The 55,962-nt window shown below is 54.8% G+C and carries 56 protein-coding genes and 1 pseudogene; 23 read left to right on the top strand and 34 right to left on the bottom strand.

The window, feature by feature from the left end:
- Window positions 1–179: 179 nt before the first annotated feature.
- Window positions 180–959 (top strand): IclR family transcriptional regulator domain-containing protein, encoded by a 780-nt coding sequence (locus HZS80_RS01520; RefSeq protein WP_035556135.1) that lies wholly within the window; start codon window positions 180–182, stop codon window positions 957–959.
- On the opposite strand, the gene aroQ is transcribed toward HZS80_RS01520, so the two are convergent.
- Together aroQ and hglS are read right to left on the bottom strand one after the other, a co-directional pair.
- Window positions 952–1,389, bottom strand: coding sequence for a type II 3-dehydroquinate dehydratase (gene aroQ / locus HZS80_RS01515; protein ID WP_035556137.1), 438 nt, complete (start codon window positions 1,387–1,389; stop codon window positions 952–954). The genes HZS80_RS01520 and aroQ overlap by 8 nt on opposite strands.
- Window positions 1,390–1,474: 85 nt before the next feature.
- Window positions 1,475–2,836 (bottom strand): 2-oxoadipate dioxygenase/decarboxylase HglS, encoded by a 1,362-nt coding sequence (gene hglS, locus HZS80_RS01510; RefSeq protein WP_179914934.1) that lies wholly within the window; start codon window positions 2,834–2,836, stop codon window positions 1,475–1,477.
- 189 nt (window positions 2,837–3,025) lie between these two features.
- Here hglS and HZS80_RS01505 point away from each other — a divergent pair, with 189 nt between their 5' ends.
- Both HZS80_RS01505 and HZS80_RS01500 read left to right on the top strand, forming a co-directional pair.
- Window positions 3,026–3,880, top strand: coding sequence for a DUF72 domain-containing protein (locus HZS80_RS01505; RefSeq protein WP_179914933.1), 855 nt, complete (start codon window positions 3,026–3,028; stop codon window positions 3,878–3,880).
- A 155-nt stretch (window positions 3,881–4,035) separates the two neighbouring features.
- A complete protein-coding gene (locus HZS80_RS01500; protein WP_179914932.1) occupies window positions 4,036–5,379 on the top strand; it encodes a sodium-dependent transporter in 1,344 nt (447 codons plus the stop codon).
- Between the two features lie 33 nt (window positions 5,380–5,412).
- Here the strand turns inward: HZS80_RS01500 and HZS80_RS01495 are convergent, their stop codons facing one another.
- On the bottom strand, window positions 5,413–5,628 hold the full coding sequence (locus tag HZS80_RS01495; protein ID WP_035556145.1) for a PA3496 family putative envelope integrity protein: 216 nt from the start codon (window positions 5,626–5,628) through the stop codon (window positions 5,413–5,415).
- Window positions 5,629–5,955: 327 nt separating this feature from the next.
- On the opposite strand from HZS80_RS01495, the gene hexR reads away from it, so the two are divergent.
- From hexR to HZS80_RS01475, 4 genes are all read left to right on the top strand, one after another.
- Window positions 5,956–6,810: a transcriptional regulator HexR gene (gene hexR / locus HZS80_RS01490; RefSeq protein WP_022521119.1), complete on the top strand. Its 855-nt coding sequence runs from the start codon at window positions 5,956–5,958 to the stop codon at window positions 6,808–6,810.
- Window positions 6,811–6,887: 77 nt separating this feature from the next.
- The gene (uvrD, locus tag HZS80_RS01485; RefSeq protein WP_179914931.1) at window positions 6,888–9,086 is read left to right on the top strand and encodes a DNA helicase II; all 2,199 of its coding nucleotides are present in this window, start codon (window positions 6,888–6,890) and stop codon (window positions 9,084–9,086) included.
- 62 nt (window positions 9,087–9,148) lie between these two features.
- Window positions 9,149–9,628: a phosphate-starvation-inducible PsiE family protein gene (locus HZS80_RS01480; protein WP_035556149.1), complete on the top strand. Its 480-nt coding sequence runs from the start codon at window positions 9,149–9,151 to the stop codon at window positions 9,626–9,628.
- Window positions 9,629–9,734: 106 nt separating this feature from the next.
- A complete protein-coding gene (locus HZS80_RS01475) occupies window positions 9,735–10,829 on the top strand; it encodes a TRAP transporter substrate-binding protein (protein WP_179914930.1) in 1,095 nt (364 codons plus the stop codon).
- 96 nt (window positions 10,830–10,925) lie between these two features.
- On the opposite strand, the gene HZS80_RS01470 is transcribed toward HZS80_RS01475, so the two are convergent.
- A complete protein-coding gene (locus HZS80_RS01470; RefSeq protein WP_008956467.1) occupies window positions 10,926–11,342 on the bottom strand; it encodes an acyl-CoA thioesterase in 417 nt (138 codons plus the stop codon).
- 184 nt (window positions 11,343–11,526) lie between these two features.
- Here HZS80_RS01470 and HZS80_RS01465 point away from each other — a divergent pair, with 184 nt between their 5' ends.
- From HZS80_RS01465 to HZS80_RS01435, 7 genes are all read left to right on the top strand, one after another.
- Entirely contained in the window at window positions 11,527–12,423 is an 897-nt protein-coding gene (locus tag HZS80_RS01465; protein ID WP_179914929.1) for a PstS family phosphate ABC transporter substrate-binding protein, read from the top strand.
- A 161-nt stretch (window positions 12,424–12,584) separates the two neighbouring features.
- Window positions 12,585–13,703, top strand: coding sequence for an ABC transporter permease subunit (locus HZS80_RS01460; RefSeq protein ID WP_179914928.1), 1,119 nt, complete (start codon window positions 12,585–12,587; stop codon window positions 13,701–13,703).
- Window positions 13,700–15,124, top strand: a complete 1,425-nt coding sequence (gene pstA, locus HZS80_RS01455) for a phosphate ABC transporter permease PstA (RefSeq protein ID WP_035556158.1) — start codon at window positions 13,700–13,702, stop codon at window positions 15,122–15,124. Before HZS80_RS01460 ends, pstA begins: the two co-directional genes overlap by 4 nt.
- The gene (gene pstB, locus HZS80_RS01450) at window positions 15,118–15,933 is read left to right on the top strand and encodes a phosphate ABC transporter ATP-binding protein PstB (protein ID WP_179914927.1); all 816 of its coding nucleotides are present in this window, start codon (window positions 15,118–15,120) and stop codon (window positions 15,931–15,933) included. Before pstA ends, pstB begins: the two co-directional genes overlap by 7 nt.
- A 31-nt stretch (window positions 15,934–15,964) precedes the next feature.
- On the top strand, window positions 15,965–16,690 hold the full coding sequence (gene phoU, locus HZS80_RS01445) for a phosphate signaling complex protein PhoU (RefSeq protein WP_008956462.1): 726 nt from the start codon (window positions 15,965–15,967) through the stop codon (window positions 16,688–16,690).
- An 80-nt stretch (window positions 16,691–16,770) separates the two neighbouring features.
- On the top strand, window positions 16,771–17,514 hold the full coding sequence (cysZ, locus tag HZS80_RS01440; RefSeq protein WP_179914926.1) for a sulfate transporter CysZ: 744 nt from the start codon (window positions 16,771–16,773) through the stop codon (window positions 17,512–17,514).
- A gap of 87 nt (window positions 17,515–17,601) precedes the next feature.
- Window positions 17,602–18,096 (top strand): copper chaperone PCu(A)C, encoded by a 495-nt coding sequence (locus HZS80_RS01435; RefSeq protein WP_035556165.1) that lies wholly within the window; start codon window positions 17,602–17,604, stop codon window positions 18,094–18,096.
- A 92-nt stretch (window positions 18,097–18,188) separates the two neighbouring features.
- On the opposite strand, the gene HZS80_RS01430 is transcribed toward HZS80_RS01435, so the two are convergent.
- The 7 genes from HZS80_RS01430 to HZS80_RS01400 form a co-directional block, all read right to left on the bottom strand.
- The gene (locus tag HZS80_RS01430; protein ID WP_052703691.1) at window positions 18,189–18,518 is read right to left on the bottom strand and encodes a hypothetical protein; all 330 of its coding nucleotides are present in this window, start codon (window positions 18,516–18,518) and stop codon (window positions 18,189–18,191) included.
- A 518-nt stretch (window positions 18,519–19,036) separates the two neighbouring features.
- Complete coding sequence (locus HZS80_RS01425; protein ID WP_179914925.1) at window positions 19,037–19,339, bottom strand: hypothetical protein; 303 nt, start codon at window positions 19,337–19,339, stop codon at window positions 19,037–19,039.
- Window positions 19,340–20,248: 909 nt separating this feature from the next.
- On the bottom strand, window positions 20,249–20,563 hold the full coding sequence (locus HZS80_RS01420; protein ID WP_035556169.1) for a hypothetical protein: 315 nt from the start codon (window positions 20,561–20,563) through the stop codon (window positions 20,249–20,251).
- A 310-nt stretch (window positions 20,564–20,873) separates the two neighbouring features.
- Window positions 20,874–22,160 (bottom strand): phosphate regulon sensor histidine kinase PhoR, encoded by a 1,287-nt coding sequence (phoR, locus tag HZS80_RS01415; protein ID WP_035556171.1) that lies wholly within the window; start codon window positions 22,158–22,160, stop codon window positions 20,874–20,876.
- Window positions 22,161–22,162: 2 nt separating this feature from the next.
- A complete protein-coding gene (gene phoB / locus HZS80_RS01410) occupies window positions 22,163–22,852 on the bottom strand; it encodes a phosphate regulon transcriptional regulator PhoB (protein WP_008957133.1) in 690 nt (229 codons plus the stop codon).
- Window positions 22,853–22,959: 107 nt separating this feature from the next.
- Window positions 22,960–23,853, bottom strand: a complete 894-nt coding sequence (gene ubiA / locus HZS80_RS01405) for a 4-hydroxybenzoate octaprenyltransferase (protein ID WP_035556174.1) — start codon at window positions 23,851–23,853, stop codon at window positions 22,960–22,962.
- 35 nt (window positions 23,854–23,888) lie between these two features.
- A complete protein-coding gene (locus HZS80_RS01400) occupies window positions 23,889–24,512 on the bottom strand; it encodes a chorismate--pyruvate lyase family protein (protein WP_281662223.1) in 624 nt (207 codons plus the stop codon).
- A gap of 38 nt (window positions 24,513–24,550) precedes the next feature.
- Here HZS80_RS01400 and HZS80_RS01395 point away from each other — a divergent pair, with 38 nt between their 5' ends.
- From HZS80_RS01395 to HZS80_RS01380, 4 genes are all read left to right on the top strand, one after another.
- Entirely contained in the window at window positions 24,551–25,786 is a 1,236-nt protein-coding gene (locus HZS80_RS01395) for an NAD(P)/FAD-dependent oxidoreductase (RefSeq protein ID WP_179914924.1), read from the top strand.
- 126 nt (window positions 25,787–25,912) lie between these two features.
- On the top strand, window positions 25,913–26,185 hold the full coding sequence (locus HZS80_RS01390) for an HU family DNA-binding protein (RefSeq protein WP_007112276.1): 273 nt from the start codon (window positions 25,913–25,915) through the stop codon (window positions 26,183–26,185).
- The gene (locus tag HZS80_RS01385) at window positions 26,185–26,541 is read left to right on the top strand and encodes a hypothetical protein (RefSeq protein ID WP_008957129.1); all 357 of its coding nucleotides are present in this window, start codon (window positions 26,185–26,187) and stop codon (window positions 26,539–26,541) included. The genes HZS80_RS01390 and HZS80_RS01385 overlap by 1 nt, the downstream gene beginning before the upstream one ends.
- A 64-nt stretch (window positions 26,542–26,605) precedes the next feature.
- Window positions 26,606–27,520: a LysR family transcriptional regulator gene (locus HZS80_RS01380; protein WP_179914923.1), complete on the top strand. Its 915-nt coding sequence runs from the start codon at window positions 26,606–26,608 to the stop codon at window positions 27,518–27,520.
- Here the strand turns inward: HZS80_RS01380 and HZS80_RS24045 are convergent.
- The 7 genes from HZS80_RS24045 to HZS80_RS01345 form a co-directional block, all read right to left on the bottom strand.
- Window positions 27,473–27,646: a hypothetical protein gene (locus HZS80_RS24045; protein ID WP_179915070.1), complete on the bottom strand. Its 174-nt coding sequence runs from the start codon at window positions 27,644–27,646 to the stop codon at window positions 27,473–27,475. The two genes, HZS80_RS01380 and HZS80_RS24045, sit on opposite strands and share 48 nt — an antisense overlap.
- A 10-nt stretch (window positions 27,647–27,656) precedes the next feature.
- Complete coding sequence (locus HZS80_RS01370; protein ID WP_179914922.1) at window positions 27,657–28,532, bottom strand: VOC family protein; 876 nt, start codon at window positions 28,530–28,532, stop codon at window positions 27,657–27,659.
- A gap of 75 nt (window positions 28,533–28,607) precedes the next feature.
- A complete protein-coding gene (locus HZS80_RS01365; RefSeq protein WP_179914921.1) occupies window positions 28,608–30,173 on the bottom strand; it encodes an aldehyde dehydrogenase family protein in 1,566 nt (521 codons plus the stop codon).
- Window positions 30,170–31,075, bottom strand: coding sequence for an NAD(P)-dependent oxidoreductase (locus HZS80_RS01360; RefSeq protein WP_179914920.1), 906 nt, complete (start codon window positions 31,073–31,075; stop codon window positions 30,170–30,172). The genes HZS80_RS01365 and HZS80_RS01360 overlap by 4 nt, the downstream gene beginning before the upstream one ends.
- Window positions 31,076–31,208: 133 nt before the next feature.
- Window positions 31,209–32,366, bottom strand: coding sequence for a M20 aminoacylase family protein (locus HZS80_RS01355; protein WP_035556185.1), 1,158 nt, complete (start codon window positions 32,364–32,366; stop codon window positions 31,209–31,211).
- A 9-nt stretch (window positions 32,367–32,375) separates the two neighbouring features.
- Window positions 32,376–32,870 (bottom strand): hypothetical protein, encoded by a 495-nt coding sequence (locus HZS80_RS01350; RefSeq protein WP_035556187.1) that lies wholly within the window; start codon window positions 32,868–32,870, stop codon window positions 32,376–32,378.
- The gene (locus tag HZS80_RS01345; protein WP_022521099.1) at window positions 32,857–33,675 is read right to left on the bottom strand and encodes a DUF3100 domain-containing protein; all 819 of its coding nucleotides are present in this window, start codon (window positions 33,673–33,675) and stop codon (window positions 32,857–32,859) included. Before HZS80_RS01345 ends, HZS80_RS01350 begins: the two co-directional genes overlap by 14 nt.
- A gap of 171 nt (window positions 33,676–33,846) precedes the next feature.
- Here HZS80_RS01345 and yccS point away from each other — a divergent pair, with 171 nt between their 5' ends.
- Window positions 33,847–36,045 carry a YccS family putative transporter gene (gene yccS, locus HZS80_RS01340; protein ID WP_179914919.1) on the top strand — a complete coding sequence of 733 codons (2,199 nt, stop codon included), beginning with the start codon at window positions 33,847–33,849 and terminating at the stop codon, window positions 36,043–36,045.
- Window positions 36,046–36,048: 3 nt separating this feature from the next.
- Here the strand turns inward: yccS and recG are convergent, their stop codons facing one another.
- Window positions 36,049–38,127 carry an ATP-dependent DNA helicase RecG gene (recG, locus tag HZS80_RS01335; RefSeq protein ID WP_179914918.1) on the bottom strand — a complete coding sequence of 693 codons (2,079 nt, stop codon included), beginning with the start codon at window positions 38,125–38,127 and terminating at the stop codon, window positions 36,049–36,051.
- The gene (locus tag HZS80_RS01330) at window positions 38,124–39,053 is read right to left on the bottom strand and encodes a hydrogen peroxide-inducible genes activator (protein WP_179914917.1); all 930 of its coding nucleotides are present in this window, start codon (window positions 39,051–39,053) and stop codon (window positions 38,124–38,126) included. Before HZS80_RS01330 ends, recG begins: the two co-directional genes overlap by 4 nt.
- A 234-nt stretch (window positions 39,054–39,287) precedes the next feature.
- On the opposite strand from HZS80_RS01330, the gene HZS80_RS01325 reads away from it, so the two are divergent.
- A complete protein-coding gene (locus HZS80_RS01325; RefSeq protein ID WP_179914916.1) occupies window positions 39,288–40,169 on the top strand; it encodes an SDR family oxidoreductase in 882 nt (293 codons plus the stop codon).
- A 10-nt stretch (window positions 40,170–40,179) separates the two neighbouring features.
- Here the strand turns inward: HZS80_RS01325 and HZS80_RS01320 are convergent, their stop codons facing one another.
- The 4 genes from HZS80_RS01320 to gmk form a co-directional block, all read right to left on the bottom strand.
- Window positions 40,180–40,569: a RidA family protein gene (locus tag HZS80_RS01320; RefSeq protein WP_101145463.1), complete on the bottom strand. Its 390-nt coding sequence runs from the start codon at window positions 40,567–40,569 to the stop codon at window positions 40,180–40,182.
- Window positions 40,570–40,678: 109 nt separating this feature from the next.
- The gene (locus HZS80_RS01315; RefSeq protein WP_179914915.1) at window positions 40,679–42,811 is read right to left on the bottom strand and encodes a RelA/SpoT family protein; all 2,133 of its coding nucleotides are present in this window, start codon (window positions 42,809–42,811) and stop codon (window positions 40,679–40,681) included.
- A 30-nt stretch (window positions 42,812–42,841) separates the two neighbouring features.
- Window positions 42,842–43,099, bottom strand: a complete 258-nt coding sequence (gene rpoZ, locus HZS80_RS01310; RefSeq protein WP_007112267.1) for a DNA-directed RNA polymerase subunit omega — start codon at window positions 43,097–43,099, stop codon at window positions 42,842–42,844.
- A gap of 119 nt (window positions 43,100–43,218) precedes the next feature.
- A complete protein-coding gene (gene gmk / locus HZS80_RS01305; protein WP_179914914.1) occupies window positions 43,219–43,851 on the bottom strand; it encodes a guanylate kinase in 633 nt (210 codons plus the stop codon).
- 149 nt (window positions 43,852–44,000) lie between these two features.
- Here gmk and HZS80_RS01300 point away from each other — a divergent pair, with 149 nt between their 5' ends.
- The gene (locus HZS80_RS01300) at window positions 44,001–44,696 is read left to right on the top strand and encodes an extensin-like domain-containing protein (protein WP_179914913.1); all 696 of its coding nucleotides are present in this window, start codon (window positions 44,001–44,003) and stop codon (window positions 44,694–44,696) included.
- 15 nt (window positions 44,697–44,711) lie between these two features.
- Here HZS80_RS01300 and HZS80_RS01295 read toward each other — a convergent pair whose 3' ends face one another.
- A complete protein-coding gene (locus HZS80_RS01295; RefSeq protein WP_035556206.1) occupies window positions 44,712–44,963 on the bottom strand; it encodes a hypothetical protein in 252 nt (83 codons plus the stop codon).
- A gap of 111 nt (window positions 44,964–45,074) precedes the next feature.
- Complete coding sequence (locus HZS80_RS01290; RefSeq protein WP_179914912.1) at window positions 45,075–46,286, bottom strand: MFS transporter; 1,212 nt, start codon at window positions 46,284–46,286, stop codon at window positions 45,075–45,077.
- Window positions 46,287–46,479: 193 nt separating this feature from the next.
- Here HZS80_RS01290 and HZS80_RS01285 point away from each other — a divergent pair, with 193 nt between their 5' ends.
- Window positions 46,480–47,091, top strand: coding sequence for a DNA-3-methyladenine glycosylase family protein (locus HZS80_RS01285; protein ID WP_179915069.1), 612 nt, complete (start codon window positions 46,480–46,482; stop codon window positions 47,089–47,091).
- A 61-nt stretch (window positions 47,092–47,152) separates the two neighbouring features.
- Window positions 47,153–48,025 carry an urea carboxylase-associated family protein gene (locus HZS80_RS01280; RefSeq protein ID WP_035556211.1) on the top strand — a complete coding sequence of 291 codons (873 nt, stop codon included), beginning with the start codon at window positions 47,153–47,155 and terminating at the stop codon, window positions 48,023–48,025.
- Window positions 48,026–48,033: 8 nt separating this feature from the next.
- On the opposite strand, the gene HZS80_RS01275 is transcribed toward HZS80_RS01280, so the two are convergent.
- The 8 genes and pseudogenes from HZS80_RS01275 to HZS80_RS23330 all read right to left on the bottom strand — a co-directional run.
- Window positions 48,034–48,909 (bottom strand): pirin family protein, encoded by an 876-nt coding sequence (locus tag HZS80_RS01275; protein ID WP_179914911.1) that lies wholly within the window; start codon window positions 48,907–48,909, stop codon window positions 48,034–48,036.
- Window positions 48,910–49,021: 112 nt separating this feature from the next.
- Window positions 49,022–50,062 carry a zinc-dependent alcohol dehydrogenase family protein gene (locus tag HZS80_RS01270; RefSeq protein WP_179914910.1) on the bottom strand — a complete coding sequence of 347 codons (1,041 nt, stop codon included), beginning with the start codon at window positions 50,060–50,062 and terminating at the stop codon, window positions 49,022–49,024.
- A 61-nt stretch (window positions 50,063–50,123) separates the two neighbouring features.
- The gene (locus HZS80_RS01265) at window positions 50,124–50,699 is read right to left on the bottom strand and encodes a histidine phosphatase family protein (protein ID WP_179914909.1); all 576 of its coding nucleotides are present in this window, start codon (window positions 50,697–50,699) and stop codon (window positions 50,124–50,126) included.
- Window positions 50,700–50,793: 94 nt separating this feature from the next.
- On the bottom strand, window positions 50,794–54,150 hold the full coding sequence (locus HZS80_RS01260; protein WP_179914908.1) for a DEAD/DEAH box helicase family protein: 3,357 nt from the start codon (window positions 54,148–54,150) through the stop codon (window positions 50,794–50,796).
- Window positions 54,150–54,344, bottom strand: a complete 195-nt coding sequence (locus HZS80_RS01255) for a hypothetical protein (protein WP_179914907.1) — start codon at window positions 54,342–54,344, stop codon at window positions 54,150–54,152. Before HZS80_RS01255 ends, HZS80_RS01260 begins: the two co-directional genes overlap by 1 nt.
- The gene (locus HZS80_RS01250; RefSeq protein ID WP_246361645.1) at window positions 54,341–54,934 is read right to left on the bottom strand and encodes an ATPase; all 594 of its coding nucleotides are present in this window, start codon (window positions 54,932–54,934) and stop codon (window positions 54,341–54,343) included. The genes HZS80_RS01255 and HZS80_RS01250 overlap by 4 nt, the downstream gene beginning before the upstream one ends.
- Window positions 54,921–55,640 (bottom strand): hypothetical protein, encoded by a 720-nt coding sequence (locus HZS80_RS01245; protein ID WP_179914906.1) that lies wholly within the window; start codon window positions 55,638–55,640, stop codon window positions 54,921–54,923. The genes HZS80_RS01250 and HZS80_RS01245 overlap by 14 nt, the downstream gene beginning before the upstream one ends.
- 211 nt (window positions 55,641–55,851) lie before the next feature.
- Window positions 55,852–55,962 (bottom strand): annotated as a pseudogene (locus tag HZS80_RS23330) (IS30 family transposase); the annotation flags it as partial.

Here is a 55,962-nt window from a genome sequence, read left to right as displayed (position 1 = left end):
AGATTACTTGGTTGCCAACCTATTAAAAAACACAACTTTAGTAGCAGGGAGTTACAAACTCCATTTTACGGGATGACAACAACCTGTCGTTGCCAGCGCTTTCATGTCGCAGAAGTTCGCAATGCGAACATTTTTGCGTTAATCTTTCCTATCAGACGTCAAGGTAATGGATGATAACAATGCAGGAAGAGAAGTTGAGTGAAGATAGCCGTGATTTTGTAACAGCGTTAGCTAGCGGTTTAGAGGTTATACAGGCATTCGATCACGAACACCCGCGTATGACATTAAGCGAAGTTGCTGCACGAACAGGTATGAACAGAGCAAAGGCTAGGCGTTTCTTACTCACTCTACATTCCCTAGGGTATGTCCGTAAGCAGCAGCGCCATTTTGAATTGGCGCCCCGCGTCCTTCAACTAGGTTATGCTTTTTTATCAGCTAATAATTACAGAGACGTTATTCAACACTATTTAGAAGATATTACCGCTGAAACGGGGGAGTCATCGTCGCTTGGCGTGCTAGATGGTAATGATGTTATCTATGTTGCCCGCTCGGCAGCCAAACATCGCTTAATGGCCATCACACTTTCAGTGGGCACCCGACTGCCAGCAGCTCATACTTCTATGGGGCGCATACTTCTTGCTCAGCTCAACGATCAGGCTCTTGATCACTTTCTATCGTCGATTACTTTAGAGCCCTACACCGATAAAACAGTCACTGATGTCAATGAATTGCGCAGACAAATAGTTAACGCACGGCAACAAGGCTATGCGATTTCTGATCAGGAGTTGGACTCTGGGTTACGCTCTATCGCTGTTCCAGTTTTTGATGCCAAGCAGCATTTAATGGGGGCGATCAATATCAGTACCAACGCGGCTCGGGTCGACCTCGACACGTTGGTTAATATTTACTTACCAGTGCTACAAAACAAAGTCGCGCAAATACGTTCGCATATTAATTGACCATTACCGCGTCTAATGCCGCACGATAACCTTGCACACCTAAGCCGGCAATCACACCATCAGCACGCAGTGAAACGTAGGAATGGTGCCGGAAGGCTTCACGTTTGTGCACATTGGATAGATGCACTTCAATCACTTTGCCATCAAAAGCATTGAGTGCATCCAGGATTGCCACTGAAGTATGGGTGTAAGCAGCGGGATTGATAATGATTGCTTGGGTGCCATCAAGACGCGCGGCGTGAATGGCGTCGATTAACTCACCTTCGTGGTTGCTCTGAAAGCAATGTATATCCCAGTCGGCCATCACCGCTTTCTCTCGCAGAATGTTATTTACATCCTCTAATGTCTCGTAGCCGTATATCTCCGGCTGGCGAGTCCCCAGCAAATTTAGATTGGGCCCATGTAATACCAATACCTTGCCTTGACTCATGACTTCTCCACTCTGTGCCTTGCTATCTAAATTGGCTAGTTAGCTAAATTGAATAACTGCATTAATCGATCAGCTGTTCTATCACTTAACCCGCCAACTGCGCCAGCGCCTGTTCAAGCGATGCTTGCTGGCGCTGGGCATACAGCTCAATCTCATCGATTACTTTAGCCCCTAAAGCCTGCTCAAATTGCTGTTGACTTGCACTGCTAGCGTAATTTTCATGGCTACTTCCACCCAAGTTGGACTGGAAAATACCGGCCGCGCTAACGGGTAAAAAGTCTTCATAAATCATGGGTGTTATCTTGAGAGCGCCTTGTTCGATCAGGCTTTCCACCTGCTCTAACGTCACTGATCCTGCTACAGATGCACCCTGGGCCGCCTGATAATGAAAAAACGCTAGCCCGTCACGATGTAGCGTAGCGTAATCATCAGGGAAGGCCTTAAACACTTCGGCTAGATGCGCCTGATGGGCGTCGTTATCCGCAGCCGTCGGTGCATTTTCTCGGGCAGCCGCTAGCAGGCGATCATAGAGTGCACGCCCCTTATGGGTTAAGGCGATACCGCGCTGTTCGATTTCACCGAAGCGGGCAGTGTGCTTACCTTCGGCTGCGTCTGCGAAGGCGATCGTCTCCTCCAGCGCTTTAAAGCTGGTTTGACGCAACAGTATCGGGCAATTGCGACGAGGAGGTCCTTCGATAGTCGCTTTAGGGTCAATGCCGACACTGGGCATAAGCCGCTGCACTTCATCAATATCTAACGTCCGCGGCGTTAGGTGATTAATGTGGGGGCCGCGGAAACAGACCACATCGGCAATCAGGCGATGCTCATCATGCAAACGCTCGTAGGTCGTCCAATCGACGGTTGCTTTGTCATGCCAGCGGAACGTTTCCAACGCTTCCTGCACAAACTGCTCGGCATCCTCTGCGTTGAGTCCGCCCTGCTGTTCGAAACGCTCAATCAATATTTTCACGTTAGCGGTGAAGATATCGCGATCACTTAAAATAACGCTCGCCTGCTCCTGAAGTTCGGTTTTTTCGATCAGCTCAAGGCGCAGTAGCGAGGTAAAGACACGAAAAGGATTCCGTTTGAGTGCACGATCAGCGACCGGCCGAAACGCCGTGGAGTGCACCGGCACGCCCGCCGCCGCCAGATCGTAATAGCCCACCGGCTCCATCCCCATTACCGCGAACATGCGCCTTAGCATGGCAAGCTCGCTCGCACTGCCCACGCGAATCGCGCCGTGGCGTTCAACGTTGATGCGGGCCAGCTCATCGCTCTTCTGCAGCGTACTGTTAAGCGCAGGATTAGCAGCTAACACCTCTTGATTGACGGTCTCAACCAGTGAGAGCAAAGTGCCGTATTGTGGCACTTCCTGCCGATACATCGCTGACATCGCGCTGGAAAATTGGTCGCGGATTTCATCACTGCTAACGTACGCTGAACTCATGGAATTGTCCTATTTATAAACGGCTATATCTGCCCATAAAAGGCTATACCTACATAGTAGCGCTATCGGTGCCTTAACAATTTCACTTTTTCCGCACCTAGCTACACCTAAAAGCCCCCTCACCTTAACGAGTAGGTATTTTAAACTGTTACATTAGCGCTTGACCTTATGAACCTAGGCACGCCATCAATGACGCTTCCGCTTTATTTAGGTTTGCCCATGTGGGCCAATCAAGACTGGCTCGGCAGTCTTTATCCGCGCCATGCCAAAACCGAGCTATTAAGCGATTATGCCGCGGTGTTTTCGAGCGTTGAAGGTAACACTACGTTTTATAGCGGTATTCCAAAACCGGAAACAGTCGCCGCTTGGGCACGCCAGGCGCCACCCCACTTTCGTTTTTGTTTTAAATTACCGGCAACCGTCACTCACGATCAACGGCTTACCCATTTAGAAGACGCATGGACATTTTTAGCCGCCCTTGAGCCGCTACACGATCGCCTGGGGCCCACCATGGTGCAACTACCGCGGGATTTCGGCCCCCAAGAGCTTCCTCAGCTGGAAGCGCTGCTCGCGGCTTGGCCTGCCCATCTACCATGTGCAGTCGAGGTTCGTCACCCTGAGTTTTTCCACAAAGGAGTCGCCGAAACAGCCCTTAACCGCCTGTTGATAACTTATTCGGCTAACCGCGTAATGCTCGACGTGCGCCCGCTCTTCTCAACCCCGGCCAATAGTCATATGGGCCTGGCCCACGCCCAGCAAGAAAAGCCGAAACTCCCGCTACACGTGCTTTCCACGGCAAATTATCCGGTGATTCGCTTTATTGGCCATATTGACAAAACAATAAATAGTGACTACTTCACCGCTTGGAAGGCTCGTCTAAAGCTGTGGATAAATCAGGGGAAAACCCCTTTCTTATTTGTGCATACTGCAGATAACCGTGAGTCTCCCTACATGGCTCGCCTACTTTACAACGCGCTGGGAGAAGTGACGCCATTACCTCCGCTAGCGCCTTTCGCAGGTGAAAAGCAAAGCCAGCTGTTTTAGCGCGTATTTTTAGGTTAGCTAACTGGCATGCAAGCAATTGATCAGATAAATTGCGCTTACTTTTGGAAAAGGACGTCAGCAATGACTCCATTTTCCGAAAACTAGCGTGCTCAACACGCAGTGACTTACACAACAATCGACTTAATGGGTGATGTATGGCGAAGCTTGCGCATGCGCAGTGGTCATCGCGAATGACCTTTGTGCTGGCCGCCGCTGGTTCAGCGGTGGGTCTAGGGAATATCTGGAAATTTCCGTATATGGTGGGTGAAAGCGGCGGCGCTGCTTTCGTCTTTGTGTATTTACTTTGTATCGCGCTGATTGGCTTGCCCATTCTCGTCTCCGAATGGCTACTGGGGCGGCGTGGCCAGAAGAACCCTGCCAGCACGATGTCAGAACTGGCCCGCACCGCGAACAAGCCAAAAGCATGGGCCATTGTCGGCATTAGCGGCATTGTTGGGGCCTTTTTGATTTTGTCGTTTTACAGCGTGATTGGTGGCTGGTCGCTCTACTACACCGTTAACTCCGTGAGCGGTGCCTTTAGCGGCCAAGACGCCGACGGGATTGGCGCCCTCTTTAATGGCATGCTGAGTAACCCAGGCTTACTGCTGCTGGGCCATTCGATCTTTATGCTACTGGTGATTGGCATTGTCGCCCGCGGTGTTACCAAAGGGCTTGAAGGGGCTGTACGCATTCTGATGCCGGTACTCGCGCTGCTGCTCGTTGTGCTGATCGGTTACGGCATGTCGACCGGCCACTTTGGTGAGGCGTTGACGTATATGTTCAACCCGGACTGGAACAAGCTCAGCGCAGAAACCGTGCTGGCCGCCTTAGGTCACGCCTTCTTCACCCTCTCACTGGGTATGGGCATCATGATGGCTTACGGCTCTTACTTGGGCAAAGAGATCAACCTGCTGCAAACCGCCCGCACGGTCATCATCATGGACACCGTCATTGCCCTAGGCGCCGGTTTAGCCATTTTCCCGATTGTGTTTGCCAACAACCTGGATCTTGCCTCAGGCCCTGGGCTGATTTTCGTCACTCTGCCGCTAGCATTTGGCAATATGGATGGTGGCTTGATCCTAGGCTTGATGTTCTTCTTGCTGCTTACGTTTGCGGCGCTGACTTCGGCGATTTCACTGCTTGAGCCCGTAGTTGAGTTTATTGAAGAGCGCACGCCGCTCAGCCGTGTCATGGCAACTGTTGTGGCCGGCGTGGGGGCTTGGTTGCTCGGCATTGCGGCGCTGCTATCGTTCAACGTATGGAGCGAACCGCTCATGTTTGGGCTGGGCGTGTTCGACCTGCTGGACACGCTGACCAGCAAAATAATGCTGCCGCTAACCGGGCTAGGCGCGATTCTCTTCGCCGCTTGGTGCCTGGATCGCAAAAGTGTCGAAGCTGAGCTTGAACTTTCAGCGACCGGTAAAAGCGTATGGAACATCATCGCGCGCTATGTAGCGCCCGCTGGCGTTATTGCGGTGTTCGTGACAGGGCTTATTTAAGGTAAGCCGTCACTTCCCTGCTGTTTGCTAACCTCAGTGCAATTCGCTCTCTTGCCGATCTTCGTCGGGCAAGGGGGCGATATCCCGCGATAATTTTTGGAACTCCCTGTGCAGCTCAATACCACGGCGCGCTCTCAAGCTACGCTGGGCAGCACTTCGCTGGCGCTGAGCATGCTCATCCACTTGCAAACTCATAAAAATGTCGAGCAATTCGCTTTTAACCGAGGTGATTCGTTCGACGTTTCTCATAATCGACGTTCCTCCAGATGAATATGCCTTCGTCCACCTGCATCCGTGACGACTGTTATGATGCAGTGCGGCACTTCAATTATTACTATAACCTACTTGACAAAATGATGACCAATCTTAAAAAAACTGGCTAACGACCTTTAAACGCTGACGAAACACGGCCCGATAGTTAGTGGCCCTATCCACTCATTGAGGCATACTGTGAACATCAGCATTGAATGTACGCAAAGCATAACAATGAACAGACAGACAGAAACGGCCGTTTCAAACGACCGTATATTGACGTACTGTTGAATATCTGTTGGTTGAGCACCCAAGGAGCTGAACGTGAGTCGCGCCCTGTTCGATGAAATGAGACGCCGCATGGAGCACTTTCGACGCTCCGAGCAAAAAGTGGCGCGGTTTGTACTGCGCAACCCCGAAGAGGTCATCCACATGCGAATTGTGGATCTGGCCACCGAAGCCACCGTTAGCGAACCCACCGTGGTGCGCTTTTGCCGTGCGCTGGGGTGCAATGGCTTTCAGGACTTCAAGCTACAGCTGGCGCAAATGCTCGCCAGCGGCAGTCAGTTTGCCCAGTTCTCCATGAACGATAGCGACTCGGTCGCTGAATTTTCCCACAGCATCTTCGACTCGACCGTGGGTACGCTGCTCTCTGTGCGTGACCGGCTGGATAACGACGCCCTGGGCCGAGCGGTTAATGCGCTAGCGATGGCCAACCGGGTCGAGTTCTATGGCTTTGGGGCTTCCGGAGCCGTGGCCTTTGATGCCCAGCACAAGTTTTTCCGGCTGCAGATCTCCACTTCGGCTTACGCCGACCCGCATATGCAGAATATGTCGGCAGTAACCTTAAACGATGGCGACGTGGTGGTGGCCATTTCGCAAACGGGTCGCACCAAAGCGCTGGTTGCCAGTGTGCGGCTCGCCCGTGAAGCTGGTGCCACAGTGATAGGGCTATGCCCCAGCGGTTCACCGCTCGCTGAAGAGGTCAGCCTGCCACTGTATATCGATGTTCATGAAGACACCGAAATCTATACCCCCCTTAGCTCGCGTATAGCGCATCTGGTGCTGATTGATGTGCTCGCGGTCGGGGTCGCTAAAACCCGCGGCCCAAAACTCGCCGAACAGCTTAAAGCCGTTAAAAAGAGCCTCAACACGCTGCGCTTTCCTGAAGAGTCCTAATCGTTAACCTGTATACACAGCCAGTTTGCTGGCTGTGCTAGACTAGCCGCCTATTTTTTGATCCGGCAGCGGCTACTATGGACGACGTCACGGCGATTCTCGATCAGCTCAACTCCGCCCAGCGCGAAGCAGTGAGCGCCCCCCAAGGTAATCTGTTGGTGCTCGCAGGCGCAGGCTCGGGCAAAACCCGCGTGCTGGTTCATCGCATTGCCTGGCTGATGCAGGCCGAAGGGCTTTCACCCTACGCGCTGCTGGCGGTCACCTTTACCAATAAAGCCGCCAAGGAGATGCGCACCCGCCTCGAGGCGCTGCTGAGCATCTCGATGCGCCATGTATGGGTAGGCACCTTTCACTCCATCGCCCACCGCCTGCTGCGCACCCACTGGCAGGACGCCAAGCTGCCGCAACACTTTCAAATCATCGACTCCGACGATCAGTTACGCCTGGTCAAACGGCTGCTGAAAGATTACGCCATCGACGACGAACGCTACCCGCCCCGCCAAGTGCAGCACTTTATCTCCGGCTGCAAAGAGGAGGGACTGCGCCCGCACCAGGTCAATGTGGATGGCGATGCCTACATGGGCCAGATGGTTGAGCTCTACGAGCGCTACCAGCTCACCTGTGAGCGCGGCGGTCTGGTCGATTTCGGCGAGTTGCTGCTGCGCAGCCTGGAGCTACTGCGCGATAACCCGGCGCTGTTAAATCACTACCAGGAGCGCTTTGGCCACGTGCTGGTTGATGAGTTTCAGGATACCAATACCCTGCAATACGCCTGGCTAAAACTGCTCACCGGCATGAAAACGCCAATGACCGCCGTCGGTGATGACGACCAGTCGATCTACGGCTGGCGCGGCGCCAAGGTGGAGAATATCAGCCGCTTTGAGCAGGAATTCCCGCAAACCCATACCGTGCGTCTAGAGCAGAACTATCGCTCCACCAGCGCGATTCTGGAAGCCGCCAATACGCTGATCAGCCATAACAGCGAGCGGATGGGTAAAAACCTCTGGACCGACGGCATCGAAGGCGAGCCGATCTCGATCTACGCCGGGTTTAACGACCTGGAAGAAGCGCGCTATATCGTTGACACCATCAAAGAAAAGGTCGACGAAGGCTTTAACCGCCGCGATATCGCCATTCTCTACCGCTCAAACGCCCAGTCGCGGCTGATGGAAGAGACGCTGATTCGCCAAGGCATGCCCTACCGTATTTATGGCGGTCACCGCTTCTACGAGCGCCTGGAAATCAAGAATGCCCTGGCCTACCTGCGCCTGATGCTCAACCGCGATGACGACGCCTCGCTAGAGCGGGTGATTAACGTACCCACCCGCGGCATCGGCACGCGCACGGTCGAGATTGTCCGCCTGCGCGCTCGTGAACAAGGCATTCAGCTGTGGCAGGCACTCCACGATGCGATTAACGACGGTACCTTGAAAGGCCGCGCGGCCAATGCCGTACAAACCTTCGCCAACCTGATTGAACAGCTTGATAACGATGCCTCGGGTATGGCGCTGCACGAGATCATCGATCACGTTACCGTTCATACCGGTTTGATAGAGCATCACAAAAGTGAACGCGGCGAGAAAGGCCAGGCACGGGTCGAGAACCTGGAAGAGCTGGTTAACGCTGCCCGCGCCTTTACCCAAGGCGATGTTTTTGAAGCCCCTGAAGCGGGCGAAGGCATGGCCGCACTGGAAGCGTTTCTTTCAGAAGCCGCCCTTAATGCTGGCGACCATGAAGCCGAAGAGTTTGAGGACAGCGTACAGCTGATGACGCTGCACTCCGCCAAAGGCCTGGAGTTTCCCGTGGTGTTTATTGCTGGGGTCGAAGAGGGACTCTTCCCGCACAAGATGTCCCTGGAAGAGCCGGGTAGGCTCGAAGAGGAGCGCCGGCTGTGTTACGTCGGCGTCACTCGCGCCATGCAGAAGCTCTACCTGACCCACGCCGAAACCCGCCGCCTACACGGCAAAGAGGTATTTCCACGCCCATCCCGCTTCTTGCGCGAGCTACCGCCGCACCTGCTGGAAGAAGTTCGCCTGCGCGGGCATATTTCCCGCCCGGTGACCGCATCGCGCACCTCCTTTGCTCAGCAAAGCGTCGAGAGCAGTGGTGATTTACCCGCTTTACATGTTGGGCAAGGCGTTGAGCACCCGGTGTTCGGTGAAGGGATTATCCTTAACGCGGAAGGCGAAGGTGCCCGCGCCCGGGTACAGGTCAGCTTTGAAGGCGAAGGGGTGAAATGGCTAGTGCTCGGTTTTGCTAAGCTAACGCCTCTGTAAGCAAACCTCCCCTTTCACTTAGCTATTCCTGCTTGTGCGCTCAGGCGCCTTTGAGAGGCATTATGAAACAACGCTTTAAACGCCTATTTCCCGAAGTGAGTAATGGCTGGCAAACATTGAGTGGCTATCAGCGCTTTGAACGTTTAATTTCACTGGTGCTCACCCTCGCCATCGGTGGAGCCGTGCTAGTGGCCATGTATTATTTGGTCATTCACGTGATCCAGCTGCTGTTTATTCAAAGCCGTGACCCCTTTGACTACCGCGTATTTCAAGCGCTATTCGACATGATCCTTACCGTCTTGATTGCCATGGAGTTCAATAACTCCATCATCCGCACAATGACCAGTGGCAAAGGCTTTATCCACGTCGAAATAGTGGTGTTAATTGCCATTATGGCGCTGGTACGCAAGTTTATGGTGCTGGATATGGAAGTTATCGACCCTTGGCAAATTGGTGCGCTTTCGATGGCAGTCTTAGCGTTAGGCGGCTGCTATTGGCTGGTGCGCCACGGCAACAGTATGAAAGACGCGGCGGATGATTGATCAGAAGGCTTGCGAGCTAAATTCGCTATAAAGCATACTAACCAGCGAACATGGCGCACTCAGCGCCTTATAACAACAGTATGATTACTTTTGGAGTTTTGCTCACATGCAACGCCGTAACTTTCTCAAAACCGTTGGCCTAGGTGCCGCCGGTGTCGCTGCTGCCCCCTTTGTAACCACCTCTAGCGCACGCGCTCAAGAGACCTTTACCTGGGACATGGTCACCTCGTGGCCGAAAAACTTTCCCGCCCTAGGCACCGGTGCGAATGACTTCGCCCGTCGGGTCGAGCAGCTTTCTAACGGCCGCATGCAAATTCGCGTCCATGGCGCAGGTGAGCTGGTACCTGCGCTTGAAGTATTCGACGCTGTGGCGGCGGGGACCGCTGAGATGGGTCACTCTGCGTCGTATTACTGGCGCGGCAAAGTCGCTGCCTCGCAGTTTTTCACCGCTGTACCGTTCGGCATGACCACCACCGAGATGAACGCCTGGTTGTACCATGGCGGCGGTCAGGAACTGTGGGATGAGATCTACGCTAATCACAACCTGAAACCCTTTGCCGTCGGTAACACCGGTACGCAGATGGCGGGCTGGTTCAAGAAAGAGATCAACTCGTTAGACGATATGCAGGGGTTGAAACTTCGTCTTCCTGGCCTCGCAGGTGAAGCGATGAACGGCATTGGCGTCAGTACCGTTAATATGCCGGGTTCGGAAATCTTCACCTCGCTGCAAACCGGCGCACTGGATGCCGCTGACTGGGTAGGGCCGTATAACGACTTGGCATTTGGTTTGCACCAAGTGGCTGACTATTACTACACCTCGGCGTGGAACGAGCCCTCTGCCGTACTGGAAGGCACGATTAACCTGGATGCCTGGAACTCGCTGCCGGAAGACCTGCAGAACGTAGTCCGTGAAGCGGCACGGGCTTCTAACCTGGCCATGATCAGTGAATTCGCCTTCCGCAACGCCCAGGCCCTGGAAGCGCTGGTCGATGAGCATGGCGTTCAGCTGCGCACCTTCCCTGAAGACGTGATGGCAGCGCTTTACACCTCCTCACAGGATGCCATCCAGCGCCAAATCGAGGACGATGAAGAGTCCCGCCGCGTGTATGAGTCTTACTTGGCGTTCCAGAAATTACTGCGTCCGTTTAGCGACGTGGGTGAATACGCCTATCTCAAGAACCGCGACAACGTAGGTGCCTGATTATCCAGGCAGGTAAGCAGCAATTACGGCAAAGGGCGCACTGAGCGCCCTTTTGCTATTTTAGGCGGGAACATTGAAAGAGTTGATAAGAAAGAGCTACTCGCTGTGTACCGCTCGGATCCGCCCATTATCGTCTAATGCGACCATTACAAAACGCGCCTCTGTCACCTTTTGACGCTCTTCAATCCGCTGCCCATGGGGCGGGCGTACCCATACTTCTACATCAATTTTGATTGAGCTATGACCGATCTCTTGTACCTGGGTGTAGACACTGACCATTGAGCCGACGCGCACAGGGCTCAAAAAGTCCATGGCTTCAATCGCCACGGTGGCCGTTCGCCCTCCTGCTTCGCGGCAGGCTGCAAGCTCAGCTGCCTGATCCATTTGATTGACTAGCCAACCACCGGGTATATCACCATAAAGATTGGTATCTTGGCGGGAAGCCAGTAATTTTAAAGTAAGCTGCCCTTGAGGGGCCGGTACGTCATCCAAATCGGTTTCCAGAAGAGTCATGGGTTCGTCGCTTAGTCAGTTTATTGTTGTAAAGGTTGCAGTAAGGCACATTGCCAAGGGGCGTTGCTGCGTCGCAACACAAGTGAATGGATTCAGTTAACCATAAGAGGACGCTTGTTTGAATACTCTTTCATCTCATAGAAGCTACCTTTTATCGCTACGGCACACCGTAGGTTGCTGGGTGATGATGGCCCTACTGCTGGTAACGCCGCCTACTTGGGGGCAATCACTGCCGATAACCGGCACGTTAGGTGCCGTCGGTTCTGACACCATGGCTGGGCTCATGCTGCGCTGGGGCGAAACACTGACTTCCCGCTACCCAGAGGTAAAGCTGCAATTTCAAGCCAGCGGCTCGGCCAGCGCGCCAACCGCGCTAATGGCAGGTACCACCCGGCTGGGGCCGATGTCCCGCCCGATGAGCACTGAAGAGCGTGATAACTTCATTGAGCGCTACGGCTACCCGCCGCTGGAGTTAAAGGTCGCCCGTGATGCGCTGATTGTGGTCGTCCACCGCCATAATCCGCTGCGCGCGCTCACCCGCCAGCAGGTCGATGCGATTTTCTCGACTTCGCGTGCCTGTGGCGCCGAGGCGTCGATACGGCGCTGGGATCAGCTCTCAGCAACGCGTGACTGGTCATTTGGCAGTATTGCGCTCCATGGGCGTAACCTTGCCTCCGGCACCCATGGCCTATTTCAACAACGGGCGCTGTGCGGTGGCCTCTTTCGCAACGATATTAGCGAACACCCAGGCTCATCGGCCGTCGTCGCTGCGGTGGGCGAGTCTGCCAATGCAATGGGGTATGCCGGGTTTAACCACCTGACGCCAGCCGTGCGCGCAGTAAGCCTTTATGACGATGACGGCATCGCCATAACACCCGATGAAGCAGCGATACAGAGCGGTAATTATCCGCTGTCGCGCTACCTGTACCTATACGTGAACCTGCCGCCCGGGGCATCCTTGCCGCCCGCCGAGCAGGCACTACTGGCGTTGATCATGTCCGATGAAGGCCAGCAAATTGCACGCGCATCCGGTTTTGTCCCCTTAACCCCAAGCGTCCTTGACGCACAGCAAAGGTGGTAAGCCGCTGTCATCTAATTGACACATAATCGTCTTAGAGTAGGAAGTCATTCTATGCACCGTTTTCACTATAAGCTCTCTTCACGACCCACTCTTTCAATACATGCTGGTCAGTACTGTGATCACCCCGGTTTTGCCATGCCTAGTTTTGTCATGATAGCGACATGACCCCACCTCGGTTAACCTCTTCTCGGCAGCCATTGCGCTTGCTTCAGGATCGTGTGGCCACCGGGTTAATCACCGCTGGTGGTGTCGGGGTGCTGCTGGCGATTCTCGCTATCGGCGTTTTTCTGATATGGGAAACGCTGCCACTACTGGCGATTGGAGAGAGCTTGGCCCTGGCCAAGCTCTCTCCGCTGGCGTGGGGCACCCTTAAAGCCGCGCTGGCTGCGCTGCTGTTTGCGATTCCCGTCGCCTTAGGGGCGGCGATCTACTCTGCGCTGTTTATGTCAGCGCGCTTGCGCACGCGCATCAAACCCGCACTCGAAATGATGGAGGCCATTCCGGGCGTGGTGGTGGGCTTTATTGCCGGGCTCATTTTGGCACCGTGGGTAGAGCGACACTTGGCCAGCGCTTTAGTGCTGATGGTCTGGCTGCCGCTCAGTGCCGGGCTTGCGGGCTTGCTCTGGCAACTGGCCAAAGCCCGCCTGCAGCGCCGTTTGCCGCTCTCCTGGGCAGGTCTCTGGCTAATACCGTGGCTTGCTCTGATGGTGGTGATAGCGCTATGGCTTGCGCCGTGGATGGAACAGCTGTGGCTGGGCGGGGATCTGCGTCAGTTGCTCGACCAGCGCTTTGGGATGGATTACGCCACCCGCAATGCCCTGATTGTCGGCCTGGCGATGGGGTTTGCCGTTATCCCCAGCATCTACTCATTGGCAGAAGATGCCCTTGCCGATGTGCCTTCGACCCTGATAGAGGGCGCCCAGGCGCTGGGTGCCAGCCGTTGGCAGGCGCTGTGGAAGGTGGCACTGGCGGCGGCGGGCCCAGGTATTTTCTCGGCGGTGATGATCGGCGCGGGCCGTGCAGTGGGCGAAACCATGATTGTACTGATGGCCAGTGGCAACACCGCTCTGTTTAGCGCCAGCCCTTTCGAAGGGATGCGCTCCATGGCAGCGGCTATTGCCATCGAGCTTCCTGAAGCGTCACCTGGCGGCCAGACCTATCATCTGCTGATTTTTGCCGCGCTGGTGCTGTTTATCTTCACGTTCCTGGTTAACACCCTAGCCGAGGTTGTCCGCCAGCGCCTGCGCCGCCGTTATCGCCAGATGGGAGGCACTTCATGAAAGCTGGCAAGGTCAACACCGCCTCTCGCCGCCCTCGTTTTAATTGGTTAAATGATTTATGGCCCTGGCTATGCGCGGCCAGCGTAGCGCTCTCCTTGCTGATGCTGGGTGCTCTACTGGCGCTACTATTAGTGCGTGGGCTTGGACACTTCTGGCCCGCAACGCTTGAAGAGGTCACTCTGCGTTCGGGTGACACCTTTGCTGGCCATGCCGTGCGCGAGGTCGAGCTCCCCCAGCAAGCGGGAGATGAACGGCTGTACTTTACCGGCAATCAGGACATAGAGGGCGCTCGCTGGCGCTGGGTGACGATTGAGGAGATTGCCGAACGCGCACAGCCAACCGACTTGATTCGCCTGGAGCGAAGCCCTTGGGGGGATTTTATTGGCCGCTTGTCGGCCATTGAGCAAGACGGCCAGCGCTGGGAGGGTGACGCTGCCTGGCACCGGTTAGCGACTTTATTGGCGCTCCCCGCCAGCCAACGCCAAGAGAGCCAGCTACTGCTAACCACCGTGGATGGCCAAACCTTGCGCCAGCCGTTGGCCAGTGTCGTCAGCGCTCAAGCCCCAAATGCGATGAGCTGGTGGCAGAAAACCCATGTCTGGGGCGATGGGGTATGGCGGTTTCTCAGCGAAGGGCCTCGAGCAGCCAATACCGACGGGGGCGTGTGGCCGGCGATATTTGGCACCGTGCTAATGGTGATTTTAATGTCCGTCATGGTCACGCCATTTGGCGTGCTGGCCGCTATTTATCTTAATGAAATTGCTCACCAGGGGCGGCTGACGCGCCTGGTGCGCATTGGCGTGCGTAATCTAGCGGGGGTGCCGTCCATTGTGTATGGCGTTTTCGGCTTGGGAGTGTTTGTTTACGGCATTGGCGGCTCGCTGGATGAGTGGTTTTTCAGCGATACGCTGCCCTCGCCCACGTTTGGCACCGGCGGGCTGCTGTGGGCCTCGTTAACTCTCGCCCTGCTAACCCTGCCCGTCGTGATCGTGGCAACCGAGGAGGGGCTCGCGCGTATTCCTGAGGCCCAGCGCGAAGGCGCCGTGGCGCTCGGGGCTACTCGCCTGGAGATGCTTACCCGCATCGTACTGCCCATGGCGGCACCGGCCATGCTGACAGGCGTTATTTTAGCGGTCGCCCGCGCGGCAGGCGAAGTGGCGCCACTGATGCTTGTCGGCGTTGCCAAGCTAGCGCCACAAATGCCCATTGATGGCGAATTTCCTTACCTACATTTAGAGCGCAAGTTCATGCACCTTGGCTATCATTTATTTGATACCGCCTTTCACGGCGAAGATGTGCAGGCCGCGATCCCGCTGGTTTACGCCACGGCGCTACTTTTAGTGTTGATTGTGCTAGTGCTTAATCTAACTGCCATATTTCTGCGTCATTATCTTAGGCGTCAACGGGGAAACGAATGCTAGCGCCTTTACATTCAGCCAATACCGCTCAGGTACCAGTGGCGCACTTTTCGTCCGAGCACAGCTGCCTGAGCATTGATCACTTAAGCCTCGCCTATGCGGGGAAAGCGGCGTTGCGCGACTTAACCCTCAGTGTTCCGCGACATCGTGTGACGGCCTTCATTGGCCCGTCGGGATGCGGTAAGTCAACGCTGTTACGGGCAATTAATCGGCTGCACGATCTCAATGAGACAGTGACCCATAGCGGCAAAATCACGTTGGAAGGGCAGGACATTCACGACCCGCAAACGAACGTGACCGAGCTGCGGCGGCGAGTAGGAATGGTGTTTCAAACCCCCAACCCCTTCCCTATGTCGATCTATGAAAACGTGGCCTTTGGCCTGCGGTTACAGCAGCGCCTTCCCAAGCGCAAAAGGGACGATATTATTGAGTGGGCATTAACCTCCGCCGCGCTATGGGATGAAGTGAAAGACCGCCTGCACCGCTCCGCCTGGCAGCTTTCCGGTGGACAGCAGCAGCGCCTAGTCATCGCCCGCACCTTAGCAGTACAGCCCGATGTGCTGCTGCTTGATGAACCCGCGTCAGCGCTAGACCCGATTTCAACGCTCAAAATTGAGGAGTTGATCCGTAATCTCAAGTCGGAGCTAACGCTGGTACTGGTTACTCACAATATGCAACAAGCGGCGCGCGTATCGGACTACACCGCCTTTTTGCATCAAGGTGAGCTGGTTGAGTACGGGCCTACCGATCAGGTCTTCACCAACCCCCGTTTGCAACACACCGAAAACTACATCACCGGCCGCATTACCTAGGCCTTAGCGACTGAAACGTCAGGAGTGCTCCATGGATATTACTAGCGACTCTCACAGCCAGCATATCTCTCGCCAGTTCAACCAGGAGCTGGAAGAGCTAAAAACCCATCTGATGGCCATGGGCGGTCTGGTAGAGAAGCAAGTGCAGGATGCCGTCTTTGCGCTTCTGGAAGGCGACACCCGCCTAGCCGAACAAGTGCGCGACAATGATCGTCAGGTCAACGATCTGCAGCTGCAAATCGACGACGAATGCACCCGGGTACTGGCGCGGCGACAGCCTGCGGCGTCTGATCTACGCCTAGTGCTGGCCGTTATTCGTGCCACGTCTGATCTTGAGCGCATCGGCGATGAGGCCAGCAAAATCGCCCGTAACGCCCTGCTGCTGAGTGAAAGTACCAGCACCATTCGTGGTTTGGTGGAAGTACGGCACATCAGCGAGCATGTGCGCAAAATGCTGCGCGATGCGCTCACCGCCTTTGCCCGCTTTGACACCGACTTAGCCATGCAGGTAGTACGTGAAGACGAGCTGGTGGACGACGAGTACAGCAGCGCGATGCGCTCACTCATGACGTTTATGATGGAAGATTCTCGCTCCATTACCTCTGTACTCAGCATCATGTGGGTTCTGCGCGCCCTCGAGCGTGTCGGTGACCATGCCGATAACCTTGCCGAGTACGTGGTTTATCTTGTCAAAGGGTTGGATATTCGCCATAGCGACCCCGACAACCTTGACCCGCAGGTACTAAAAAAGTCTTGACCTGAAAGGGGTTTCCTCCTGCAATACGTCCAGGCTGTTAAGCGGCCTGGACGTTTGAATCACAAGGAGTCTCCCCCACCATGCTGGATGCTGTCACTGCGCTTAGCCGAGGTACACGCTGCGTGTATCAGTCAGGTATGCGACGCTATGTTTTTCTGCCTATTTTAGTCAACCTGATTGTTTACGTCAGCATGTTCAGCTTCGTGCTCAACCGCTTCGGTGGTTGGCTAGATCATTGGATGAACATGGTGCCAACATGGCTTGATTGGCTCTCCTGGCTTATCTGGCCTCTTTTCGTGATTAGCCTGTTAGTAGTAGTGTTTTTTACCTTCACGCTGGTGACCAGCCTGATCGCCGCGCCTTTTTACGGTTTTTTGGCCGCTAAAGTCGAAACCCAAGTGACTGGCCGTGAACCGATTGATGACCGCAACCTTACTAAAACAGCCATTGATGCCATTGGCCGCGAATTTGTTAAGCTCGCCTATATTTTGCCCCGTGCCGCCGGTCTGTTTGTGCTTAGCTGGATCCCAGGGCTGAACTTAGTATCCCCCCTGCTGTGGGCGCTATTCTCCGCCTGGATCATGGCCATTACTTATCTAGACTACCCAATGGATAACAATAAGGTGACGTTTGCCGATATGCGCCAACGGCTCTCGAAACACTGGTGGCAAAGCCTCAGTTTTGGAGGATTAGTCACGCTAATCACCTGGATTCCGCTGGCCAATCTATTTCTGATTCCCGGCGCTGTCGCGGGTGCCGTACTACTCTGGGATGATCATTACCGAAATGTACATGGTGATACACGCGGCATCACACCGCAGTAGGCGCTTATTACCCAGGCGACACCACTTTGCTACCTTTATGGTTTGTTCGTCTATCCTGGACTCAATTAACAACAAAGGAATTACCGCATGCTAAAACCGACGGCTTGGCTGGGTGGCATACTCTTGATTAGCGCTATGTCTATTTCGATGGCATCTATGGCCGTAGCCCACGACGTAAAAACTAAGGCTCTGCGCATTGCGCATCCCTTCGCTACCCCTACCCCACCGGGGGCGGTAAACGGCGCAGCCTACATCGATATCACCGCCTTTTCAGACCCTATTACTCTTATCGGCGCGAGCAGCCCTGTGAGCAGCAACGTTGAGCTGCATGATATGCAAATGGACGGCGATATGATGCAGATGCGGCATGTGGATGAGATTCGTGTCGAGGCAGGGGAGACTTATACCATGCGGCCGGGTGGCGGCTTTCACTTAATGCTGATTGGCCTAAGCGAGCCGTTAAAGGAGGGTGAGCGGTTCCCTCTCACGCTCACCTTTGCAGAACAAGACGATGTGGATATTGAAGTCTGGATACAGAGCGCCCAGGAAGGCAGCGAAGCTGCTGATGGGCATCACCACTGATGTGGGCTGCAGTTAACATATAGCAAAAACCCCGCTTCGGCGGGGTTTTTAGCGAGCAACGATTACATTAGCAGTTACACTTATTCCATTATTTACCAGTCGGTACTATCGCCTTCACCCCGGTTGAGTTCCCCTGAAGTGTAACCCTCTTGGCGAGAAGTAGACCCTTCTTCAGCCGTAGAAGGACGGCTACTGGAGGGCGAAAAGTCCAAGCTCTCGCTTTCATCACGGTTCAAGTCGCCCGCCGAGACATGAGATTGTTTTGAAGCGGCATGTGACTCAGGTTTGTCGATGACACCCTGACCAGCGGTACGGTCTTGGTTCAGCTCAATAGATGAGTGCGCCATCGCCAGAGGGCTCGCGACCAGACCAAAAGCAATACCTACCAGGGCGACATTTTTGCTCATTTCTTTTAGCAGCATGGTGTTCTCCTCATTATTCATGGATTCCGTTCGATGATGATTAGAACGGCTGTTACGCTTTACGTTGCACATTAGGCGACAAAAAAGACATATAAATTATTATTTAATAATTAAACACTTACACCAAAATATCGCTTAAAAATAATTAACCAACCCTTTTGTGCCCAAAATGATTGTGCATTAATTACTCATATGGCTGCTATCTATACATAGCGACGCAATGAAATTAGGCTCCCCTAGAAAGCAGCACCTTAAACGAGAGAAAAATGGTTTGAGAGAGTGTGGGATGTCACAAAAAATCAGACCCCGCATCAGCGGGGTCTAAGGACACAATACTTTGACAATGACTAGCGCTAGCTTCCTTTCCGCTCCAACCTTGGAATTTAACCCTGACCAGCGCTCTGATTGTCGATTGATTCACTCCTTGAATCGACCTGCATCCCTATCGGTGTGACACGCATCTGCGTGATTAACTCACACCTCAAACGTAATACATTCCGCTTAATTGCAAACTTTTGTTACCAAGCGTTGCCATCGCCTACGTCATGCGTCAAATCTTTAGCGGTATATTCTGCTTGAACACTAGTACGATGGGATTCTGCCTTAATAACATTAGGGCGATCACCTACGTCGTACATCAAATCAGATGGGGTAAAAACTGCTTGTTCATGTGTGCGCTGTGATTGAGCCTGAATTGGTTCATCATTAACAGACAGATCTTGATTAGCTTTGATGGAAAAATTTGCGAATGCAACTGGGCTCGCCAGCAAACCGAATGCAAGTCCTACAACAGCTGATTTTTTAAAAAGAACGTTAAACATAGTATTACTCCAAATGACTGCTTAATACCGCTGAAGTGAAGAAAGAAGGGCCTGCTGGCTTGCTTCTCTCTGCGGTGACCTCACTGCCCTGATAAAGCAGTTACCGTGCCAACCTCCACTATATTTAATAAAATTAAATAAAAACAATTACTTACTAAGTATCAATTGCGCACAATATTAAGCCACTAAAAACAAAAGCACGCAAAATACATGTGCACAAATGACACATGCGCAAAATTGTCTGTGCCTTTATGGCACACTCATCCTCAAACGCTAATATTAAGAATTACTTTTAAAGCTAACCTCATCGCGCCTGTGCTACGTTATCGAGTAGTAGACTTAGGCTTTGTACGAAAACTGCCTGCGCTCGACAATACGGCGTTAAAAATCGCCTCGAAATGCTCATTTACACCTCGTAAACTCCGCTTTCTCGTTAATTTTGCCTTGTCTAGTCTTCGCTCGCCGACTTTTCGTACAAAACCTAGACTACTCATGGATGAACTAGACTACTCATGGATGAAAGGGGCGAGAGTAGCTCACGATATGCACTCAAAAAGGTAGGTAGGTAGGTAGGTAGGTAGGTAGGTAGGTAGGTAGGTAGGTAGGTAGGTAGGTAGGTAGGTAGGTAAAAATAGGGAAATGCAGTAGAAGAAGCCCACAAAAAGCAGGCAGCAAAAAATCAGACCCCGACTGGCGGGGTCCGATATCAGAATAGGCTATAGGTAATAACTAACGTTAGCTTCCACTCCTTGTAGCGGACTCCAGCCTTGGAATTAACCCTGACTAACGTTTGATTTCCTAGTGATTCATCCTTGAACCTGAAAAGCATCCTTGCCTTTGTAACATCCTATCAATTACCTTTTCATCCGTTGAAAAGACGTTCTTTGATATCTAAATGATAATTAACAATTAACTACCGCTGTTTTCTTCTACAAGCTCATCGTCGTCATACTCAGCGTCATCTGAGTGATCGCTTGACTGAGGATCCATGTCGCTGGCTCCATCACCTTCGTCATGGGTTAAATCGTTAGTCATGTCTTTAGTATCATGACCGTCTGAACTATCAGTACCTTGGGGATCCATTGGTTGCTCTTCAGCTGTAATTCCCTGATTTTCATCAATAGCTGAATTTTCATCTGTTTGAGCAAAAGCTAACGGGCTTGCCATCAAACCAAAAGATACACCTAAAATGCCAGCTTTCTTGAGTAAATCCTTGGACATCATATTCCACCTCCGATCGCTGTTTATTACCGCTTGGTTAAGAAAGAAGGGCTTATATACAAGCCAGCATTTCCTGCGGTCGTCTTCCTTATTTTTAACAATGCAGCGGGCATGCCAAAAACAAAAAAAATAAAATTAAACAAATAAAAATCAATAACTTAATTAAAACAAGTTAAGCTATATCACTCTGTTAACATCGAAATACCAAGCCTAAAAACTGTATAAAAATGGCACATGAGCAAACTCTTACCAACCTCACATGCCAATATTGCACACCTTTACAGGTATGGTGCGAAAGGTCGCTTACTGAGACCTATACAAGACGTGAAGCGGGAAATGAGCAGCGAAAAAGCGCCCCTTTACCCGGGTGGGATTCAATCTGTAATTGCGCATCGTGGCGTAATAGTACGTGCTTGACGATTGCCAAGCCTAAGCCAGTGCCGCCAGTTGCGGTGCTGCGGCCTTTGTCGACACGGTAAAAACGTTCGGTTAGTCGGGGAATATGGACAGGATCAATCCCTTCACCATTGTCTTCCACATCGATATAGCCGCCACCAGTCGCGCTAGCTTTCCAGCGTAATGTGATGTGGCTACCTGCTGGCGTATAGCGAACGGCATTGAAAGCGAGGTTAGAGATGGCGCTACGAATTTCCTGTTCACTACCCAGCAGGCGTGCATCGCTTTCAAGCGCGACTGTAATGGTATGACGCTGATTCGACAGCGCCAGCGCATCATCACAAATGCTTTGTAGCAAAGGCCCTAGCGACAGCGGATGGTGATCTTCCCCCCCCTGGTCGATTTCCAACCGAGAGAGCAGCAATAGATCATTGACCAGGTTTTGCATTCGCTGCGTCTGTTCCTGCATCTGGTTGATGCTTTTGCCCAAACGCGGCGGCAACTGGTCAGCAATATCGCTGTAGGTTTCCAGATAGCCGGAAAGGACGGTTAGCGGCGTGCGCAGCTCGTGAGAGACGTTGGCAACAAAGTCGCGCCGCATCTGTTCCAGGCGGTGCAAGCGCGTGATATCCCGGGCCATTACCAGCCGTTCATCGTCGCCGTACAGGGTAATTTGATACTGCAGGATTCGACGCTCGTCAATCGGCGACGTCAGCGTTAGCGGCTCGCCATACTCCCGGGCATTGAAATAGCGGATGAAACTTGGCTCACGCAGTAGGTTGGTAATGTGTTGACCACGATCATGGGCGGTTTGTAGCCCCAGCATGTTCGTTGCAGCACTGTTCCACCATTCCAGATCACCGTGGCGGTCGAGCATGACCACACTGTCGCGCATCGCTTCAGACGACTCTTGAATACGGGCCAAGGTAGCGCGCAGCCGACTTTGCGTTATACGCTGGCTTTTCTGATAGCGGTATAAACGATCAAACAATTCACCCCACATACCGTGAGCGGCAGGCGGCTCATCGTGAGGATGTAGGGTTAGCCATAAATAAAGTTCGCGTAGCTGCCGCAAGTGATAGAACAGACATACTGCAAGCCCTGCCGCAAGCCCTAGCCCTGCTGAGCCCAATAACCAGCCTAAGCAAGTACCCAGTGTGGCCAGCCATGCTAGACGCCACAGTTCACGGCTCCATAGGCGCACATTTACACCCGTGCAGAGAAACGGTATCCGGTACCCCGAACCGTTTGAATCAGGTTTTGATGCACATCGCCCAGCGCTTTTCGTAAGCGGCGAATATGCACATCGACCGTGCGCTCTTCAACGTAAACATTGCCGCCCCACACTTGGTCAAGCAGCTGGCTGCGTGTGTAAGCGCGCTCTTGGTGAGTCATAAAAAACTGCAGAAGACGATACTCGGTCGGACCCATTTCTAACGCTTTGCCGTGAGCGCTTACCCGGTGACTTACCGGGTCAAGCAACAGGCCATTAATCTCAATTGGGTCCTCAACGCCACGGGGCGTCGCGCGGCGCAGCACTGCTTTTAACCGTGCCACCAATTCGCGGGGCGAAAAGGGCTTGGTGATATAGTCATCGGCGCCAGCTTCAAGCCCTTGGATCTTATTATCCTCTTCGCCTTTAGCGGTGAGCATAATAATCGGGATCTCGGCGGTAGCTTCTTCGCGCTTCAAGCGCCTAGCCAGCTCAATACCGCTGGTGCCAGGCATCATCCAGTCAAGCAGCAATAAATCAGGTTGGTGGTCAACCACCATGGCATGAGCATCCTGGGCGTTATCTGCTTCGAGCACACGGTAGTCAGCCATTTCCAGCGCTACCGCGATCATCTCGCGAATCGACGATTCATCATCGACAATCAGAACGGTTTTGGCGGTCATACCAGAGCCTCACGGTGTGCAAAAAAGCCAGTTCAAAGAAAAACAGTTCAATGACATGTCAGTGACGATAACACCATGACTTGATGACAGTTACATGACAATGGCAGTTACTGACCCGCCGCAGGCCACCAACTTAGCGCAATACCCGCAAAAATCAGCAGCCCCGACCAGTGATTATTCAGAAACGCCTGGAAACAGAGATCCCGCTCCTGATAACGAATTAAGCGCTGCTGATGCAGGAAAGTTGCCGCCATTGCAGCGAGCCCTAGCCAAAAGAACCCACCTAACCCAACCCGCCAGCCTACCCATGCCAGCAACCCCAGGGTGGCTACCTGGAGTAGGCCGATTATTAGGCGATCCGCGTCGCCAAACAGCACAGCTGTCGATTTAATACCAATTTTTAAATCATCGTCGCGATCGACCATGGCGTATTGCGTGTCGTACGCCACCGTCCATAGCACGTTTGCACCGAAAAGCAGCCACGCTTCCAACGGCACATGGCCCAGCACGGCGCCAAAGGCCATTGGAATTGCCCATGAGAATGCCGCCCCCAGCACCACCTGGGGAAAGTGCGTATAACGCTTCATGAACGGGTAAATAACCGCCAGAAATACTCCGCCCAGCGAGAGCAGCACCGTAAACCAATTAGTCAGTAGCACCAAAATAAACGCTGTGGCCACCAAACCAATAAACAACAATTGAGCCTCGGTTTCGCTGATTCGACCGGTGGCGAGCGGGCGATGCTTAGTGCGTTTCACATGGCCATCGAAATGGCGATCTGCATAATCGTTCACCACACAGCCAGCCGCGCGCATGACGTAAACACCGGCCACAAAAATCAGCAGTACATCACGGCCGGGTACCCCTTTAGCGGCAATCCACAGCGCCCAAAGCGTCGGCCACATCAACAACCAAGTGCCAATGGGTCGATCCAAACGCATCAGCTGTATAAAATCTGCCACGCGAGCCCATCCCTTCGGCCGCAACAGTGAACGATCCATGCTTACCTCACGAAAAATAAGATGCAGGCGCTAGCCTAGCGCGATGGCAGGTCAAGGTCATCCGCCATCGCACGCAAAAAATACTCCTGCACCAACAACGACAGTCCACCGTGCTTACCGCCGTGATAAAACACTGAGCGTCGGCCCCAGGTACAGTCGCTCTCGATACCGTTCATACGAGCAAATAAGGGGGATTGGGTAGTGGCTTCAAGCGGCCCGCGAATTAAACCTGGCTGACGAAATAACCAACTGCCTAGCGAGCGCTCACCTAACCCTTCCAAACGCTGGCCCTTTAACTGCGTAAGCGGGGCGACGGAGCGCGCTACCACCCACGGCGTTTCATCCAAGCACAGCGCGACTTCACGCAGCCATGCGTAGCGCTTGGGAGCAATGCCCAACGCCCGTGCCTCATCCTCTCGCGGCCAGCCGACACCCTGGCGTAGCAGCCGCACCCGAAACTGTTTCTCACCACCAGCGATTATTAAGCGGGCGGTTAACGAGTCGGTAGAAGCAACCCACTGCCACCAGGAAGGGCTCATGGCAGGCCGCGCCGCAGCAACGGGACGCCAGCTCGAAAAGTGAGAAGTTTGCCGAAAAGCTGCAGGCGTCACCAAGTTCTCCAGGGCAATAAACGGATCGACTAGTGTAACATGCAGCACTAACAGGCTTTTGTTTCAGCGACTTTTTTGGTGTCTGCATGCCCACCTCACAACCAGAGCTCTCTTCATCCCATGCTGCGCTGGTCATTATTGGCACGGGAATGGCCGGGATTGGCTTAGCCCGGGCACTACGCCGTCTCGGTGACCAGCGTTCAATCACGTTGATTAGTGCTGACAGCGGTGACGATTACAGCAAACCGTTACTCTCCACCGGCTTCGCTAAAGGCCTAGCGCCCGACAAACTGGCCCAGCGAAACGCTGCCGAGCTGGGCGATGAGTTAAACGTCCGCATCATTACCCACACCCCCGTGGCGGCACTGGATGTGGATAACCGGACACTTCTTCTCGACGTTGGACAAGCGCCCAACTATGAAAAACTAAGCTCTGAAAAACTAAGCTCTGAAAAACTAAGCTACGAAACACTGGTATTAGCCACTGGCGCTGCGCCCAGGGTACCATTCAGCATCGACCCCAGCGTAGCCCCACGCTGTTTCACCATTAATGACTTAGACGACTACCGACGCTTTTATCAGGCGTTAGGCCAAGGCCCAGCAAGGGTGGCGATTGTTGGCGCCGGGCTGGTCGGCTGTGAATTTGCTAATGACCTGTACGCCGGAGGTCATCACGTCAGCGTCATAGCGCCTGAAGCTACGCTACTGCCCCGCCTGCTGCCCACACCGCTGGGCAACGCCCTGGGCGATGCCTTCAATGAGGCAGGCATCCGACTCTGCTTAGGCCGCACGATAGATTCACTAACACCCAGCAGTGGTGATGACATCGTATTACGATTGGATAACGGCGAGGCTATCAGCGCCGATCTCGTACTAATGGCAACTGGCCTAACGCCGCGTACGGCGCTTGCCGAAGCCGCGGGTCTTAGCGTATCGCCGAGCGGCATACAAGTTGACCGCCAACTGCGTACTTCACACCCCGATATTTACGCCCTGGGCGATGTCGCCTGCGTCGATGGCGTTAACGCCATGTACGTGCAGCCGCTGCAAGCGAGCGCCAAGGCATTGGCGGCAACGCTTGCGGGCACTCCCACGTTGGTCAGCTTTGGCGCTTGGCCAATAGTCGTTAAAACCCCCCTGCTGCCAGTGGTCGCCTACCCGCCAACCACCCCACCTGAACGCTGGCGAATTGAAGGCGAAGGTGGCGATATCAGTGCGTTAGCCGAAAATAAAGACGGACGTTTGATTGGTTTTGCGTTGACAGGGGGCTGCGTGAGAAGGAAAGTGGAGCTTTCCAGAGCAGCACCTACGCTGCTAGGCTGATTTTCGTCGCGTTCACGACTAGGCTAGAGAAGCTACCTAGTGCTAATGACGCGCCCAACAACCTGCATTTGCTTTACGCTCGATTCTTTAACAAAAGTTCGATTGTTTACTAAAGGGAGATTTCTTATGCGCAAACCTGAACTCGCTGCTGCCATCGCTGAAAGTGCCGACCTGTCAAAAGACAAAGCAGGCCAAGTACTGAACGTTATTTTGGATGAGATCACTAACAGCGTTGCTAAGGGCGAAGATGTCGCTCTGATCGGCTTCGGTACCTTTACGGTACGTGAGCGCGCAGCACGTACCGGTAAAAATCCACAAACCGGTGCCCCACTACAAATTCCGGCCAGCAAAAATGTTGCCTTTAAGCCAGGCAAAGGACTTAAGGACGCCGTTTCCTAATGAAGCTCAAGCTGACGCTGTGGCTGCTGGGCATATTGCTCAAACGTGCCCTGCGCCGCAAGCCGCGCTTTCGTGAACAGTTAGAACGCATGCGCGGCCTGGACTGGGGAATCGCCACGGAAGATCTAAGCATCGCCCGCCACTACCGGATGACGCCGAAAGGCATCAGCACCGGTAAAGGGCTGCCCGTCGACTTAGACCTTGAACTGCGTTTCCGAGACCAAGCCACTGCGTTAAAAGTGCTCAAAAAGCCAACTCAGCAGGCCTTTCTTGACGGCATGATGAGTGGCAACGTGCGTTTAGTGGGCGACTCCGCCGATATGAACAAGCTGCAGAAGCTGCTCAAATATTTGTAGCCCAGTATTTGCAGTATTGAGCGATCAGCAAAGGGTAAACCAGGCAGAGGTATAACAGCTACCGATGGACATACCTCATCAACGCTTAGTGTACTTCCGCGTTACCCTGGAGTCTGGTTCAGTGCGCCGTGCTGCGGCGCGTCTGGACATTGCTCCCTCGGCGGTCAGCAGGCAAATTTCGCTGCTGGAGGAAGCCTTGGGAGCCACCCTCATGGAGCGTCAGCGCGACGGCATTTCACCCACCCCCGTAGGAGAAATGCTGCTTGAGTACTGCGAACGTCGCGGCGCACTGGACGAAGGCTTTATCGCGTCACTTGAAGCCTACCAGCGCATGGAAACCGGCAAGATATCGCTCACCGTCGGTGAAGGATTTGTCAGTGACCTAGTAGCGTCGCCGCTGCACGAATTTATCCAGCTTTATGCGGGTATCCAACTCGATATCCATACGGCAGGCACCTCGGGCATTATTGATGCCATTGTCGGCGATCATAGCCATATCGGCTTGATGTTCCATGAGCGTACCCATCCCCAGCTGCGTTTTTGGTCATCTACCCCTCAGCCACTCATGGCTATTCTGCCGCCCAACCACCCTTTGACCAGACAGACGTCACCGATCACACTGACCCAGCTTAGCGATCAGCCGATGGCCATGTGGGACACCACCCATGGGGTACGTCAAATGGTCGACCAAGCATTTCAGCAGTCACGCATAGTCCCGCGCATGGCAATGAATACCAATTCAATGGTGGTATTAGCACAATATGTGCGCAGCGGCATGGGTATCACCCTGCTGCCTGACTTTGCTGTTGCGCACGATTTGGAAGCTGGCACGCTAGTGGCGCGTCCGGTAGATAATCCGCTGTTTCAGCGCTCCCAGGCCCACATGGTCACGCGGGTAGGAAGGCAACAGCCCAAGGCCAGCATTCTGCTCCTACGCCACCTGCAGCGCTGGATGCAAGCGTTTCGCGATGTGAATTAGCGCGCAGTCGCAGGCAGTCCCACCAGTCGCTCCAGCGGTTACGCTTTTTGTGACAATGGCGCCAGCACCGATTCGCGAGCCCTCACCAATTTCAATATTGCCGAGCACAACGGCGTTTGCACCCAGAAAAGTATTCTCACACCGTGATTTGAGAAAAACGCAGCACCGTTCCGCCTAACACTTCAGGCGGTATATCGGCCTGATGGGCGTTCAGTGGTACAAAAGGTAGCGAGCGCTTCTGCCAGTGATTAATCGCCACGGCAATATCATCACAGGCCAGTGTTAACGCCACCGCTCTGGCGGGCACTGACGGGAGCCCTGCCAACATTTCAAAGCGCTCGCCTATTGCCCAGTCGCTTAATAAGTGGCAAACCCCTTTATCGGTGTGGATTTTAAAGCCTCCTGTTTGCGTTTGAATCGCTTCATCGCCATGGATACGACGAAACTGCTCCAAGTCTCGAGCAGGGCTATCTGACACATACCAAATATCGGTAATAGACGTCGCCGTATTAGCGTGCCGCTCAAGGGTCGGGTCTGTGCGAAACAGCTCAGGACGCAATTGCTGGCACAAGAACTGGGTAAGGAAAGGCTGCTGAGGGTCATGGAGGATATTTAACGCTACGCCCACTTCTACATCACCACTGGCAAGATGTGCCAGTCGGCGAAACTCAATAGGCAAATGGCCTTCAAAACCACGCGCAGTCAACAGCGCATGATCCGTCGACATTGCTTCACTTTCTAATGCCACCATGGCGATCCCCTCGCCAATGGCTAAGCGATCTTCCACCAATTTGGCAAATTGAAAGCCATTGCTATCCCGATAATCCGTTAGCTCTGGATGTGCAATGCCAATCAATTCAATGAAATTATTGTGTAAAAACAGCAGGTGATTATCGGTACCCCAGGGGTGGCTGTGGCGCGGATTGAGGGTAAAACCCAATGCGGCCGCGCGCTCGGCGGCCACATCTAAATCGGCTACCGCGACTAAGGGGTGATCAATGCCAAAGCTCATTGCAGTAACTCCTCACGCTGCTGGAGCGAAGCGCCCCAGCAAGTTAGAACAATATCCTCAGGTCCCATGGGACAATCAACCAACGCCGCTGCCGTAGCCAAATGCCACGCTGGCTTCCGGTGCCGTTTCCACCCAGACGCTTTGCGGCACCGTGTATTCGCGCAGGCCGTCCAAACCGCTAGAGCGGCCAAAGCCGCTATCGCCAAAGCCACCAAACGGTGACATCACGCTGATCGCCTTATAGCTATTGATCCACACCGTTCCCGCCCGTAACTGGCCAGCGACACGATGTGCCCGCGCCACATCCTGGCTCCAAACGGCGCCGGCCAGTCCAAAACGGGTTTCGTTGGCGAGCTGAATGGCTTCGGCTTCGTCATTAAAGGCCATGGCGATCAGCACCGGGCCGAAAACCTCTTGCTGAGCGATCTCCATATCCGGCGTGACCTCGACCAGCACGGTAGGGGCGATAAAATAGCCGTGGGCCTCGTCTGGCAGTCCTTCGGGACGCTTGCCACCCGTTAACACTCTCGCGCCTGCCGCTTCGGCGGCCTCAATCATCCGGGTGACCTGCTCAAATTGTCGGCGATTCTGCAAAGGCCCCATGCGCGTCGCTTCATCGCTGGGAAGGCCGACCGCAATCTGTTCCGCGGCCCGGGCCAAACGGCTGGTGACCTGCTCAAACACCGAACGCTCAATCAACAGCCGTGAGCCCGCCACACAGCTCTGCCCTGCGGCGGCAAAAATCGCCGCTTGGGCACCGGCGACGGCTTCGTCCAGCTTGGCATCGGCAAAGACGATATTGGCAGATTTGCCCCCCAGTTCTAACACGCTGGGCACCAATCGGCGTGCGCCGGCTTCAGCAATCATGCGGCCACTCTGGGGAGAGCCCACGAATACCAGCTTGCTGATAGTGGGGTGGTCGGTCAGCGCTGCGCCAGTCGACTTGCCCAGCCCATTGACGATATTTATTAACCCTTTAGGAAGCCCCTGACCGAACTTTCCAGAGCATTCGAGCAGTTGGGCAATTACCACCGATGAGAAGGGCGTCAGTTCGGAAGGCTTCAGTACTACGCCGTTGCCCGCTGCAATCGCCGGGGCCAGTTGCCATGCGCAGGTGAACATCGGGGCGTTCCAGGGGGTAATTTGCCCCACCACGCCATAGGGCACATGACGTACATAGTTAAGGTGCGAGGTAGGCACTGGAATCACTTCGCCGTGCTGCTTGTCGCACCAGCCCGCGTAGTACTCAAACATTTCCCGCACTTTGCCTACTTCAGCGCGGCAGTCGCGAATCGGCTTACCGGCAACGACGCTTTCTAGCTGCGCCAGCGCCTCTTCATGGCCCTCCAGCCCGCGTATTGCAGCATTCATGCGCCGTCCACGCTCGCTGGCGGTGAGCGCCATCCATTCACGTTGCCCACGCGTAGCCGCTTGAGTAGCACGCTCAATCAACGCCGTGCCCGCATCACAATAGCTCACCAGGGCTTCGCCGGTGGCCGAATTGATCAGGGTGATTTCCTCACCCTCCCCTGCGACTAATGCCCCATCAATCCAGTTGCTTAGCGGCGTGGCAGCGGCTAAGCCGAAACCTTTAAGCAGTTCAGCAAGATGGTCACAGGCATATTGGCTAAGTGAGTTCATTGGCTGCCCTCCGCTTGGCTGCCACGCGCTAATATCGGCGTGGTGATATGGTTAAAGTCGTCGCTATCAGCTGGCTGTTCGGGGTTCGCATGCCAAGCATCAACAACAGCTTGTAGCAACGGCAAGGGGATACCGAGTTGCTCAGCGGCATCCCGCGCCAGACGCAGGTCTTTACGCATCAAACCGGAGGTAAAGCCAGAATCGAAGCGCTCGCTCAGCACCCACTCCGGGAAGTTCACCTCGCTAACCGCGCTGCGCCCTGAGCCGCTATTAAGGCCCGCCAAGCAGGCGGCGGGGGCAACGCCCGCTTTGGCTGCCATCGCCACGGCTTCGGCGGTGGTTAACAAGTGCGCGGCACACAGGTAATTATTGGCAAGTTTGACCACATGGCCGCTGCCCGGGCCGCCCACATGGGTGCGCTTGGCCGACATCGCTTCCAGCATCGGCAATACCCGTTCGATAGTGCGTTCATCGCCTCCCAACAACATCCCCAACTTGCCGCTGGCAGCGCCTTTCGGGCCGCCGCTAACCGGAGCATCCAACCATAGAAGGCCCGCTGCGGTTACTTTTTTAGCCAATTCACGCGTCACGGCGGGGGCGCTGGTGGAGGTATCAACAATCACGCTACCTTTCGGCGCAAGGTTAAGCAGGCCTGGAGATTGCTCAATCACTTCACGCACATGGGCAGAGGTGGGCAGCGACAGCAGGTAAACGTCGCTTGCGGGTAGTTCTTCGGGAACCACAACGGTTAACCCTTGAGCAGCAAGGCGCGACCGCGCTTGCTCAAATACATCGCTACCCGTTACTTCAAACCCTGCTGCTTTGAGGGTGAGCGCCATATTGCCACCCATCTGACCCAGCCCAATGACGGTAATGGTTAAAGGCTCAGCTATTAAAGACATCCTAAAACTCCCTAAGCGCCCTTTTGATAACGAGACGCTATGCTTGGTATGGATATTTGGCGTAGACGCTCCCCTACCCAGTGGGCATCAGAGAGCGTGTAACGTTAGTTCTTAAAGAGACTTAACCCTGGGTTTAGACGAGAAGCGCCCTTACCAGCTCCACCCAGTAGCGCACACCCATCGGCAGCAAGGCGTCGTTAAAGTCATAGCGTGGGTTATGCAGCGAAGCGGAATCCTCGCCATTGCCCATCCAGATATAGGCCCCTGGGCGCTCGGCCAACAGGAACGAGAAATCCTCAGAGGCCATGCTTGGCGGCGGGTTGCGAATCACATTGTCGCTGCCAAGTAAGTTTTCCAGCACCGAGGCGCAGTGCTGGGCGTGTTCAGGGGTATTGATCGTGGCGGGATAGCAGCGCTGGTAATCCAGCTCAACGGTTAAGCCGTGGAACTCCGCCAAGCTGGCAATCGCCTGCTTAAAGCGTGCCTCCAGGTGCTCTTTAAGCGCCATATCAAAACAGCGCAGCGTGCCACGAAGCGCCACCTGTTCGGGAATCACATTGAAGGTATCCCCCGCGTTAATGCTGGTAATACTCAGCACGGCAGATTTGTCCGGCGGCGTTTCACGACTCACCAGCCCTTGCAGTTGGCTGATCAGTTGGCAGCTCGCCAACACCGTATCCGTACCTAAATGGGGCATCGCCGCATGGCAGCCCTTGCCAGTCAGCATCAGGCTAAAGATGTCGAAGGCAGCCATGACGTCGGTATCGTGCACCGCTGCGACGCCTACGGGCAGACCCGGCCAGTTGTGCAGGCCGTACACGGCATCCATAGGGAAGCGCTCAAACAACCCCTCTTCGACCATGACGCGTCCACCGCCTGCGCTCTCTTCGGCGGGCTGAAAGATAAACACCACCCGGCCTTTGAAATCCGGCTGCTGCTTTAGCGCCCAGGCGGCGCCCAATAGCATGGTCGTGTGGCCATCGTGGCCGCAGGCGTGCATCTTGCCCGGCGTTTGCGACGCGTAGGCAAGCGCAGTCTCTTCTCGTATATCTAAAGCGTCGATATCGGCCCGTAGGCCGATGGTTTTGCCTTCACCCTGTTGACCATCCAGAGCGGCTACCACACCCGTTCCGGCAATCCCGGAGGTTACCTCAAAGCCCCACTCAGTCAGCAGCTCGGCAATACGCGCACTGGTGCGGTGCTCCTCAAACGCCGTTTCCGGGTGCTGATGAAAATCATGGCGCCACGCTTTTAGTTCTGCACTATCCGGTAAGTCTACTGAAGCAGTCATCGTCTATCCTTAAAGCATCACGTGAGCGACAACGGCAGAGCCGATAAAGGTGCCGGTGAATACCAGCAGGGCCACAATCACCAGCTTCCAGCCGGTTTGCTTGAACATGGCAAACTCACGCCCGGTAAGCGCCAGCCCTGCGTAGGCCAATACCGGCGTGACCACTGCCAGGAAATCCACCTCGGCCAGCCGTGCGATGATCCACCCATTACCCGGGAAGAATGGCAGCGTCGCGATAATACTGATCAGCGATACCCAGGCCACACTGGGCAGGTAAAAGGGGCATATGCGCCCGATGACCAAGCCGATAATGACCATGACATACAGAATCAACATGCCGGGCAGCGCATCTAATAAAGGCGAACCGTTGACGATATTGCTAAACCATGCCGCCACACACACGGCTGCCAGTACCAACGCGGTTTTGCCTAGCTGGTTTTCGGGACGTAGCTCTTTTAACGCCTCAGCATCGAACTGATCGATTGGGCTCTCATGAGTTTTCATGGCTAACCTCCTGGCGCGAGCCTTTTAAGCGCTTGTACATCCACTCGGTGATCGGTAGCGCGATAAATAGCGATATATACAGACCGGTGGCGTAAGTAAGCAGGTTGCTTGCCCCGGCAAAGGCGAGTAGTTCGTCTTTGGATGCGGGTACCGCTTCAGCTAATGCGGCCGAACACGCCGCCACCATACTGCCACTGCCCACCCCGCAGGCCATGGCCAAGGCACGAATATCGAGAATATCCAGCGAGGCGATATAGCCCGCCATTAAGGCGAAGTAGAGCGTACCGAACATGGTGCCTACTACGTACACGCCCATGATGCCGATGCCTTCAGGGCTTCTGAGGCCGTAGCGGTCTGAAATAATGGCAATATTGGGTTCGCGGGCGATAGAGTAGGTGGCACCGATCGCTTCACGGCCCATCTTGAGAACTAATACGGCAAAGGGTAGCGCTATCAGCATGGTACCGAGATTACCCAGTTCCTGGAGAATCAGCGCGGGGCCGGCAGCGATAATCTGCTCGATCGCAGGGCCAATGGTAGAACCGAACTTGGCGATAAATGGCAGGATGGCGATGAGAATAATCGGGCCAGCCGCATTGCTAACTGGCTTGGGAATGACCTTGCCCATTGCCGAGAAAAGATGAGGATTGAACAGTACGCCAATGATAAAAGCATAGAGCAGCGGTAGTAACAGCAGTGTTCCAGGCCCGAGGGGGATGCGTACGATGCCGACCCACTCGGCAAACATCGACGTCACTATCACCGTAAGATGTAGACGCCAGTCCAGCAGTAGCTTGAGATCCATAGGAGTGTCCCTGTTTTTTTTAGAGTCACTCCGAGTATCGAAAGGTTACTGTTTCAATCATAGGGCTTTAGTGCGCTATTTTTTAGAACACCCAAACGTTGAGTGCAGAGTAGCGACATCCAACGCCTACGCATTTATACTAAAGTCTAATAACCATCGATAAGAGCCTTTATGCCCATAACGTTGCCGCTACGGCGCCTTTGGACCCTGGATAAATTCGCCTACAGCCTGCGCGTTTTTATAGCGTTCAGCGGTGCGTTGCTATTTAGCGGCTTAATGGGCGATGTGGCGCTGGTCATTCCGCTTTTTCTGGGCATTATCGCCTGCGCGCTGTCTGAAACTGACGATAGTTGGCAAGGCCGTTTTCAAGCGTTGCTGGTAACGCTGGTGTGTTTTACCTCGGCGTCATTTATCGTGCAGTGGCTGTTTCCCTGGCCGTGGCTGTTTGTTGTGGGGCTAGGGCTTTCGACCTTTACCCTGATTATGCTCGGCGCTATCGGTCAACGGTATGCCACCATCGCTTCCGGCACGCTAATACTGTCGATCTACTCGATGATCAATATCGAGCAGCACGGCGGGGTCGATGAAGACGTGGCGGTACGCCAACTGCTGCTATTGGCGGGTGCGGTGTGGTATGGGTTAATCTCGGTAGTGTGGTGCGCGCTGTTTTCGCGCCAGCCGGTCAAACAGAGCATGGCGCGGGTGTACAAAGCGCTGGGCGAGTTTCTGATACTCAAATCAGCGCTGTTTGAACCGGTACGCGGTGTGGATGTGGAAGCCCGCCGGGTGGCTTTGGCGCGCCAGAACGGCAAAGTCGTCGATGCGCTCAACCAAGCTAAAGAGATGATTTTCAGACGCTTAGAGGGCCAGCGCGGCGACCAAAAACTCAACCGCTACCTGCGCATCTACTTTATCGCCCAGGATATTCACGAACGCGCCAGCTCCACCCACTACCCCTACAGCGCGCTCAGCAAAGCATTCTTCCACCACGATGTACTGTTTCGCTGTCAGCGGCTGCTGGATCAGCAGGGTCGCTCATGCCGTCAGTTGGCCAAATCGCTGCTACTCAATAGGCCGTTCGACCACCAGCAGAGCGAAGAGGCGCTGGCCGATTTACACGCTTCCATTGAGAACTTACGCGACCGAGGTAAGCCCGAGTGGCGCCCGCTGCTCTATCCATTAAGTGCGCTAGCAGAGAATCTGGCCACCCTGGAAAATCAGCTCGCCAGTGCCCATAACCCTGGTGTCAGCGATGATCGTCGCGATAGCTCACTGTATGACCGCTCGCCCTCCAGCGTATTGGAAGCGTGGAAGCGGGTGCGCCTAAACTTTACTCTCGGCTCCCCCACTTTTCGCCATGCAGTGCGGCTCTCCATTGCCCTCACGACCGGCTATGGGCTGATGCAGTGGATCGACCCCGAACAGGGCTTTTGGATTCTGCTCACCACGCTGTTTGTCTGTCGGCCCAACTTTGCTACCACGCGACGATTTTTGTCACAGCGGATTATTGGCACGGTATTAGGCCTGGTGGTGGGCTGGGCGTCGATCAGCCTCTTTCCGCATCCGCTAGTGCAAAGCATAATCGCCGTGGCCGCCGGGGTTTCGTTTTTCGCCAACCGCGAAAAACACTACGTGATCGCCACGGCGTCCATCACCCTGCTGGTGCTGTGCAGCTTCAACCAAGTGGGCGACGGCTATAACCTAATCCTGCCGCGCCTACTCGATACCCTGCTGGGCTCGCTGATTGCGGGCTTGGCGGTGTTTTTTATCCTGCCCGACTGGCAGGGGCGCAGGCTTTACCGGGAGGCCGCCAACGCGCTAACCAATCACCGCCGCTATCTGGACGAGATCATCCACCAGTACGAGGAGGGCAAGCAAGATGACTTGGCCTATCGCCTAGCCCGGCGCAATGCCCATAACGCCGATGCAGCGCTCTCCACCCTGCTCACCAATATGCTCCATGAACCGGGGCACTACCGGAAATTGGACGCGGACAACGGCCTACGCTTTTTAGTACTCTCCAATACCCTGCTCAGCCACCTTTCAGCGCTAGGCGCCCACCGCCACCAGTTAGCAGACGATGAAGACGACGCCACACTGGTGCCGGTAGCAAAACGTATCGGTGAGCTGTTGGGTCAGATTGCGGAACGATTACGCCAGCGCCAGCCGGTTGAGGCGCTAACGGATCAAGCCGCTGAACTGTTAGCCCAGTTAGAAGAGCAGAATGCGGTAGCAGCAGACAAACAAGCGGTCACCCTCTACCGACCTATCCAGAGCCAGCTACGTTTTATTACCGAGCAATTGGCCCCGCTGGGCGAAGCCGCTAATCGATTGGTGGGAAGCGGCAATGAAGATCACAGCCACCGCTAACGCCTAAACCTGCCCATAGCGCCCTGCCGCCTCGCCTAACCAACGACGTACCAGCACGGCGGTAATTTCGGGATTGCCCTGCAGCGTTTGGGCCATGGTGCTGACTCGCTCCAGAAGATCGGCATCGCGTTCCAGGTCGGCGATTTTCATCTGTGCCAAGCCAGTTTGGCGAGTGCCGAGCACTTCGCCGGGGCCACGAATTTCCAGGTCTTTCTCGGCGATGCGGAAACCGTCAGTGGTTTCGCGCATCACCGCCAAGCGCTGGCGGGAGCTTTTCGACAGTGGCGGATGGTAGAGCAGTACGCAGAAGCTTTCCGTGCTGCCCCGTCCTACCCGGCCCCGTAGTTGGTGAAGCTGAGAAAGCCCCAGGCGTTCAGGGTTTTCGATAATCATCAGGCTGGCGTTGGGCACATCCACCCCCACTTCGATTACCGTCGTCGCTACCAGCAGGTCCAGCTCCCCCGCTTTAAAGGCGGTCATTACTTCGGCTTTCTCGCTCGACTTCATGCGCCCGTGCACCAACCCTACCGCCAATTCAGGAAGCGCTACGGTTAGCTCATCCCGGGTGACTTCGGCAGCCTGACACTGCAGCACTTCGGATTCGTCAATCAGCGTACAGACCCAATAGGCCTGACGGCCTTCGCTACAGGCCAGTCGAATACGCTCAACCACTTCAGGGCGACGCTCATCGGGCACCACCACGGTTTTCACCGGCGTACGGCCGGGAGGTAGCTCGTCGATCACCGAAACATCCAGATCTGCATAGGCACTCATGGCTAAGGTGCGGGGAATCGGTGTGGCGGTCATGATCAGCTGGTGTGGAGTAAGCCCGCCCGCTTCGCCTTTCTCGCGTAGCGCCAGGCGCTGATGCACGCCAAAGCGGTGCTGCTCATCAATAATCGCCAACCCCAGGCACTGGAAGTGCACGTCGTCCTGAAACAGTGCATGAGTGCCCACCACCATACGCGCGCGGCCATCGGCAATCGCCGCTTTGGCATCCAGCCGCGCTTTGCCTTTGAGCTTGCCCGCCAGCCACGCTACTTCGATGCCCAGCGGCTCAAACCAGGCTTTGAACGAGCGGTAGTGCTGCTCGGCGAGGATTTCAGTGGGCGCCATAATCGCCGCCTGACAATTGCCCGCCAAAGCGCTCAGCGCGGCCATAGCGGCGACCACGGTTTTACCCGATCCCACATCCCCCTGAATCAAGCGCAGCATCGGCGCGGGGCGGCTCAAGTCGTGGCCGATCTCTTCAAGTACCCGGCGTTGAGCACCGGTCAAGGCAAACGGTAATTGGGCCAGAAAGCGCGCCTGTAGGCTGCGCCCGGAGGGCAGCGAAGGAGCGCCATCCGCCTGTATGCGCAAGCGAACCTCGCGCAGGCTAAGCTGGTGAGCAAGCAGCTCTTCCAGCGCTAAACGCCGCGTGGCCGGATGCTGGCCGCTGGTGAGTTGCTCGATGTTCACATCGGGCGGTGGCTGATGTAACAGGTGCAGGCTGGCGTGCAAGCCCGGTAGCTGAAAGCGCTGAAGCAGCGTATCGGGAATCACATCGGGCAAGGCCTCGGGGGCGCTGTCGAGAAGCGCGAGCGCCTGTTGAGCCAGCGCGCGCAGCCGCGGTTGGTTCAAGCCTTCCGTGGTGGGGTAAATAGGTGTGAAATACTCATCGACCGGCGTTTCACTGCCACCACTGAGGCGGTATTCGGGGTGGTAGATCTCTAAACCGGTGGCCCCGGCCCGCGCTTCACCGAAGGCGCGTACCGTCGCGCCAGGGCGTAGCTGTTGCTGCTGGGCGGGCGAAAAGTGAAAAAAGCGCAGGCTCAGAATGCCGCTGGCATCACGCAGGCGTACCAACAGGCTGCGGCGGCGACCTTTAACCACATCGCAGGCGGTCACTTCGCCTTCTATCACCGCCTCCTGCCCTGCCCGCAGCAGGCCAATTGGCGTCAGCCGCGTGCGATCCTGATAGCGCAAGGGCAGGTGAAACAGTAGGTCGCTAACGCGCTCAATCCCCAGCCGGCCAAGCTTTAGCGCCAGCGCTTCGCCTACGCCCTTCAGCGCGGTAATCGGCGCGGAAAGATCGCTCATGGGGCGCTTTTCACGGCTTGGGCAGGTTGACGGCAGTGGCTGATCGCCTGAATCAGCGCCTCAATGGCTTTAGGGCGGGGAAAGCTCGCCCGCCAGGCGATCGCCACGGTGCGCGACGGTACTGGATCAACAAAAGGTCGACTGACCAGCATGGCATTTTCATACTGGTCGGTGCCCAGCGCGGACTGCGGCAGCACGGTGATGCCCAATCGAGAGGCCACCATATGGCGAATGGTTTCCAGCGACCCGCCTTCGGCAATCAGCGTATTGTTGGGGCTGTTGAGCTTTTGGGTAATCGCCGGGCAGGCTTCCAGAATCTGGTCCCGGAAGCAGTGACCTTCGCCAAGCAGCAGCAGGCGCTCTTCGAGTAAATCCTCTTTATTGATCGCTTCGCGCGACACCCAAGGGTGATTGGCGGGCATCAGTACCTCAAAGTCTTCCTCATAGATGGCCTTTGTCACTACATCGGTTTCAGTAAACGGCAGCGCCACAATAATCACATCCAGCTCGCCACTTCTGAGTTTGGCGCGCAGCGTGCCGGTCATGCCTTCTTCAATATACAGCGGCATCTGCGGGGCCGCGTTGGCCAGCGCAGGGACCAGATGAGGAAACAGGTAGGGTCCGATCGTATAAATCGCGCCAATGCGCAGCGGGTTGGCCAACTGATCTTTGCCGCTACTGGCCAGCTCGAAAATCAGCGTACTCTGTTCCAGCACACGCTGCGCCTGAGCAACGATCTTTTCACCCAGCGGGGTCACTTGTACGGTGGACTTAGAGCGCTCAAACAGCGGCGTTTCAAGCTCCTCCTCCAGCTTTTTCACCGCCACGGAGAGTGTGGGCTGTGAAACGTGGCAGCGTTCTGCCGCGCGTCCAAAGTGGCGCTCCTGGGCGAGGGTTACGATGTAGCGAAGTTCTGTTAAAGTCATAGCGGTGCCAGTGGCATCCTCTCGTAGCAGCTTGTGACTAGGGTATGTACGAAAACAGTGTTTGTGCGAAAACAGCGTTGTACGAAAAACCTAGCATCATAGCAGTCAGCGGGATGGTAAAGGACAAGCAAGCTCTGCCGACGGTTTTCTCACCCGACAATGACACAGTTCAATGTCAACGTTGGTAAAGACTTTGCATCTAATAGGGAATATTAATCAAGAGGAGTGAGCACGGTGAAGCTAACCGTACTGATTATCGGCTGTGGCGATATTGGGATCAACCTTGGGCGCGAGTTGCTTGAGGAAGGGCACCAAGTGATTGGGTTGCGGCGCAACATCGAGGCCTTAAAAGGCACCGGTATTAAGCCGCTAAAGCTGGATTTAAACGACCTCGAAGACGCCGATGCCAAAAGCCTTCCCCACGCCGACTATGTGGTTTATACGGTCAGCGCTGACCGTTTCGAAGAGAGTGCCTATCAAACCGCCTACCCAGAAGGGTTAAAGCGCGTGTTGCGTGTGATGGAGCAGCACAAGACGCCGCCGCGCCGGGTGTTTTTCGTCTCTTCAACCAGCGTACATGGCCAGCAGGAAGGCGAAGTAGTCAATGAAGAGAGCCCCACTGACCCCAGCAGCTTCTCGGGCACACTGATGTGCGAAGCCGAGCAGGCGCTGATCAATCATCCCCTGCCCGGCACGGTCATTCGCTTCTCAGGCATTTACGGCCCAGGCCGCGACCGGCTAATTCATCAGGTCGCTGAAGGCCGCGTGGCGGCGATCACCCCGGTGATCTATTCCAATCGCATTCACCGCGACGACTGCACCGGTATTATCGCCCACCTGATTCGCTATCAAGAGAGCGGTGAAACGCTGGCCGATATCTACCTGGGCAGCGACTGCGAGCCGGTCACCATGCATAACGTGATGATGTGGCTGGCAACTCAGTTAAAAGTGGAAGCCTCTGAAACTATGCAGTCACCGTTACGCCGTCGGGCCAGCAAACGGTGCGATAACCAGCGCATTGTTAGCACTGGCTATCAGTTCCGCTTTCCCAGCTACCGTGAAGGGTATGCACAGGTGCTGAAAGAAGGCGGCTTTCTAGAGGTCAACAGCGCCTAATTCAACCCGGTTAATCGCCAATCACCATGACCGCTTCGGCTTCCACCTGGCTGCCTTTGGGCAGCGCTTTCACGCCGACGGCGGCGCGGGCTGGAAAGGGAGCGGTGAAGAACTCTTCCATGACTTGGTTAACAATTGCAAAGTTATCCAAGTCGACCAAATACAGATTTAGCTTAACGATATCGCTCAGCGAGCCTGCCGCTTCTTCACACACGGCTTGCAGGTTGGTGAAGACCTGACGTGCCTGAGCTTCAAAATCTTCAGAGACAATCGTCATGGTGGTAGGGTCTAGCGGAATCTGGCCCGAGAGATACACCGTGTTCCCCGCTTTAATAGCCTGGGAGTACGGGCCAATAGCAGCGGGTGCTTTGCTGGTGTTGATAACAGCCTTATTGCTCATGCGATGTCTCGCTCCTTCAGTGGGTAATAAGTCGTTCTAATTAGTGCCCTGCCCACTCAGCCAATAGTAAACACTACCGATATACCATCAGCATGCTGTTATAGGCGTATTAGTTGGCGAGTCGGGTAATTTTGCTAACGTTGGGTAGATTTCGGATGCGTTTAATAATGCGTGCCAGATGCACGCGTCCTTTCACTGACAGCGTCAAATTAACGGTGGAAAGACGGGCATCGCGCTCTTCAATGCCGATACGCTCGATATTGGCATCGGCATCGGTGACCAGTCCGGCCAGTTCTGCCACCAGCCCTCGGCGGCTCTCAATTTCAATACGCAGTGCCACCGGGAAGTCTTCATCAATCGTGTCCGACCATTCCAGCGCGAAGAGCTTATCGGGATCGTTTTTATCAACCACGTTTTTACATTCGGCGCGGTGAACGACCAAGCCTTTGCCAGTAGAAAGGTGGCCCACCACAGGGTCGCCCGGTAGCGGGTGGCAGCAGCGCGCAAAGTTAGTCACCATGCCTTCACTACCGCTGATCACCACGGCTTTGCTGCCTTCAATACCGGCGGGGTGCTCATAAGTATCATCACCGTGGGCGGCATCCACTAAGCGGCGAGCCACCACGTGCGTCATACGGTTGCCTAGCCCCAGCGATTCCAACAGAGACTCTTCAGAAGAGACGTCCAACTCTTTAAAGGCGCGTTTAATAGCGCTTTCATCCAGCTCTTCCAGGCTGGTATCAAACGGCGCCAGGGCTTTATTGAGCAGCCGCCGACCCAGCATGACGGCTTCGGTCTGCTGCTGGTATTTCAGCGCATGGCGGATAGCCGAGCGCGCCTTGGCGGTGGTCACAAAGCTAAGCCAGGCAAGGTTCGGGCGCGCACCAGGGGCGGTAATAATTTCCAACGTCTGGCCGCTCTCTAAGCGTGTCGAGAGCGGTGCCAAGTGACGGTCAATCCGGCAAGCAATACAGTTATTGCCAATATCCGTGTGTACGGTATAAGCGAAGTCGATCACGGTCGCGCCTTGCGGCAGCTCCATGATGTCGCCTTTGGGGGTAAACACGTAGATATCATCAGGGAACAGGTCGTTTTTAACGTGTTCGATAAACTCTAGCGAATCGCCAGCGTGGCGCTGCATCTCCAGCAAACCTTTCACCCAGGCGCGAGCACGAGCGTGGCTGCCTTCGGCAATCGGGTGCGACGTTTGCCCTGCCTTGTAAAGCCAGTGAGCGGCAATACCGTTATTGGCCATCGCTTCCATCTCACGGGTACGTATCTGTACCTCAATAGGCATACCGCGAGAACCAAACAAGGTGGTATGCAGGCTCTGGTAGCCGTTCGCTTTGGGAATCGCAATATAGTCTTTAAAGCGCCCCGGTACCGGCTTATAGAGGTTATGCACCACGCCTAAAATTCGGTAACAGCTGGCCACATCTTCGGTAATGATGCGAAATCCAAACACATCCATAATTTCGGCGAAGGGCTTACGCTGGTCGCGCATCTTCTTGTAGATCGACAGTAGATGTTTTTGCCGGCCAATCACTGTGCCGTTCAGGCCATCTTCATCCAGGCTTTTTTGCAGCGATGACTGGATTTCACGCATCGCGCTGCGCCGATGCCCACGCGCTTTGGCCACCGCACGCTTGATGCGCTCGGCGCGCATCGGGTGAATCGCTTGAAAAGAGAGATCCTCAAGCTCAACACGAATAGTGTTGATGCCCAGTCGCCCGGCAATGCGGGCATAAATTTCCAGTGTTTCACGGGCAATGCGGCGCTTTTTATCAGGGCGCAAGGCGCCCAGGGTGCGCATGTTATGCAGCCGGTCGGCCAGCTTAACGATGATGACGCGGATATCCCGCGACATCGCCAGCACCATCTTCTGGAAATTTTCCGCTTGGGCGACGGCTTTGTCTTCAAAGGTGATTTGGGTAAGTTTGGATACCCCATCGACCAGTTCTGCTACCGGTTTGCCAAACTGAGCCTCCAGGGCCTTTTTGGAAACGCCGGTATCTTCGATAACGTCATGCAGCATGGCGGCCATCAGGCTTTGATGGTCCATGTGCATATTGGCAAGAATATTCGCTACCGCCAGCGGATGGGTAACGTAAGGCTCGCCGGAACGCCGCCGCTGGCCGTCGTGGGCCTGCTCAGCATAATAAAAGGCACGTTTGACCTGCTGGATTTCATCCGGGGGTAAATAGCCGCCGAGTCGATCGGCCAGGTCATCAATGGTGAACATCTACCGCGCCTCTATCGGTTCGTTGCAACGTTAGTCGTCGATATGAGTAGGCGCCATGGCTGGGCGCGGACGCACAGCGGCTTCAACTGGCTCGTCCAGTACCGTGTGATCCACCAGGCCTGCGGCAATTTCACGCAGCGCCATGACCGTGGGCTTGTCATTTTCCCATGGCAGCAGCGCATCGCGGGAGCCACGCGCCAGCTGGCGAGCGCGCTGGGTGGAAATCATCACCAGCTTGAAACGGTTTTCAACATTTTCAAGACAATCTTCAACGGTTACGCGAGCCATGGGAGCCTTCCTGTTATGACGGAACCGGGCCGACACCGTAGAGAACGGCGCCGACCCAGTGAAAAAATGGTGCGACCAAAAATAGTGCAACGCAATAGAAAGTAGTAGAACCTGTTAGATTACTCGACCGCAGGCGCCTGTGACAAGAGCGCAGCTAACAGTGGCGCATGGCGCTCACACATTACCGGACGGCTTAAACGTCGGCTGATGACTAATGATTGTAACTCTTGCAGCGCCGTCGTGAAGTCATCATTCACTACTAAGTAATCATATTCGTGGTAATGGGACATTTCGCTTATTGCATCGCGCATACGCCGGGCAATCACGGCATGCTCATCGGTGCCGCGGCTAGCAAGGCGCCGCTCTAACTCTTCGCGTGAAGGGGGAAGTATAAAAATCGACACCGCATCAGGCATTTGCTCACGCACTTGCTGGGCGCCCTGCCAATCGATCTCCAGAATAACGTCCTGCCCAGCTGCCAGTAATACCTCGACCGCCTTCCGCGAAGTACCGTAGTAATTATCAAAGACGTTGGCATACTCAAAGAACTCGCCGCGCGCGATCATCGCTTCAAACTCGGCCACATTGGTGAAATGGTAATTCACGCCATCCACCTCACCCTCGCGCTTGGCACGCGTAGTGTGCGACACCGACACTTGAATCCCATCCAGGCTTTCGATTAGCTCACGCACCAAGCTAGTTTTGCCAGCACCCGACGGGGCAGAAACGATAAACAGCGTACCTTGGGACATGAAGTACTTTCCCTTCAGTTAGCGAAAATAAGCAGCGGAAAACGTAGTAAACGCTAGTAAAGTGACTGCAGCAGAGCAGCAAGGCTGCGCAGTATCGCACACCCATCGCTGCGACTGTAGCGTTGGTAGTGACATACAGGGAGGTGAGCATGCGCAGTACGTTATTTATTTTAGGCCTGATTGCGCTGGGCGTAGCCCTGCAAAAAGGCATTATTGAGATTCCCCGCCCCTGGGCGCCTTGGGCACCGCTGCATATTGACGACCCCATTACGCCGGTCACTCAACTGAAGCTAAGCCGCTTGGCCGATGACCGTACCGGCTGTTTAGCGGCGCTGAAAACCGCTCCCGAGGGCGAGCTGCACTATACACCGCTGGCCGATTACACCCCCACGGCAAGCTGCCCGCTTTCCAACGTCGTGCGCATGCAGTCAAGCGATGTGACGTTTAATCGGAGCTTCGTGGCGTCCTGCCCGATGGCGCTGGCGTGGGTCATGTATGAACGCCACGCGTTACAGCCTGCCGCCGAGAAGATTATAGGCAGCCGGGTGAGCCAGGTTAACCATGTGGGAAGCTTTGCCTGCCGTAACGTTTACGGCCGCGAAACCGGCAGACGCAGCGAACACGCCACCGCCGAAGCGCTGGATGTAGTGGGATTTCAGTTTGACAACGGCCAGCGTATTACGCTGATCAATGACTGGGATGATGAAGGCGAGGTAGGTGAGTTTTTACGCGCTGCGCGGGATGGCGCCTGCCATACCTTCGGTAATGTATTGGGGCCCGATTACAACGCCGCGCATGCGGATCACTTTCATATGGGCATGCGCGGATTTAGGCTGTGTCGCTAAGAGATCAACCATTACTTATTCGAGATTGATGTCATCTGCATCCGTGGCGGCACCGGTGGCAGCACCCACGCCACCGCCGATAACGGCGCCTTGAACGACGCTACCACCGGTGACGGCTGCGGCACCCGCGCCAATGGCAGCCCCGACACCCGCGCCGCTAGTAGCGCGCTCGCCAGTGGAGGTACCGCAGCCCGCCAAGCCAATGGTTAACGCCACCACCGCGCCGAGGGTCAATATACGTGTCGAATTCAATACCTGAACGTGCATGGTCATCTCCTTATGGGTTACTACCCTTACACAGTAGAGAGAATTCGATTTTTTAGCCATGTTAATTATCACTGTTCGATAACTAGGCAACTGATCAATAGCGATGCAGCGCTAGGCTCGCTGAGCCACGGCGCCGTAGGTGCGCTTTTCCAACCAGCGCCCAGCGGCAAAAATCACCAAGCCACAGAGCGCCAATCCCGCGCCGACCAAGCCCGTGCTCGACCAGCTAAAGCCAGCGCTGATCGCCAGGCCTGCAAGCCACGCCCCTAAGGCATTAGCACCGTTAAAGGCCGCGTGGTTCAAGGAGGCCGCCATGGTTTGGGCATCCTCTGCCACATCCATTAAGCGGGTTTGTAGCGAAGGCGCCAGCGCCATGCTGGTACCCACCAGACCAACAAACAGTAGCCCCGTCCAAACGTTATTCGCCGCAAAGTAAAACAGCCCCTGGATCACGCCACACCAGAGCAGAATAGTCGGGATGGCACGCATCAGGTTTTTATCCGCCATGCGACCGCCGATTAAGTTGCCGGCAATGGAGCCCAGGCCAAAAATGACCAGCACCAACGGCCCCAGCGCTTCGCTCATCCCCGCCTGCTGGGTTAACGTCGGCATCACATAGCTAAAAATGGCGAACATGCCGCCGCAGCCGATGCAGGCAAGCGCCAGCGTGACCAAGACGCGCTGCTTAAGCAGCGCTGTTAGCTCACGTACTGGGCTTGCGAGGTCATCAACGGGCTGCACCGGTACATATAGGCGAATCAACGCGGCGGTAAGCAACGCAATGCCCCCAACGCCGGCAAAGGCGATCTGCCAGCCAAACAGATTGCCCGTCCAGGTGCCTAGCGGTGCGCCAATCAAAATCGCCACGGTTAAACCCATCATTACCCGAGAAATAGCCCGCGCCCTTTGGTCAACCGGTACCGCCCCCGCCGCCACTAGCGCCGCGATGCCAAAATAGGCGCCATGGGGTAAGCCCGCCAGAAAACGCAGGCCGACGAATGACCAAAAACCCGGCGCCATAGCACTGGCGATATTACCCACGGCAAACACCAGCATCAGAATAATCAACAGCATCCGCCTGGGCGCCCGCGCGGCCAGCGCTGAAATCAGCGGCGCGCCGACCACAACACCCAAGGCGTAGCTGCTAATGGCATAACCCACTTGAGGCACGGTAACCTCTAAATCACCCGCTACGCGGTTCATCAACCCCATAATAACGAACTCGCTGGTGCCAATCCCAAAGCCACCTAGCGCCAACACAAATTCGGCCAAGCGCGGGTTGCGCGCCAGCCCTTGAGACGACGATGCTGTCGAGTCCTGCATGCTTATCTCCTTGGGATACCGCACAGTTGGTATCACGATGGCGCAAATGATCGCAGGATTAGACGAAAGTAGAAACATACTGCGTTCAAAAAGTTAGCGGGCGAAGAAGATAATCGAGTAGATAGCCGCCAAGGTTCCCCCTTCTACGCTCGCTTTGCTAGTGTGAAGCTTTTACTAGACGCGTGAGGCAATGATGACGCCCGACACCATTGAACAAGCCATGCAAGCGTTAGCTCAGGCCGACCCAGATATTGCCCGCGCCTACCCATTGGTCGGGCCTCCTGGCCCACGCCAGCGCGACCAAGGCTTTGCAACTTTTTTCAGTACTATCGTCAGCCAACAGCTATCCACTGAAGCAGCCCGCGCCATCATGGGACGTGTTAATACGCTGCTGCCCGTGCTGCACGCCAAGGCAGTAATGGACGTGGAGGGCCAAGCACTGCGCGATGCGGGGCTCTCCTGGCGTAAGATCGAGTATGCCAAGGGGCTGGCGGAAGCGGAGTTAGCAGGCACTTTTAGCGCCGACGGGTTAGCGCATCTAAGTGATGATGAAGCGATTGCTGCGATTACCGAGCTACGCGGCTTTGGCCGTTGGAGCGCGGAGATCTACCTAATGTTTTCGCTGAAACGTCAGGACATTTTCCCCGCGGATGATCTTGCCCTGCGGGTGGCGCTGGGCCGCCTAAAAGGCATGGACGACAAGCCAACGCCCAAGCAGGCGCGCCAGTTGGTAGACCACTGGGCACCCTGGCGCAGCGTGGGTTCGCTGTTTCTATGGCACTACTATCGCGGCGAGCCGTTGTAGTGAATGGCTCACCTGAACACCCAGTGTGATCCCTACCGTTATCTACAAGGAGTCACTAACAATGGCCAACCGAGCTCCAGCCTACCGCGCCAAACCAGGCTCGCCTCTTTTCGTTGACCCGGCTTTTTACAACCGGATTGCCAAAGCAACCGATCAGCGGAGGCTGATAGAAACGCTAGAGGTGCCAATTCGTGACGCCCGCGCCTGGAAAGTACCCGCCGGTCACGTGATGCGCCTGTGTACGCGTCAAGGCCCTCAGGTGGGAGATTTCAATCTGTGGTCTTTGCACAACCCACGAGAACGCTTCTGGGCATCACGCACGCGCCAGCTTCAGCGCGCGCATGTCAGCGTTCACGACCGGCTATGGTCTTCACTGCCCTATCTTCGGCCAATGGCGACCATCACCGCCGATACCTTGGAGAACTACGGTGTCGACGAGGATGGCGGTCGTGTTCACGATTTATTAGGTACGCGCTGTGATCCCTATGTGAATCACTTGCTGACCGGTGAGGATTTCGACTTCCACTGTCACTCCAACCTAACCCGAGCCGTGGCGCCCTTCGGACTCACCGAATTTGATGTCCACGATGTGCTCAACGTCTTCCAATGCACCGGCCTTAATGAACAGGATCAGTACTTCATGAAGGCTTGTCCAGCAAAAGAAGGCGACTACCTGGAGCTATTTGCCGAGATTGACTTACTTTGTGCCCTCTCCTGCTGCCCAGGCGGCGATCTATCGGTTGATCTATGGGGCAGTGACGCCACCGATGACGACCTGTTGGCCACTTGCCACCCTATCGGCATCGAAATCTACGCGCTTGATGACGCACTGCTAGAGGGCTGGTCGCCGCCGACATCACCTAACTATCGCGGCAACCATGGCTTGCGCCCGCCCGAAGAGGATTGGAACGCCAAACGCAGTCGATGCTGCTGACGCTCATATCATGCGTCGAGCCCGCCAAATTTGCCGTTCTGATAGTCCTCGACCGCTTGGACAATCTCTTCGCGGGTAGTCATCACGAACGGGCCATGGGAGTAGACGGGCTCCTCGATCACCTCGCCGTGGCCAAACAGCAAGCGTGCGTCGCTGCTGGCTTCGATGTCGAGGCTGGTGCCATCGCGATCGACTTCAATTAAATGGTGGGCCTGAACTGGCTCACCGCCCACCTCAACCTCCCCACTCACCACGTAGAGAAACACCTGCCGCCCTGGCGCCACGGGCAACTGTTCCTGGCTACCGGCAGGCAGCCGTAGCGTCGACATAAACACACCGGTCAGCGAGTCGATAGGGCCAACGCTACCCTGCCACTCACCGGCGATCAGGTTCAGCTCACCGCCGCCCGGCAGCGCAATAGCGGGGATTGATTCCTGCTGCAGCCCCACATAGCGCGGTTCGCTCATTTTCAAGCGGGATGGCAGGTTGACCCATAGCTGCAGAATTTCCAGCGGGCCGCCCTCGCGCAGAAACTCCGGCGGCGAAATTTCCGCATGCACAATACCGCTACCCGCGGTCATCCACTGCACGCCGCCCGCGTTGATTACGCTTTGATGCTTGGCGCTATCCGCGTGGGCCAGCGAGCCCTCTAAAATAAAAGTGACTGTTTCAAACCCGCGATGCGGGTGCGGGCCAAACGGCAGGCCACGGTTATTGGCCGGATAGGTCTGCGGGCCGTGATGGTTTAGAAAAAGAAACGGATCGAGCTGCTCAAGCTGCGGTCCCGGCAATGGCCGCCGGGTGACTAAATCACCGATATCATCGCGCTTGGCCGGGTGCTGGGCGATCACGCGGCGTGCTGTTTGGTTAGTATCTAATGGCATAGCTGACTCCTTATCAATACGCCCAGCGTAAAACCTCAACCACCATATGAGGAGCGAATAATTTGCCCCGTTTCATTGAAGGAAATTGTTATGAGACGCCTCAGCGGTTTCCTCAAAACTCGGTCACCACCGTTACACCCGCCCCTTCGAACTTATCCATGTTCATCAGCGCATCAATGGACTGCTCAAGATTGATGCGTTTGCCGATAAGCTGCTCAGGCGCCAGCTTTCCAGATTGAATCATCGCCAGCATGGCGTCATAACGGTGGGCCTGCATGCCATGACTGCCCAGTATTTCAAGCTCGTGGGCAATGACTTTACTCATGGGAATGGCGGGCGTGCTGTTCTCAGCCAACATCAGCCCGACCTGAACATGCTTGCCACGTTTACGTAGGTTACTGATGGAGTTAAAGCAGGTCGTTGGGTGGCCTAGCGCATCCAGCGATACATGAGCGCCTCCTCGGGTTATCTCCGCCACCGCTTCCACCACATTGGGCACCTTAGCAGCATTCACGGTGGCAGTAGCGCCCAATTGACGGGCCAGATTAAGCGCCTCTTCTGAAATATCGATAGCGACAACGTTGGCGCCAATGGCATTGGCAATCATCACAGCAGAAAGCCCAACACCGCCACAGCCGTGGACGGCCACCCACTGCCCTGCCGCTGTTTTGCCCTGATCGACCACAGCCCGAAATGAAGTAACGAAACGACACCCCAAGCTGGCCGCCGTCGCAAAATCGAGCGCCTCGGGTAGCGCGACTAAATTGACATCGGCATAGTGAATACTCACATACTCAGCAAAGGAGCCCCAGTGGGTAAAACCGGGCTGAAACTGGCTATCGCACACCTGTTGGTTGCCGGAGTGGCACTCAGGGCAAGTGCCGCAACCACCAACGAACGGCACCGTCACACGGTCGCCAATGCGCCATTGCGTTACATCTTTACCAACGGCTTCGACTACGCCTGCCAGCTCATGGCCCGGCACATGGGGAAGCTGGATATCGGTATCATGCCCCACCCAGCCATGCCAATCGCTTCGGCAAACCCCATTAGCCATCACTTTCACCACAACGCCGTGCGGCTCAGGGGTAGGATCAGGCAGTTGCTGAATCTGTGGTGGGGCGGAAAATTGCTCAAAAACAACGGCTTTCATAAAAGATTCCTAACCTATATCGGTTTTTACTTTATAAAGTCTGATGCGGATAGGAAGCAAATTATTGGCCGCTAACGTTTAACCGCCCCACTACTTGAAACGAATTATCCGTGGGACGCACCACAATCATCTCGCCAGAGCCTACGCCGCTACCAACCAACGCGGTGATATTCACCTGATGGGTAACCAGCAGCAAATTGCCCGGCCCTTTCCATGCGGCGATCTGCTGCTGGGCGGTTTGGGTGATTTGCGCTTGATCACCGCGCCCGCGAAAGAAGGAATCTAACCAGGGCGTAGGCTCTACAGGCCCCAGCGCCATCAGTTCAGCGGTATCTAGCGCCCGGCACCAGCGCGATGAATACACTGCCGCAATGGGGATATCCCGTTCACGAAATGCACGTCCAGCGGCTTGCGCCTGAGAGCGGCCAGCCGCAGAAAGATTGCGCTGGGTATCGCAGCGGCCCCGCTCAAAACCCGGCGGGTCGCCAATGCCTGGGGCTAGGGAGTGGCGCATTAGAATTACCAAGCTGCCTTCTTGCAGCGCTTGCCATGTGGCTTCGTTTGCCTGGGCGCTGAGTTGGAATGTACACAGCACAGCGAGCAGCAGGGTTAAGGTGAGGTGGCGAAGAGTGTGCATGGGGTCTCCTTTGCCATCGGCCAGTACAAGCACAAGCCATTTTTTCTTTCGAGACGCAGTGCGTCTCGAATGGCAGTGAGCAGGGGCAGCGTAACTAACTGGGGACTACCGTGGCAGTGACCATTTGCATAAGTCTATCTAAATAGTCCGAATCCGACATAAACAACACATGCTTGGCACGTAGCTCTTCTGCCGTCATTCCCCAATGACTGTTAACCCACGCGCTTGTTGTACTGGACGGCGCTAAGATAACGCTTTCAAGCTCCACGTGCTCATTCTTCAGCCGCCGTTGGACATCCTTGATGCGTTCAGAGAACTCAATCTTTTCATCTTTGGGCCCAGTATGTCGCACGCCGTGAGGGTCGACGAAGACAATACGCTGCCTATCCTGATTAACATGCCAAAGTATGAAATCAGGGTAAAAGCCGCCTGCTTCAAAAAATCCTATACCCTGCTTTACCAAGTTCCTGAGCAGATACACCTGCTCTCCCCGCTCAGCAATGGCCTGCTGGTTTCTCTCAAGCCATGCTGTGAGGTCTTCCACAAAACGGAATTCACTGTCGTTGAGAGCTACAGGCTCAACGCGAATCCGACTATCCTTACCTAGATGTAGCAATGGATTATAGAGGTGCGCACCAATCTGTACGGCGCTGACACCGTTTGCTTTGGATGAGCGATAAGTCGCCTTTTGCTGCTGCTCAATCGCCGCCTTCATTTGTTTGATATCGTCGATCAGCGCCGACTCACTGCCATCCACCACTAACTGATACTCATTAGTGGCCGGCAAATTACCGTTCGCTTCCTCAAGTGCTACCAGCTCCATACGTGGCTCTAGGTAAGCACGGCGGTGAAAGTTGAAGATACGATCTAACAGCAGCGATAGCAGCTCTAACGCCATACTCTGATAACGTTGAAAGTTATCTGCATGGAGTTTCCATTGGTCATCGGGTACTAACAAGTTGTACCAAAGTTGGCTTTTCAGTAGCGCTGGCAAACGATGAGCATCGATTAACACATTCGCGTACCCACGATTACGCCGGTAACGCTCCAAGTCACGTGCCAAAGCTGTCATATCCAGGAACAGCAGCCGGTCATCATCGAAATAGCGTGCATGCTGCTTCGCCAATCCGGGCTTGGCCATAACTTCTTTCACACCCGATGCTTGAATGCTATCTACCTTGGGATAGCGATCTAGCTCAACCCGGCGCTCCTTTAGAACGATATCCGGTGTCAAGCCCAGCGGGCTTTGAAAATCACCGCTAATAACCGGATACCCAAAACGCACCAATGGCCCATCACGATGAAAGCTGTAGGCCTGCCGGGTATCCTGGCGCACTTTAGGCCGTAGCATCTTCAATGATTTACCCACGTCTTCCATAACATTGAGCTTGAGGGTATGCACTTCCGGGTTATCGTTTCCCGGTAAACCTTCGTCTTCCAGAAAGTCACGGAAGGTGGCCATAAAGTCGGCGCCAACGCCAAACACATTCAGCGTTTCCAGCAAGTAGAGGTATTTGGGCGCAAGAATTGGATCAAGTCGGCTTGAGCGCATCAGGCTCATGTCACGCCCCTTTAGGCGTACCCCACGGCCGAAGAGCTGAATAATCTGCGAGCCCTCTTTCTTACCGGTATTCATCAGCCCCATGCTGGAAACCCGCCAGCAATTCCACCCTTCAACAAACTTCTTGGAGCCGATCAGTAGATTGACGGGCGAGCTCTCACGAGTAACCTCAGCAAAAATAGGGTTAGCCAACTCAGACTTACGAACCTGTAGGTGCTTGATATCGTGGCTTTCCAGATGCTCGGCCAAGCCCAAGGCGTCGCCCACATTAATCAGACCAAAGGGCTTTTCAGCCTCACCAACCTTTAGCAGCAGCTCGCCTGAATCACCGGTAATCCGGTCAACATTGAGCGTACCGCCTCCTGCTGCGTGAAAAGTAAGCGTAAGAATATCCCGATAGAGAGCTTCTACGGTTAGTTGCTGCTCTTTAAGCCAAGGAAAGCTTCCAGAGAAAATTTCATTGCCTTGCTTATCAATCAGGCCCGCACTTGCTGCATCACCTTGGTATACGGCACTGAGCGCTTGCTTAGCTTGCTCTTTTTCGCCCAAAAACCACGCTAGAAAACCCAACACCTGCGCGATATCGGAAGCACGCTCATTGTAATTTTTGGCGCTCTCTTTACTGCCATCGTCTTTTACCACGCTGGCACCCACGAACACCCAGAGTGGCACGGCAAGGTTCCACTGGCTTAGCTCTCGGTGCTCTTCGCGGAAATATCGCTGCTGCTGGTAAAAAGCCAATAGCGCCGCTGTCAGGTAGGTGTAACGCTGCCGAGTTTCCTTCTCGGGCAAATTGAAGATACGGTAATCTTTGCCGTAGCCATCTTCATAGAAATAGCGGTACCCATAATCGAAAAGAATATTCTTGGCGTAAGACTCCTCAACCCCATTATCTCCAGCGGCTACTACCGCTTCTTTAAAGGTTGCCGAGTACTCAAAGGTGAAGCCACGACCCGCCAGCTTGTTACGATGCGAAAGCCAGCCTTTCTCCTCACTGGCAGAGCCCAACCCACGATGCCCTTCGTCAACCAGCAGCAAATTGCCGTCACCAAAGCTGTCGACGGCCATTTTCTTTTTGCCTTGCTCAATGCCGAGCTTGGTGATTTCGCTAATGGCAACGCGGCTGAGTGATCTTCGCTCACCACTAAACAGATCTCCTCCATCTTGGCTAAGACGTTCTGCCTCTAGGCTAGACTCGCGGCACTCGAGCAAATGCTGATCGCTGAGACGTTCATTGGGGGTGATTAAGATAATCTGGCCGTAGTCGCCAATGCGTTGGTGTTGACGGGCATAGTGGCGAAACTGGCGCACGTTCGTGTGCATCAGCAGCGTTTTACCGGAACCAGTGGCATTTTGTAGGCAAAGCTTATTCAGGTCTTCGTCCTGGTATCGGCCAATGCCTGTCTGGTACCCCTGCCCTTGCCAAAAAGCGTTAAATCTATCTACCTGGGCGTTAAGGCCCTCTTTCAGCGCCTCTCGATCACGGAAATATTCGAATAGGTAAATTTCCACGAATAGCAGCGTTAACCACTGAAAATATTTCCACTCGACTTCCACCTCACGCTGCTGATTGAGCGCATCGGTGTGCTCGACGATATTGGCATCAAAGCGCTTTAAATCTTCTTCGCTGTATTGCCAGCTAGACTGATACCCACCCAGCAATGCGTGTAGGTAGTGATGATGTCGATCCCCTGTTAACCCTGGTTGGCTCTCTTTGAGATTTTTATTCAGCAGCGTGACTGGGCGCACTTGGCTGCCCTTGTCACGGTACTGCTCAAGCGGGTCGATACCAAAGCGGGTCATCACCCACTGGTTGAGCACCAGTTTTTTGAGAAAGTCATTCTTGGCGCTGAGTACTCTGATTTTCGCTTGGCGTGGCTTACCTGCCATTAATGCGACTCCCGATCCTGTCGATTCTGCTCATCACTCTGTTGGGTAGGCGCATCATCACCTATGAGGACTGGCCTATCGTTCTCCCAGACCACAGCATACTGACCAAGGCGGCGTTTACGCTCGAGCGTTTCAGCAACAGCCGAGCGCAAGCTTTCTAGCATCTCGTGAGTATCGGGGGTCAACTGAGTCATGGCTGAGACTCCTTTAGGAGTAAAGTGTAGTAACGCTCATCAAGCACCTGGCGCTGCGCACCCGCTTGCTCAAAAACCGGCGCTGGGGCTCCTCCCGCGTTCATAAAACAGCGCGCACGGGTAACGCTTGGCGCGTAGAGCATCAATAGGTTGTTCAGGCTGCGGGGGAAGCGGCGCTGGATATCTTTCAGCGGAATATGGTGTCCACCGTGAGAAACACGTTCAGCCACACGCAGACGCGACATCTCGGGCGAAGGCAGCGCCAAATAGACGAGTTCGACCCGCCACCCCGCATCCATCAGACGTTTTATCAGGCTGAGATACCCCCGCCCGGAGAGCGTTGTCTCAAAAGCAAAGTCTTCGCCTTCATTAATCGCGTCCTCGATTTCCTTGAGAAAAATACGGCTGGCAGAGAGCAGCTCACGCTCAGGCGCTAAAGGCGACAGTCCGGCAGCAATTAAGTCGGCATTGATAAAACGTGCACACTTAGCCACCTGCGGCAAATAATGCAGGGCAAAGGTGGTCTTGCCAGCCCCATTGGGGCCAGCAACGATCCAACACGTCGGCGTTGCAGCCTTAGCCTTCATCATCACACCCCTCCCACATGCGCGCATGGAAGGTTTCTTCCAGGCTATGCACTCGGTGGCGGGCGCTGCCCGTCAAGTTCAGGCCGTGGGGGCCATTGATATATATGGTGTCGAACTCGCTATCCGTGGTACCGATCTTATATTTTTCGAGCAGCGCCTCTAGCACAGCGGCATCTTTTTCCGCATCGTCCGTCAGCTTGCGCCATACCACTAGCACCTTGGCCAAGTCCTCGTCGCTGCCCGGGATACGGCGCACATGACCTTCCACTTGGCGAATCCAATACGCACCATCTTCATTCTCACGCAGGCTGACAGCTTTCAGGCGCGTGTTCTGGTCTTCCGGCAGCTCGGGGTCAGTCTCGCGCTCGAAGCGGGCCACGTAGGTACGCGGCTTGTCCAAATGCGATACATGCAGGCCAATCAGCCAGTTAAAGGTCTCGACCAGATCCACAGCGGTTTTCCGACTTTCATCACTGCCGGGCTGTTTCACCTTCAGCATGTAGTTTTCAGGGTCACGAAACCACTCGGTATTCAGCAGGCTAGCCGAACCACGAGTTTCTACATCCAGCAGGTACTTAAGCGTATAGTCGTGGCGTAGCTCAGAGTCCTGCTCCACCAGCGCATCGCGCTCCGGGTTATCAACCAAATTTAAATTGTTGAGGGTGTCGTCGTAACTCTCCAATCTATAGATAGCAAAGCAATGTGACATACCACTGAAATTGCCACTTTTGTCACCTAGTGGCTTGCCTTCGCTCCAATCCTTTGAATAAACTAATTTTTTTATCCTATTAGCAGCCACATTTTTGATGTGCTCTCCTATATCGCAAAGAATATACTTCCTGCAACCTTGATCCGCTCTGTTAAGATTTATTACAGCATGAGCCGTAGATCCAGACCCAGCAAAGCCATCAAGCCTGAATTCAACTAATAAGTGCAGCACCTGCGGTTTCTAGCGCTCCTGAGTATTCACCTAAGAACACCTGGGCTGGGGTTCGGTATCCCAGCCGCTTTCTTGGTCTATCGTTTAGCTT

Origin of the sequence: Vreelandella glaciei (assembly GCF_013415125.1) — a bacterium.
Classification (GTDB): Bacteria; Pseudomonadota; Gammaproteobacteria; order Pseudomonadales; family Halomonadaceae; genus Vreelandella; species Vreelandella glaciei.
Note: the sequence above shows the minus strand (reverse complement) of the source record. Positions and strands in the feature narration are given on the sequence as shown.

Excerpts from the sequence above, each read along its gene's own strand:
- gmk (WP_179914914.1), bottom strand. The coding sequence starts at position 43,851 with ATGTCCCAAGGTACGCTGTTTATCGTTTCTGCCCCGTCGGGTGCTGGC.
- HZS80_RS01475 (WP_179914930.1), top strand. The coding sequence starts at position 9,735 with ATGCAACGCCGTAACTTTCTCAAAACCGTTGGCCTAGGTGCCGCCGGT.
- HZS80_RS01395 (WP_179914924.1), top strand. The coding sequence starts at position 24,551 with ATGCCCACCTCACAACCAGAGCTCTCTTCATCCCATGCTGCGCTGGTC.
- HZS80_RS01265 (WP_179914909.1), bottom strand. The coding sequence starts at position 50,699 with ATGCACACTCTTCGCCACCTCACCTTAACCCTGCTGCTCGCTGTGCTG.
- HZS80_RS01250 (WP_246361645.1), bottom strand. The coding sequence starts at position 54,934 with ATGATGAAGGCTAAGGCTGCAACGCCGACGTGTTGGATCGTTGCTGGC.
- HZS80_RS01245 (WP_179914906.1), bottom strand. The coding sequence starts at position 55,640 with ATGTCACATTGCTTTGCTATCTATAGATTGGAGAGTTACGACGACACC.
- HZS80_RS01500 (WP_179914932.1), top strand. The coding sequence starts at position 4,036 with ATGGCGAAGCTTGCGCATGCGCAGTGGTCATCGCGAATGACCTTTGTG.
- pstB (WP_179914927.1), top strand. The coding sequence starts at position 15,118 with ATGCTAGCGCCTTTACATTCAGCCAATACCGCTCAGGTACCAGTGGCG.
- HZS80_RS01290 (WP_179914912.1), bottom strand. The coding sequence starts at position 46,286 with ATGCAGGACTCGACAGCATCGTCGTCTCAAGGGCTGGCGCGCAACCCG.
- rpoZ (WP_007112267.1), bottom strand. The coding sequence starts at position 43,099 with ATGGCTCGCGTAACCGTTGAAGATTGTCTTGAAAATGTTGAAAACCGT.
- HZS80_RS01320 (WP_101145463.1), bottom strand. The coding sequence starts at position 40,569 with ATGAGCAATAAGGCTGTTATCAACACCAGCAAAGCACCCGCTGCTATT.
- HZS80_RS01350 (WP_035556187.1), bottom strand. The coding sequence starts at position 32,870 with ATGAAAACTCATGAGAGCCCAATCGATCAGTTCGATGCTGAGGCGTTA.
- HZS80_RS01420 (WP_035556169.1), bottom strand. The coding sequence starts at position 20,563 with ATGATGTCCAAGGATTTACTCAAGAAAGCTGGCATTTTAGGTGTATCT.
- HZS80_RS01470 (WP_008956467.1), bottom strand. The coding sequence starts at position 11,342 with ATGACTCTTCTGGAAACCGATTTGGATGACGTACCGGCCCCTCAAGGG.
- HZS80_RS01495 (WP_035556145.1), bottom strand. The coding sequence starts at position 5,628 with ATGAGAAACGTCGAACGAATCACCTCGGTTAAAAGCGAATTGCTCGAC.
- HZS80_RS01360 (WP_179914920.1), bottom strand. The coding sequence starts at position 31,075 with ATGTCTTTAATAGCTGAGCCTTTAACCATTACCGTCATTGGGCTGGGT.
- HZS80_RS01355 (WP_035556185.1), bottom strand. The coding sequence starts at position 32,366 with ATGACTGCTTCAGTAGACTTACCGGATAGTGCAGAACTAAAAGCGTGG.
- HZS80_RS01465 (WP_179914929.1), top strand. The coding sequence starts at position 11,527 with ATGATGGCCCTACTGCTGGTAACGCCGCCTACTTGGGGGCAATCACTG.
- uvrD (WP_179914931.1), top strand. The coding sequence starts at position 6,888 with ATGGACGACGTCACGGCGATTCTCGATCAGCTCAACTCCGCCCAGCGC.
- HZS80_RS01255 (WP_179914907.1), bottom strand. The coding sequence starts at position 54,344 with ATGACTCAGTTGACCCCCGATACTCACGAGATGCTAGAAAGCTTGCGC.
- HZS80_RS01390 (WP_007112276.1), top strand. The coding sequence starts at position 25,913 with ATGCGCAAACCTGAACTCGCTGCTGCCATCGCTGAAAGTGCCGACCTG.
- HZS80_RS01285 (WP_179915069.1), top strand. The coding sequence starts at position 46,480 with ATGACGCCCGACACCATTGAACAAGCCATGCAAGCGTTAGCTCAGGCC.
- HZS80_RS01370 (WP_179914922.1), bottom strand. The coding sequence starts at position 28,532 with ATGAGCTTTGGCATTGATCACCCCTTAGTCGCGGTAGCCGATTTAGAT.
- HZS80_RS01280 (WP_035556211.1), top strand. The coding sequence starts at position 47,153 with ATGGCCAACCGAGCTCCAGCCTACCGCGCCAAACCAGGCTCGCCTCTT.
- HZS80_RS01435 (WP_035556165.1), top strand. The coding sequence starts at position 17,602 with ATGCTAAAACCGACGGCTTGGCTGGGTGGCATACTCTTGATTAGCGCT.
- HZS80_RS01300 (WP_179914913.1), top strand. The coding sequence starts at position 44,001 with ATGCGCAGTACGTTATTTATTTTAGGCCTGATTGCGCTGGGCGTAGCC.
- HZS80_RS01330 (WP_179914917.1), bottom strand. The coding sequence starts at position 39,053 with ATGACTTTAACAGAACTTCGCTACATCGTAACCCTCGCCCAGGAGCGC.
- phoB (WP_008957133.1), bottom strand. The coding sequence starts at position 22,852 with ATGACCGCCAAAACCGTTCTGATTGTCGATGATGAATCGTCGATTCGC.
- aroQ (WP_035556137.1), bottom strand. The coding sequence starts at position 1,389 with ATGAGTCAAGGCAAGGTATTGGTATTACATGGGCCCAATCTAAATTTG.
- pstA (WP_035556158.1), top strand. The coding sequence starts at position 13,700 with ATGAAAGCTGGCAAGGTCAACACCGCCTCTCGCCGCCCTCGTTTTAAT.
- HZS80_RS01295 (WP_035556206.1), bottom strand. The coding sequence starts at position 44,963 with ATGCACGTTCAGGTATTGAATTCGACACGTATATTGACCCTCGGCGCG.
- HZS80_RS01520 (WP_035556135.1), top strand. The coding sequence starts at position 180 with ATGCAGGAAGAGAAGTTGAGTGAAGATAGCCGTGATTTTGTAACAGCG.
- HZS80_RS01505 (WP_179914933.1), top strand. The coding sequence starts at position 3,026 with ATGACGCTTCCGCTTTATTTAGGTTTGCCCATGTGGGCCAATCAAGAC.
- HZS80_RS01385 (WP_008957129.1), top strand. The coding sequence starts at position 26,185 with ATGAAGCTCAAGCTGACGCTGTGGCTGCTGGGCATATTGCTCAAACGT.
- HZS80_RS01425 (WP_179914925.1), bottom strand. The coding sequence starts at position 19,339 with ATGTTTAACGTTCTTTTTAAAAAATCAGCTGTTGTAGGACTTGCATTC.
- ubiA (WP_035556174.1), bottom strand. The coding sequence starts at position 23,853 with ATGGATCGTTCACTGTTGCGGCCGAAGGGATGGGCTCGCGTGGCAGAT.
- HZS80_RS01480 (WP_035556149.1), top strand. The coding sequence starts at position 9,149 with ATGAAACAACGCTTTAAACGCCTATTTCCCGAAGTGAGTAATGGCTGG.
- recG (WP_179914918.1), bottom strand. The coding sequence starts at position 38,127 with ATGAGCGATCTTTCCGCGCCGATTACCGCGCTGAAGGGCGTAGGCGAA.
- HZS80_RS01315 (WP_179914915.1), bottom strand. The coding sequence starts at position 42,811 with ATGTTCACCATTGATGACCTGGCCGATCGACTCGGCGGCTATTTACCC.
- HZS80_RS01275 (WP_179914911.1), bottom strand. The coding sequence starts at position 48,909 with ATGCCATTAGATACTAACCAAACAGCACGCCGCGTGATCGCCCAGCAC.
- cysZ (WP_179914926.1), top strand. The coding sequence starts at position 16,771 with ATGCTGGATGCTGTCACTGCGCTTAGCCGAGGTACACGCTGCGTGTAT.
- phoU (WP_008956462.1), top strand. The coding sequence starts at position 15,965 with ATGGATATTACTAGCGACTCTCACAGCCAGCATATCTCTCGCCAGTTC.
- hglS (WP_179914934.1), bottom strand. The coding sequence starts at position 2,836 with ATGAGTTCAGCGTACGTTAGCAGTGATGAAATCCGCGACCAATTTTCC.
- HZS80_RS01365 (WP_179914921.1), bottom strand. The coding sequence starts at position 30,173 with ATGAACTCACTTAGCCAATATGCCTGTGACCATCTTGCTGAACTGCTT.
- yccS (WP_179914919.1), top strand. The coding sequence starts at position 33,847 with ATGCCCATAACGTTGCCGCTACGGCGCCTTTGGACCCTGGATAAATTC.
- HZS80_RS01270 (WP_179914910.1), bottom strand. The coding sequence starts at position 50,062 with ATGAAAGCCGTTGTTTTTGAGCAATTTTCCGCCCCACCACAGATTCAG.
- HZS80_RS01260 (WP_179914908.1), bottom strand. The coding sequence starts at position 54,150 with ATGGCAGGTAAGCCACGCCAAGCGAAAATCAGAGTACTCAGCGCCAAG.
- HZS80_RS01345 (WP_022521099.1), bottom strand. The coding sequence starts at position 33,675 with ATGGATCTCAAGCTACTGCTGGACTGGCGTCTACATCTTACGGTGATA.
- HZS80_RS01380 (WP_179914923.1), top strand. The coding sequence starts at position 26,606 with ATGGACATACCTCATCAACGCTTAGTGTACTTCCGCGTTACCCTGGAG.
- HZS80_RS01460 (WP_179914928.1), top strand. The coding sequence starts at position 12,585 with ATGACCCCACCTCGGTTAACCTCTTCTCGGCAGCCATTGCGCTTGCTT.
- HZS80_RS01430 (WP_052703691.1), bottom strand. The coding sequence starts at position 18,518 with ATGCTGCTAAAAGAAATGAGCAAAAATGTCGCCCTGGTAGGTATTGCT.